This window comes from Reyranella sp. CPCC 100927 (assembly GCF_007859315.1).
GTDB lineage: Bacteria > Pseudomonadota > Alphaproteobacteria > Reyranellales > Reyranellaceae > Vineibacter.
The window spans coordinates 681,813-737,952 of the sequence record NZ_VOHA01000002.1; the positions used below are offsets into that span (position 1 = coordinate 681,813).

Below are 56,140 nucleotides of genomic sequence, written 5' to 3' on the forward strand. Positions count from 1 at the left end.
GAGCAGGCGTTTCTGCGCAGCACGAACGGCGCCATCAAGCGCCTGCCGCCCTTCTGACCCGGCGACAGCGCCCGCCGGCACCCGCCCGCAAGGCAGATTTGCACGCAGCGACAGGCACGCGGTGCTAGGATTGTCGTGTCCTGAAAGGCGGTTCGTCACGGGAGGATGCCGATGGAACTGGTTCCGCTGGGACCCGGATTCGGGGTCGAGGTGCGCGGCGTCAGCCTGCTCGACGTCGCCAGCAGCGCGGCCGCCTATGACGCCGTCCGCGCCGCGTTCGAGGAACACTCGATCCTGCTGTTCCGCGACCAGACCGTCACCGACGACATCCAGTGCGCCTACTCGCGCGCCTTCGGACCGCTGGAACTCACCAAGGTGGCCTCGGTCGGCACCGGCACCTTCTATGCCCGCATCACCAATATCGGGCCGGACGGCACGCTGGTGCCGCCTACCCACCGCCAGTCGTTGACGGCGCGCGCCAACCAGCTGTGGCACACCGACAGCTCGTTCAAGACCACGGCGGCGCTGGCATCGGTGCTCTCGGCGCGCATCCTGCCCAACGACGGCGGCGAGACGCAGTTCACCTCCACGCGCCTGGCCTGGGAACGGCTGCCGCCGGCGATGCAGGACACGCTGCGCGACAGGGTCGTGACCCACAGCTACGCCAATTCGCGCGGCCAGATCGATCCGACCATGATGACGGCGGCCGAGCATGCATCCCTGCCGCCGGTACGCTGGCGCATGACCTGGCGCAACCCGGCGAATGACCGGCGCTCGCTCTACGTCGCTTCGCACGCCTATGCCATCGACGGCATGGGCGACAACGAGGCCAAGGCGCTGCTGGCCCGGCTGATCGAGGATGCCACCCGGCCGGAATACACCTACCTGCACCAGTGGCGTGCCGGCGACGTGGTGATGTGGGACAACCGCGCCACCATGCATCGCGGCCGCCCGTGGCCCGGCAACCAGACACGCTCGATGGTGCGCACCACCATTTCCGCTACCGACGCCGACGGCCTGGCCGACATGCGCCCGCCGACACCGCTGCCACGCGCGGCTTGATGTCTGGCATCCTCTGCCGCCTGGTGCCAGTGACGCATCGGAAGATTCACCACAGAGACACAGAGGTCACAGAGTGACACAGAGAAGAACTGCCGCGTGCCGCCGGCGCGCTATCTTTCATGTCTCTGTGTGTCTCTGTGTCTCTGTGGTGAATCTTCCTGCCCAGGACGACTGGCAGGCACGACGGGGAGTCACCTGGTGACGACGGCACGAAATCGGGCGCGGGTGTTCCTGACGCATCCGCCGGCGGCACTGGCGGGTTACTTCGGCGACCGGGCACTGGGCGAACTGCGCGCGTTTGCCGATGTTACGCTCAATACGGTCGAGCGCGAGCTGCCGATGGCGGAACTGGTCGCGGCGGCGGCCGGCCATGACGTCATCATCTCCTACCGCCAGACGCCGGGCGAAGCGGTGATCTTCACGAGCCTGCCCGATCTGGTGGCTTTCCAGCGTGTTGCCGTCGACATCCGCAACATCGATGTTGCAGCGGCCAGCGCGCACGGCGTGCTGGTGACGCGCGCCAGCCCCGGCTTCGTGCCGGCGGTCGTCGAGTGGATCCTCGGCGCCATGATCGACGCCGCGCGCCACATCAGCGACTACACCAGCACCTATCGCGGCGGCGCCGTGCCGGGCGCCCGCATGGGCGGGCAGCTGCAGGGCGCCACGCTGGGCGTGATCGGCTACGGCGCCATCGGCACGCGACTCTGCACGGTGGCCCAGGCGCTTGGTCTGCGCGTGCTGGTCCATGATCCGTACAAGAGGGTCGCGCCACCGCTGGAGCAAACCGAATTCGCGCATCTGCTGTCAGAGTCCGACTTCGTGGTGCCGCTGGCGGTGGCGACGCCCGAAACCGAGAACCTGATCGACGCCGCGGCCTTGGCCCGCATGAAACCCACGGCGTGGCTGATCAATGCCTCGCGCGGCAACCTGGTCGACGAGCAGGCGCTGGAACGGGCGCTCGACGCGCGCCGCATCGCCGGCGCCGCGATGGACGTCGGCCGCGCGCCCGACCAGATGCCCTCGCCGCACCTGGCGCGGCGGACCGATGTGATCGCCACGCCGCATATCGGCGGGCTGACGCCACAGGCCATCGAGCACCAGGCGCTGGAGGCCGTGCGGCAGTGCGCCATCATCGTGCGCGGCGACGTGCCCGACGGCGCCGTCAACGCCGACCAGGCGACACGGCTGGCGCGGTTGCGGGGTTAACTCTTCACCTCTCCCGTGAGCGGGAGAGGTCGACGGGCGCAGCGCCTGGCGGGTGAGGGCCTACGGACTCGGCACCTCGTCTGTGACCCCTCACCTTCCCATCGCGCTTACGCGCGATGGGCCCCTTCCTCTCCCGCTCGCGGGAGAGGATAGGTCAGTCACGCAGCAGGAGCGCCTGCAGCTTATAGCGGGTGGCGTCGTCCAGCGGATGCGGCGTCTTGCCGTTGAGGCGCACGATGGTCATCTCGGCGGTCGCGATGCAGGCGCCGTCCTTGAAGACGCCGGCGCCCAGCCGGATCGACGACGTGCCGATGGCCAGCACGCCACAGCCGATCTCGACGTCGCCCGGCCAGTGCGACTCGCGCAGGAAACTCACGTCGAGGCCGGCCGAGATCGAGCGCATCGGCGGCGTGTGGTTCATCAGCCCCGCGTCGCGGATGAAAGTGAGCCGCCCGGTTTCGAAGTAGGCGCAGATCGCAACGTTGTTGACGTGGCCGGCCGCGTCCTGGTCGGAGAAGCGCACGGTATCGCGCGACCAGTGCGGGTAGATGCGCCGGTCCTGGAGTCTCACATTGCGCGACAAGAGCGGTCTCCTGTTTGCGTTGTCCACCCGTCATCCCGAGCGCAGCGAGGGATCTCCTGCGGACAGAGTCTCCGCTCGCACGAGATCCCTCGCTGCGCTCGGGATGACCGTTACGCCGCGGCGTGCCGCTTGGCGGCATCCGACGCGTGACCTTTCTGGTGGAAATAGTTCTTGCGGTAGAACTCCAGCACCAGGTCGCGATAGACGGCGGGTGGATATTTCGCTGGATCGTCGGCGCTGCAGCAGGTCGGCAGCACGTCGATCGTGGTCGCCACGTTGGGGCTGTAGAAGAAGGCGATTGAATAGCGGTCCTTGCCCGAATCGTTGAGCACGCCATGCGGCGTTGAGAGATAGCGGTCGTTGGACCAGCGCCGCATCATGTTGCCGAGATTGACCAGGAACGTGCCGTCGATCACCGGCGGCGGGAACCACTCGCCTGACGGCAAACGTACCGCCAGCCCCGGCACGTCCTCGCGCGCGAGGATGGTCAGGAAGCTGTTGTCAGTGTGCGGCGCCTGGCCGAAGACGTTGTCTTCGTCGGTCTCCTGCGGCGGGTAGTGCAGGAAGCGCAGGTTGATGTGCGCCTCGTCGGCGAAGTGCGGCGCGAACCAGTCGGCCGGCAGGCCCAGCGACGTCGCGAACACCGGCAGCATGCGCTCGCCCAGCGACCTCAGGGTCTCGAAGTAGCCGGTCATGTCGGCCCGGATGTCGGGCAGACCCGGCGGCCACTGGTTGCGCCCGCGCAGCGGCAGGCCGGCACGCACGTCGCGATGGTCCAGCCCGCGATCATGGCTGATGAAGAAGCTCTCGTTCTGGTTCGGCTTGGTCGCCTTGTGCACCGTCGAGGCGCCCTGCACCGAGGCATTCATGGGCAGGTAGCCGATATTGTTCTCGTTGAGCTTGAGCGCCAGCTTGTCGGCCAGCGGCAGCGCATGAAAGCGTCGGGACGCGGCGAAGGCGCGCGCGACGATATCAGGCGCCACGCCATGGCCGGCGATGTAGAAGAACCCGACATTCTCGCAAGCGAGCTTGACCTGCTGCGCCAACGGCGTCAGCGCACCCGGATCGCCCGCGAAGTATCCGCCGAAATCGATGATCGGGATTCGGGCCGCGACGTCGGCGACATCGTGGACGGCATGCTGCTGGAAGAGATGCACGGCGGCCTCCCTCGGTTGCGGGCAGTCTACCGCCTAACGTTCCATTCTGTCTTCCTGGGAGCGCGGGCGTCCCGCCCGCCCATGACAGGCGAAAGCAAGGCTTTCGCCTTGATGCGGGCGGGACGCCCGCGCTCCCAGGAAATCAGCCATGCTGCCGGCGAATAGGTCGCCGGCGTACTCTCACGGCCAATAACGATGGGAGAAACGCCATGCAGCCTGTGTTCGATCTGTCGAGCGTGCATCGGCTGAAGTTCAGCGGCGGCATCGATGCCGATGGGCATGTGCTGGAAGCGCCCGACCTGTGGGATGCCTATATCGAAGGCCGCTACCGCGAGCGTGCGATGCGCCTGCGCCGCGATGCCGACGGGCTGGAGTACCTGGAGATCGACGGCAAGCCGTCGAAGATGACGCGCAAAGGCTATCCGGCAACCTTGGGCCGCATGGGCCAGAAGGAGCTCGAGGCGTTCACGCCGCATCCCGACAAGACCTATGCCGCCAACATGCCGTTCGGCGCCTGCGATGCCGACCAGCGCCTGAAGCTGCTCGACGCCGAAGGCCTCGACGCGGCGGTGCTCTATCCCACGCTGGGCATCCTGTGGGAGGCCGAGTTGGAGGACGTCGATCTCTCGCAGGCCTACTGCCGCGCCTATAACCGCTGGATCGCCGACTTCTGCCGCGACAGCGGCGGCCGCCTGGTGCCGATCGCACACCTGTCGCTGGGCGATCCGGTCGCGGCCGCGACCGAACTCGAGCGCGCCGTCAAGGACGGTTGCCGTGGCGCCTTCGTCGTGCCCTTCACGCTCGCACGCAAGGCGCACGGCGATCCCGCCCACGACCCGGTCTATGCCAAGGCGGTAGAGCTCGACGTGCCGATCGCGCTGCATCCCAGCTTCGAGCCCTTTGCCCTGCGCTCGATGCGCTTCGAGAACGGCCATCGCCTGCCGCTACTGTCGGCGGCGCGCGCCGGCGACGGCGTGCGGCATGCCTTCACCACGTTCTTCGATTTCGCGACGTTCGATCGCTTCCCGACCCTGAAGCTGGTGATTCTCGAGTCCGGCGCCGGCTGGATCGGCTACTGGCTCGATCGCCTCGATGGCGTCGTCGAGGCGACCTTCCTGGGCGGCCGTGCGCCGCTGAAGCACAAGCCCAGCGACTATTTCCGTCGCCAATGCTGGATCTCGGGCGATCCTGACGAGCGCACGGTACCGGCGATGGCGGCGCTCTATGGCGCCGACCGCTTCTTCTGGGCCAGCGACTACCCGCACCCCGACCACACCGGCGATTACCTGGCGGCGCTGGAAGCCATGGCCGGAACAATGCCCACCGCAGCGCGCGCCGGTCTGCTCGGCGACAACGTGCGGGCGGCGTATCGGCTGTAGCTGTTTCCCGCCCGATGCCCCGGGGCCGGGAAACACGCGCAGCACCTGTCTATCTTGTCTCCAACCGTGGACTCCGATACATCGGCGCGGCCTTGAACCACTGCGGGTGCCGCCGATGTCGATCATCACCAGCGTCGATCAACTGGAAGCGCTCTACGGCACCCCCAACGACGCCTCGACCGTCAAGGAAGTCGACTGGATCACGCCGCACTACCGCGCCTACATCGACGCGGCACCGTTCGTGGCGCTGGCCACCAGCGGACCCGAGGGCCTGGACTGTTCGCCGCGCGGCGACCTCGCCGGCTTCGTGCGCGTGCACGACAAGAAGACCCTGATGCTGCCCGACCGCCGCGGCAACAACCGCATCGACTCGCTGCGCAACATCGTGCGCGATCCACGGGTGGCCTTGCTGTTCATGATCCCCGGCGTCGGCAACACCCTGCGCGTCAACGGCCGCGCGCAGCTCAGCGTCGATCCCGAACTGCTGGCCTCGTTCGCCGTCGATGACAAGGCGCCGCGCTCGGTGATGGTGATGACGGTCGATACGATCTATTTCCAGTGCGCCCGTGCCCTGGTGCGCTCGGAGCTCTGGAACCCGGCGCGCCATGTCGATCCCAAGAGCCTGCCCAGCGCCGGCCAGATCCTGGCGGCGCTCAGCCAGAACCGCGTCGGCGGCGACGACTACGACCGCGCCTGGCCCGAACGCGCCAAGCAGACGATGTGGTGACTCGAGAGAAGACACACCACAGAGGCACAGAGGACACAGAGATCACCGAGAGACCGATGCCCGCGCGCCGAAGGCGCGTATCTCCTCTCTTCTCTGTGACCTCTGTGCGCTCTGTGTCTCTGTGGTGAATTCTTCTCTTCTAAGCCACCGCGGCGACGTCGCCGACGACGCGGATGCGCACGCGCAGCGCGTTGCCGGGCAGGTAGGCCAGCGGCATGTCCTCGCTTTCGATGGTCGTGAGCGTGGCGCGATCGGCGCCGGCGGCGGCGGCGCGGTCAGCGGCGATCTCGCGCGCCTTGGCGATGGCGTCGACACGCGCCAGGTCGCGGAAGATCTGGTCGCACTCGCCCGAGACCTGTGCGATGGCGGCGCCCACGGCGTTAGCGCAATCGCCGTGCGGCACGCGCACGACCTCCGATACGCCCTCGAGCTGATCGGGCACCAGGAAGGCACCACCGCCGACCGCCACCAGGGGCACGTTGCCGGCTTCGGTCTTCATGCGATCGACGGTCTCCTCGACCATGCGCCGCGCCTCGGCAAAGACCCGCGCGCAGGTCGCCGCATCGAGGTGCTTCACCTTGGCACGATCACCCAGTTCCAGCCTGCCGCTGGCGACGGCGATGTCGGTGGTGGTGAGCTGCCGGCCGCCGAAGGCGATGCCCTCCTTCAGCAGGCGATAGCCCACCGACAGCGGGCCGACCGACAGCGGATCGAGCGACACGTGGCTGCCGCCGCCCAGGCCGATCGACATCAGGTCGGGCATGCGGAACAGCGTGCGCACGCCGCCGACCTTGACCACGGCGTTGGCCTCGCGCGGGAAACCGTGGCGCAGCTGGCCGACATCGGTCGTGGTGCCGCCGACATCGACCACCATGGCGTCCTGCAGGCCCGACAGATAGGCACCGCCGCGCATGGAGTTGGTGGCGCCCGAGGCGAAGCTGTAGACCGGCAGGCGGCCGGCCTGCGCCGCCTCGACCACCGTGCCGTCGTTCTGGGTGATGAACAGCGGCGCGTCGATGCCGCTGTCGACGATCGCCTTCTGGAAAGCGGCGATAGTGTCCCGCGCCAGGTCGGCCAGCGCCGCGTTCAGCAGGCCGGCGTTCTCGCGCTCCAGCAGACCGATGCGGCCGAGATCGGACGAGCAGGTGATCGCCGCGCCGGGCAGTTCGCGCGCCACGATGGCGGCAGCCTGCTGCTCGTGCGAGGAGTCGAGCGGCGAGAAGCTGGCCGAGATCGCCACCGCATGCAGGCTCTTGGCCTTCATCGCGCGCGCCGCGGCCTCGATCGCAGCCACATCCAGCGGCATGAACGGCCGGCCGTCGTACTCATGACCGCCTTCGACCATCCAGACGCCGCCGCGCACGATCTCGGCGAGATCGTCGGGCCAGTCGCAGAACGGCGGCAGCGAGGCGCTGGCCGGCATGCCCAGCCGCAAGGCCGCGACCTTGGTCAGGTGACGGCGCTGCACCACGGCGTTGATGAAGTGCGTGGTGCCGATCATCACGCCGTCGATGCGCTTGGCCTGCACCACGCCGGTGCGGCCCAGCGCGGTGAGCGCTTCCAGGATGCCGGTGGTCACGTCCTCGCTGGTCGGTGCCTTCACGGCCCGCACGACCTTGCCCTCCTCGATCAGCACCGCATCCGTGTTGGTGCCGCCGACATCGATCCCGATCCGTCTCATCGCTTTATCCCTATAACCACGGCCTCATCCTGAGGAGGCTGCGCAGCGGCCGTCTCGAAGGATGGGCAACAGACACCGTACGATCCCCACCCTTCGAGACGCACCGCTGCGCGGTGCTCCTCAGGGTGAGGTGAGAGTCTCATCATGCGAACACGCTCCTGAAGTCGATGTCGTAGCCGAAGGCGCGCGGGCCGACGTGGCGCAGGCCCTTCTCGCTGAGAAACACATCCGGCGGCGGCAGGGCGATCACCGTGACGCGCTGGCCATAGCGGATGGTGTCGGTGCCGACCGCTTCGCCCGAGACGCTGTCGAGCACGCAGATCAGGTCAGGTGTCATGGCGATGGGTTCCTGATCGCGCCAGGCCACGATCCACTCGTTCTGGAAGCTGATCTCCATCGCCGAGCTGCGCCAGTCATCGACGCCGTCGAAGTGCACGCGGCCGCGCAGATAGCCTTCGGTGGTGCGCCGTTCGACATCGACCACCTTGCCCTTGTAGAGCAGCTTGCCGGGCTCGACCGAGAGAATGGCGGCGATCGGGTCGTCGTGCGTGCGTTGCGCCGCGCGCACGGCACGGCCGATGGCGATCGCCTTGGTGGTGGTACCGTGGATGGCCCACTGCTTCACCTCGGCACCGCTGCGCGGCGCCTGGCAGGTGGCGGCGACCGAGCCGTACTCGACACAGATCTTGCGCGCGATGCGCTCCATCCAGGTCCAGTTCGGCACCCTGTCGACGATGGCCTCCAGGCCGCGCACATCGACGGCGGCCAGCGGCCAGGGCCGCAGGTCGCCGATCGCGACGCTGGTCATCTGCGCCTCGGGATAGGCGCGGCCCATGGTGTCGGCGTCGATGACAGGCCGCCCCAGCAGCGCCGCCGCCATCAGCGGCCGCACGCCGTTGCCGCCGCCGATCTCGACACCCATGATGGCCGCGAAGCGATGCCCGATATGCGCTTCCATCACCTCGACGGCGCGCGCGATGGTGCGGCTGTCGGTCAGGCGCTCCAGGCCGACCAGCGGCGCGCCCACGCCGGCCACGACGGCGACCTGGTCGTCATCGGCCAGGTCACTCGCCGGCATCAGCTGCACACGGTGGCCGTCGCGATAGAGCTGGCGCATGTTGAGCAGCGACAGATAGGGATTGCCGCCACCGCCCGTGCCCAGAATCCAGGCACCGACGGCCAGCGACTCGATGTCGTCGAGGGTGATGTCGCGCATAGCTCAAATCATGTCCCCTCCCCCCTTGTGGGGGAGGGTTAGGGAGGGGGGTGCCCCATGCGCGACGCCTCGTGTGGAAAGCCCCCCTCCCCAGCCCTCCCCCACAAGGGGGGAGGGGGAAAGACGAGAGCGTGATGCGAAGCTCATCACCCGAACACGCTCCTGAAGTCGATGTCGTAGCCGAAGGCGCGCGGGCCGACGTGGCTCAGGCCCTTCTCGCTGAGGAACACCTGGGGCGGCGGCAGCACGATCACCGTGACGCGCTGGCCGTAGCGGATGGTTTCGGTGCCGACCGCCTCGCCCGACACGGTGTCGAGCACGCAGATTAGCTCGGGCGACATCGCGACCGGCGCACCGTCGTGCCAGGCCACGATCCACTCGTTCTGGAAGGCGATCTCCATGGTGCTGCCGCGCCAGTCGTCCATGCCCTCGAAGCGCGTGCGGCCGCGCAGGAAGCCCTCGGTGGCGCGCCGTTCGACGTCGACCACCTTGCCGCGGTACAGCACCAAGCCCTGCTCGACCGAGAGAATCGCCGCGATGGGATCCTCGTGCCTGCGCTGCGCCGCGCGCACGGCATGGCCGATGGCAATCGCCTTGGTGGTGGTGCCATGGATGCCCCACTGCTTCACCTCGGCACCGGTGCGCGGCGCCTTGCAGGTCGAGGCGATGGAGCCGTACTCGACGCAGATCTTGCGGCTCACCCGCTCCATCCACTTCCAGGTCGGCACTTTCTGCACCACCGACTCCAGGCCGCGCACGTCGACGGTGGCCAGCGGCCAGGGCTGCAGGTCGCCGACCGCGACGCTCGTCATCTGCGCCTCGGGATAGGCGCGGCCCATCATGTCGGAGTCGATCACCGGCCGCTTGAGGTGTACCGCCGCCATCAGCGGCTGAATGCCGTTCCCGCCGCCAATCTCCAGCGCCATGATACCGCGGAAGCGAATGCCGGTGTGCTCCTCCATCAGAGCCACGGCACGCGCGATCGTGCGGCTGTCGGTCAGGCGCTCCTGGCCGACCAGCGGCGCGCCCATATTGGAGACGGCAGCCACCCAGTCGTCGTCGGCGAGGTCGTCCGCCGGCATCAACTGGGCGCGATGGCCCTCCTTGTAGAGCTGGCGCATGTTCAGGAGCCCGAGATACGGGCTGCCGCCACCGCCGGTGCCCAGCACCCAGGCGCCGACCGCCAGCGACTCGATGTCGTCGGCCGTGATGTCACGCAAAGCCATCAGTCCAGCAACTCCCTCAACACCCGACCGGTGGCAGTGATCGCCAGCAGGGTCGGCACACCCAGCACGCGCTTCACGACCGCCTTGGTCTGCGGCGTGTAGCTCATGCAATCCATGGCCACGAGATCGGGCCGCTGTTCCTTCAGCCGCAGCGCCGCCGCTTCGGCCACGGCCTCATCGCCGCTGGGCACCAGCGCCTCGGCGATGATGTCGACACCCGGCCGTTCCCACTTGCTCTTCAGCTTGGCGGCCTGCTCGGGCAGCGGCACCAGCAACGCCAGCTTTCCCTGGGGCAACAGGCCCGCAGCAAGACCGGCCAGCACACGAGACGGAAAGAGCACGCCGGCGTCGCCCGCCATGGGCGGGAAGGCGCCGGTGCAGTTGAACACCAGCGCGTCGGCGCCATCGGCGCGTAGCTTGGCGAGAGTCTCCGGTGCCCGTGCGATCACAGCCCGCTTGGAGATCTTCGTATCGCGACCGCTGGGCAGCCGCGTGTAGAGCGTATCGGCGCCATCGACGGGTGGCAGCGCGTCGATCTCGGTGTCGGCGAGGCCATCGAGGCAACCGCGCATCACGACGCGCGTGCCGTCGGGCGCCTGCGCCGCGAACAGCGCCGCGATATCAGGCCGCGGCGCCTGGCCGATCACGGCAATGCCGAGAGTGCGGGGTGCCATTACCTTCCCCCGCTTGCGGGGGAAGGTGGCGCGTAGCGCCGGATGGGGGTGCCTCTCAGCAGACGGAGTGTGTGGAACCACCCCCCATCCGCCCTTCGGGCACCTTTCCCCGCAAGCGGGGGAAGGTAGTTACCGTGCGTCATCATCACCCCTCCAGCACGACGGCGTCGGCTTCGGTCCACAGCAGGCCGACCTCGGCGCCGACCGGGCGCACGGCGGCACCGATGTTGGTCTCCTTGGCCAGCACGTGGCGGTCGCCGGTGGCGGCGATGCGGTAGAGCACCTGGCCGCCCAGGAAGTTCGCGCTTTCGATGCGGCCGGCGATGGCGCCCTCCGCCGGCGTCACGATGCGCGCCTTCTCTGGCCGCACCGCCACCGCGCCGGCGCCCGGTCCGGCGCCATTCATGGTGGCCGGCAGCGCGCGGCCATCGCGACCGACGAAGCGGCCACCGTCCCACGTGCCGTCGAACAGATTGATCTCGCCGATGAAGTCGGCGACGAAGCGCGTGCGCGGGCGGTCGTAGATCTCGGCCGGCGCGCCGACCTGCTCGACGCGGCCGGCGTTCATCACGGCGATGCGGTCGGACATCGCCAGCGCTTCCTCCTGGTCGTGCGTCACGAACACCAAGGTGACGCCCAGCTCCTTCTGCAGCTGCTTGAGCTCGAACTGCATGGACTGGCGCAGCTTGCGGTCAAGCGCGCCCAGCGGCTCGTCGCACAGCAGCACCGGCGGGCGGATGACGATGGCGCGCGCCAGCGCCACGCGCTGCTGCTGGCCGCCGGAGAGCTGGCCCGGGCGGCGGTCCTCGTAGCCATCCAGCGCCACCTGCTTCAACGCCGCCGTCACGCGGCGCTGGATCTCCTCGCGCGGCAGGCCGCGCATGCGCAAGCCGAAGGCGACGTTCTCGGCCACCGTGCGGTGCGGGAAGAGCGCATAGGACTGAAACACCATGCCCATGTCGCGCTTGTGCACCGGCACGTCGGTGATGTCGGCGCCGCCGACACGGATGCGCCCGGCATCGGGCACCTCGAAGCCCGCGATCATGCGCAGGCTGGTGGTCTTGCCGCAACCCGACGGCCCCAGCAGCGAGAAGAACTCGCCGGGCGCAATGGCGAGCGACACATCGTCGACGGCCTTGACCTTGCCGTCGAAGCTCTTGCTGACGCCCTCGAGCCGGATGTCGGCGGAGGCTGGAAGCGAAAGATCTGTCATGCGTGCCCCTACCTTCCCCCGCTCGCGGGGGAAGGTGCCCGAAGGGCGGATGGGGGGTGGCTCCCACACACCGCGCCCGTTGATAGGCACCCCCATCCGGCGCTTCGCGCCACCTTCCCCCGCGTGGCGGGGGAAGGTAGTTGAACCGACAACACCATCCCTCACCCCTTCAGCAACCGTGTCACGCGCGTGTCGATCTCTTCCTTGCGCGCGTTGTACCACTTCCAATCCGGCTGGATGAGCTGCGCCACCTTGGCCTCGGTGTTGAACAGCTTCGCGTCGTATTTGGGATCGAGCTTCACCTTCTTGTTCGAGGGCGAATACCACACCGTCTCCGACAGCCGCTTCTGCACGTCGGGCCGCAGCATGTAGTCGATATAGGCGTAGGCCAGCTCCTTGACTTTGCTGCCCGGCGTCACGTTCAGCACCTGCTCCAGCGCCATCACGCCCTCGCTGGGAATGGCGAAGTCGACCGGCTGGTTCTGGCCCTCGTAACGCAGGACACCGCTGTCGTGGATGATGCCCATGCTGACCTCGCCAGCCAGCAGCATCTTTTCCATCTGGCCGGTGAAATCGACCAGCTTGATGGGCTTCAGCGCCTCGAGCGCCTTGTAGGCGGCATCGAGATCGGTGAAGCCCTTGCCGTAGATCCTGCCCAGCATCATGAGATGACACTGGCCCAGGCTGTTCACCGGGATGATGTAGCCGCCGCGCATGCCGGCCAGCGCCGGATCGGCGAGATCCTTCCACGAGGTCGGCGTCTTCAGTCCCTTGTCGGTGCGATAGCCCAGCCCGATGGCGCTGGTGAAGATCGACACGCCGACGATCTTGTCGCTGATGGCATAGGGATAGACATCGGCGATGTTGGGGATCTTCTTGTGGTCAAGCTTGGCCTCGACGACACCCAGGTCGAGCGAGTTCCATTGCTCGTTCGAGTTGGTGTGCAGCACGTCGTAGACCGGATTGCTCTTCGGGCTGGCCTGCAGCTTGGGCACGAAGGGGAAGGCCTGGTCGGCCGACACCGTGCACTTGAACTCCTTCTCGAAGGCCGGCAGCAGCTCGCCCTTCATGATCTCGCCCCACTTGCCGCCCCAGGTGGTGATCTTCAGGGTGGCGGTCTGGGCATGCAGGATGGCCGGCGCACCAACGGTGGCGAGCGCGGCGGCGGCACCGGCAGAAAGCGCAGCGCGGCGGGTCAGATGGTTGGCAGTCATGTCTTCTTCACTCCCTGTTTTGACTCCTTCTCCCCGCCTGCGCGGGGAGAAGGGACACTAGAGCTTCACGTAGGCCTTGAGCCCGATGACGCGTTCCAGCAACAACACGACGGACAACGCGAGCAAGATCGAGACCATCGAGGCGGCCGCGATGGCGCCGTCGAGATCGAATTTCATGTAGTTGAACAGCACGACCGGCAACGTCTCGCCCTTGGGCGGCACCAGGAACAGCGAGATCGGGAACTGGTCGAACGACACGATGAAGGCGAAGATGCCGCCGGCGATCACGCCGGGGCGGATCAGCGGCAGGGTCACCTCGAAAAAGACCCGCAGCGGCGAGGCGCCGAGGCTGGCGGCGGCCTCCTCGACCCGGGTGTCGAAGTTCGCCAGCACTGCCAAGGTCGTGCGCAGCACGTAGGGCACCGCCACCAGGGTGTGGCCCACGATCAGGCCCCAGACCGGCCGATCGAGCTCGGCGAGCTGGAAGACCTGGAACAGCGCCAGGCCGGTGAGGATCGCCGGCAGCATCAGCGGCGACATGAAGAAGGCGGTGAGCACGCGCGCGCCGGGCAGCCGGCCGCGTGCCAGCGCCAGCGCGCAGGCGCCGCCGATCAGCATCGACAGCAGCAGCACCACCACCGCCACGCGCAGGCTGAGCCACAGCGAGACCATGAAATCGTCGGTGGCAAAGAACTTGGCGAACCAGCGCCCGGTGATGCCCACCGGCGGGAACGAGATGTAGGGCGTCGGGTTCAGCGCGAAGACCGCGACGATGGCGATCGGCGTCAGCAGAAAGGCGATGATGGCGCCGTTGAGCGCATAGTAGGCGATGCGGCCGGCATCGATGCCGCGCGGGCTCATGTCAGCCCCTCAGGTCCGGAGAAGCGCGCCAGCACGTGATTGTAGGCGATCACCACGACCAGCGACACTGCCAGCAGGATCACGCCCAGCGCGCCGGCGAAGCCGAGATTGAACGACGAGCTGACCTGCTGGTAGATCAGCATCGGCAGGGTCAGCACGTTGGTGCCCCCCATCAGGAATGGTGTGACGTAGGCGCTGATCGAGAGCGCGAATACCAGCAAAGAGCCCGCGAAGATGCCGGGCAGGCTGAGCGGCAGGGTGACCTCGAGAAAGGCGCGCAGGCGCGAGGCCCCGAGATTGCGCGCCGCCTGCTCCAGGCGCTCGTCGATGCGGCCGATGACGCCGGTCAAGGTCAGCACCATGAACGGCACGTAGATGTGCACCAGCGCCACCACGGTGCCGAACTCGTTGTACATCAGCGGCAGCGGCTTCTCGATCAGGCCCAACCCGATCAGGGTCGTGTTGATGACGCCCTTGTCCTGCAGGATTGTCATCCAGGCGAAGGTGCGCACCACGATGCCGGTCAGCATCGGCGCGATCACCGCCATCAGCAGCAGCGCATGGCCCAGGCGCGACTTGATCCGCGCCATCCAGTGCGCCAGCGGATAGCCGACCAGCAGCGACGCCAGCGTGGTGATAATGCCGATGCGCAGGGTCGACCACAGCGCGTCGTGATAGAGATCGTCGCCCAGGAAGCGCTGATAGTGGCGCGCCGTGACGTAGACGTTGGGGTTCTGCGCCGGATTGCCGCTCAGCACCGACAGCACCGCCATGACGGCAAACGGCAGCACGAAGAAGATCACGAACAGCAACAGCGCCGGTCCGACCAGCCACGCGATCGGCGACACCGACGGCTGCGCCGGTCGCGGCAACGGCAGCGTGACGGCCTCGCTGAGGCTAGCCATGGGCCCTCCGCAACGCGCGGGCCGGCGACGCATCGCCGAACTGCGCCGAAAGCTGCGCCGCCCCTTCGCGCAGCAGCGTCACCAGTTCGCGCTGCTCGCGCTTGTCGACGTGCAGCGCCGAGAAGGCAAAGTATAGCGCCACGGCCTCGTCCGTGCGCGGGTCGGCCACCGAGACCGAGACCGCCGCCACGCCGGGCATCGATTCCTCCTCCGCCGCCTCCCAGCCCACGGCACGGACCTGCCGCAGGCGTTCCATCAGCGCCGACAAGGATCGCGGCGCGGCCGGCAACGGCGGTTTGGGGAAAACGGCAAACCGCCGCGCGATCTCGGCGTCGTCCAAACGCGCCAGCAGGCATCGTCCGGTCGATGTGGCCCAGCCCGGCCCGCGCTTGCCCGGCGGCGTCACGACGCGCAGCGGCCGCGTGCCGGCGCGGCTGCGCAACACCACCACATCGATGCCGTCCAACAGCGAGATGCCGGTCGCATGACCCGTGCGGCGCGTCAGCTCCGCCATCGTCGCGTCGGCCGCCTCGATCAGCGGCTGCCCGGCGCCGTAGTGCCGCCCTACTTCCAGCAGCAGCATGCCGACCCGGTAGCGCGCCGTCGCCGCATCGCGTTCCAGCAACCCGTGAACGGCCATGTCCTTGAGCACGCGCGATGCCGTGCTCTTGGGCAGGTCGAGCGCCGTGGCCACCTCCGTAACGCCAACCTCTGGCCCGTGCTGGCGCAGCCAGCGCAGGATGGTCACGGCATTCGACAGAGCGCTCATCGTTGTCGTTCCATTTTCCGGAACAATGTCCCTTTTTTCAGAACGATGGGAGCCATGGGCGGATTTGTCAATCAGCCTACCGCAGCTTCTGCCATGCGGATCAGACGTGGCAGGTGGATCACTTGAGACCAAGAGCTGGGGGCGCTAAACTCATCGTTGATCCGATCCCTTGCTGGACAAAACTCATGCGGTATTCGTCGCAGGTCAAACCGATCAGCTATCTGAAGTCGCACGGTGCGAAGATGCTGGAGAAGCTTGCCCGGCAACGCGAACCGGTGGTTATCACGCAGAATGGCAAGGCCAAGGCGGTAATCCAGGACGTTGCCTCCTACGAGGAAACTCAGGATACCCTGGCCTTGCTGAAGATCCTCGCCCTCGGCAACCAGGAAATCGAGGCCGGTCAAGTCAAGCCTGTCGCTGAGGTCGTAGCACGGCTGCGTGCCACGACGAGGTAATGTCGGCCCGTTACAAGGTCCTGCTCACGTTAGGCGCAGAGCAGGATCTCGAGGCGATCCATAGCTACATCGCCGAGTTCGATTCCCCGGCCAGAGCTGATGGCCTGTTGGACCGCCTGATAGAAGCGGTGGAGAGTCTCGCAAGATTTCCCGAGCGAGGCAGCCATCCGAAAGAATTGCTGACGCTGGGCATTCGCGAATATCGACAAGCGCACGTGAAGCCCTATCGACTCATCTACCGAGTGATCGACGGGCGGGTTTACATTTACATGATCATTGACGGCCGCCGCGATATGCAGTCCCTGCTGATGCGCAGACTGCTCAACCGCTGACGCGCCTGTTCACCGGCACCGGTTCACCGTAGAATAGGCCGTTGCCGTTGTACGGCTGTGCGCTGGGGCCAGGCGTTGTCGACCGATCTGAGCATTGTCGAGCGGTTGGCTCCCGATCAGGCGGCGCTGAAGGCCGCGGCCGGCACCGCCAAGCCCACGAAATGGCCATTGCTCGCGCGCAGTGCCGACGGCGCGCTGGTCTGGGGCGAGTGCCAAGGGTCCGGCGCCAATCCCTACCGGGTGATGGTCGACACGCAGGATCTCGGCAACAAATGCACCTGCCCGTCGCGCAAGTTCCCCTGCAAGCACGTGCTGGCGCTGATGCTGCTGACGAACACGAGCAGCGGCGCATCGTTCGACACTGCCGAACCGCCGCCGTGGGTGATCGAGTGGCTGGGCCGCCGGCGCAAGCCCGGCAGCAGCACGCGAGCAGCAACGGCGGCGCCCGTCGGCGAGAAGAACCTGAGCGCCGCGCTCGCCGAAGAGCTGCCCGCGGCGGAAGACCCGGCCGCTGCCCAGCGCCGGATCGCCGCCGCGCAAAAGCGCGCCGCCGACACGCGCGGCCTCGTCCTCGACGGCCTGGAAGAACTGGAGCAATGGCTGGCTGATCAACTGCGGCTTGGCCTGGCGAGCTTTCTCGGTGATCCGATCGCGCGCTGCCGGCGCATCGCGGCACGCCTGGTCGACGCCAAGGCGGCGGCACTGGCCGGCCGGATCGACGAGACGCCGGCGCGCCTGCTGGCACTGGCCACCGAAGAGCGGCCGCACGCGGCCGTGGCCGAGCTCGGGCGCTTGTTGCTGCTGGCGCGCGCTTTCCGCGCCGATCCCGGCGATGCCGAACTGAAGCGCCTGATCATCGGCGCTGAAAACCGTGACGAGCTTCTGGCCAATCCCGCGGCGCTGCGCGCCACCGGCCTGTGGGAGGTCGCAGGCGAACACGTCTTCACACGCCGCGATGGGCTGATCGCGCAGGAGACATGGCTGCTTGGTCTCGCCGACGCCGGACCGCGATTTGCCCTGCTGCTCGATTTCTTTCCCGCCGGCACCGGCCGCCGCGCCGCCAGTTTCGCCGCCGGTGACCAGTTCGAGGCGACGCTGGTGTTCTTCCCGGCCAGGGTGCCCGGACGCGCCATCATCGACCAGCGCCAGGGGGCAGGCGCGCGACCGCGGGCGCCATGGCCGGCGCTCGCGCCCGCCGATCCCCTGGACCAGTACGCCGCTGCACTCGCGGCAGCGCCGTGGACGCTCGATCATCCGATCCTCTTGCCGCCGGGCCGGTTGGCCGCCGACTCCCAGGGACGAGCCTGGTGGCGCGACGACCGCGAGACCGCCGCCCTGCCGCTGGTGGGAACGCCGTCCGACATCGCGCGCGGCGCGCATCTGGATGCGGCCGTCGCGATCTGGACCGGCACGCAGGCGCGCCTGCTGTCGGCCGAAACACCGTGGGGGTGCATTGATGGCGGCGCGTGACGACATCGATACCACCGACGCGATCGAGGCGATGACCGCGCGCTGGCTGATGGGTTCGCCGGCGCTCGAGGTTTCACCACCGGCATGGCGTGATGCGATGTCGGGCGTCGCATCACCGGACCAGGAACTGCAGCTTTTCGCGCTCGCCGGCCAGTTCGCGCAACGGGCGTTGCGCCCGGTGCCACCATCCGGTCTGGCCGTGACGGCACCGCTGCCGGCGCTGGCGCTGCCGACACTCGATGATGCGCTGCGCCCGATCTTTCGGCGCCTTGTCGCCGGCGCCGCCAAGGATCGCGCATCGCAACGCCAGCTCGTGAACCTGATGGCCCATCGCGGCGTCGTGCCTCATCCGGCCGACTGGCTGCCCGAGGCCAACGACGATGACCTGCCGGCCGTCTACACCCCCTGGGTCGCGTGGGCCGAACACCGCAAAGGCACGCTGTTGGACACGGCATCGGTGCACGACCTGACAGCGGAGAGCTGGGATGATGTCCCGCCGGCGATGCGGCGCGCGCGTCTCGATGCCTTGCGGCGAGCCGACCCGGCCGCTGCGCGGGCGCTGATCGAGCTCAAGGCACCTCTGGTGCCGGCAGAGGAGCGGGTGCGCCTGGTCGAGTGCCTGGCGCCTGGTCTGAGCGACGCTGACGCGCCGTGGCTCGAGAGCCTGCTGAGGGATCGGTCGACCAAAGTGAAGGCGGCGGCCCAGCACTTGCTGGGCCGCCTGTCGCGCAGCGCGGCGTCGGACGAGGCTGCCGAGCTGGCGGCGTTTCTCGAGACCTCGAAGAAAGGGCTGATCCGCCGCCAGTTCGTGGTGTCGCCGCTCGCGCTCAAGACCGCTGCACAGCAGACTCGGCGTCAGGCCTTGTTCGACACGGTCGGCTTCTCCGCTCTGGCAGCAGCGCTGGCCATCGATGCCGCGACGCTGGCGCAGGCCTGGGCGTTCGGTACCGATCCCCTGGCCGATCTGCGGTTCGTGATCATGGCGGCACAATCCGCGCCCGACTCGATCATCGATGCGCTGATCGACCGTCTGGTCGACGCGGCAGCCGACCATCGCGCGCTCATCGAGCGGCTGGCGCCGCGGCTCGAACCCACGGCACGCAGGACACTGGTGGAGATCCTGCTGGGGCGCACCGACATCGCCTTCGCGGCGGCGCTCGCCATCGGCGGCCCGGGCCTGGATGTCGATGACACACGGCTGCTGCTGGGCGGACCCGCCGGTGCGGCGCGCCAGGCATTGCTGGTGGCCGATGCCACCGACGCGGAAGCAACACCGAACGGCTTGCCGCCGTACATGGTGGCGATCGAAATCTTCGCGCTGGGCCTGTTGGCGGGTCCTGCCGCCGCCGCCGCGTTGCTGCAGCGGGCGGGCGATGGCGCCAGCCTGCGGCTGGCCGATCCACGACTGGACATGCTGCGCCTCAACGCCGCGCTTTCATCGAAGGGACAGTCATGACCGAGCATCTGAGACTGCCGGCGGAACTCACCTATAAGGCCGAGCTCGACGCCCTGAAGGCGGGCGACGATGGCCAGCGGCCGCATGGCTGGGTGCTCTCGCCACGCGCCGCCGTCACCTACATCCTGGGCGGCACGGCGCGCGACGGCACCGTCATTTCACCGAAATATGTCGGCAACCGGCGCCTGATCGAGACCGCCGTCGCGACGCTGGCCACCGATCGCGCCTTGCTGCTGCTGGGCGTTCCCGGCACCGCGAAATCCTGGGTCTCCGAGCATCTCGCGGCGGCGATCGCGGGAACGTCGACACTGCTGATCCAATGCACGGCCGGCACCGACGAGAACCAGATCCGCTACGGCTGGAACTACGCCCAGCTGCTCGCGAAAGGCCCCAGCCGCGAGGCGCTGGTGCCCACACCGCTGCTGCGCGCCATGGAGACCGGCAAGCTGTGCCGTCTCGAGGAACTGACGCGCATGGGCAGCGACGTGCAGGACACGCTGATCACGGTGCTGTCGGAAAAGATGCTGCCCATCCCGGAGCTCAACGAGATCACCTATGCCGAACGCGGCTTCAACGTCATCGCCACTGCCAACAACCGCGACAAAGGCGTGAACGAACTGTCATCCGCACTGAAGCGGCGCTTCAATGTGGTCGTCCTGCCGTTGCCGTCCGACATGGACGAGGAGATCGCCATCGTCGTCAGGCGCGTGGGCGAGATGGCGCGGGCGCTGGATCTGCCGGCGCCGCGCAACGTCGCCGACGAGGTCAAGCGCGTGGTGGCGATCTTCCGCGAGCTGCGCTCGGGCGCCACGCTCGACGGCAAGACCGCACTCAAGACGCCGACCGGCAGCCTGTCGACCGCCGAAGCCATCGCGGTGATGATCGGCGGCCTGAGCCACGCGGCCTTCTTCAACGATGGCGACCTGGCGCCGGAAAGCCTGTCGCACAGTCTGCTCGGTGCGATCGTGAAGGACCCGGTGCAGGACCAGGCCGTGCTCGGCGAATACCTCGAAACCGTGCTGAAGAAGCGCAGCGACTTCAGCCGCTACTACGCCGCGCTGACCGACGCGCTGTAGTGATGGCCGGCACGCCCTCCATCTTCGGCGTCCGCCATCACGGGCCGGGCTCGGCGCGGCGCCTGGTGGAGGCGCTCGATCGGCTGCAGCCGCAGTGCGTGCTGATCGAGGGACCGTCTGACGTCTCCGACCTGATCCCGTTGCTGGCCCATCCCGAGATGGTGCCGCCGGTGGCACTGCTGACCTACGCCGCGGACGAGCCGGCGCGGGCGCTGTTCTTCCCCTTCGCCGAATACTCGCCCGAGTACCAGGCGGCGTTGTGGGCCGTGCGGCGGCGCATCCCCGTGCGGTTCATCGACCTGCCGGCCGCCGAGCGACTGGCGCCCACGGCGGCACCCGCAGACACAGCGGACTCTCCAGCGCCGGACGGACCAGCAGACAAGAACCGTCTGGCCCTGGATCCCATCGGCGCCCTGGCCGCGGCCGCAGGTTACGACGATGGCGAATCCTGGTGGCGCGACGTGATCGAGGAGAATCCCGAGCCCGGGCCCGTGTTCGACGCCGTCGCCGAAGCGATGACGGCGCTGCGGGCCGAGGCCGGTGCGCTCGATACCGACGAAGCAGCGCGCGAGGCGCATATGCGTCTGGAGCTGGCGCGCGCCCTCAAGGAAACCGAGGGACCGGTTGCCGTGGTGTGCGGTGCCTGGCATGCGCCGGCACTGGTGGAGAAGCACGCGCTGAAGGACGATCGGGCGCTGCTGAAAGACCGCCCGAAGGTCAAGATCAAGGCCACGGTCGCGCCGTGGACGACACCGCGCCTGGCGCGCGCCAGCGGCTACGGTGCCGGCGTCCCGTCGCCCGGCTGGTGTGCGCATCTCTGGCACAGCCATCAGCGTACCGATGGCAATGCCCGGTGGCTGGCGCGCACCGCCGGTCTCTTGCGGGCGCGCGGTCACCTGGCGTCGACGGCATCGCTGATCGAGGCCGAGCGCCTGGCGCATACGTTGGCGGCACTGCGCGCGCGTCCCGCCGTCGGCTTCGAAGAACTGCGCGATGCGGTGATCGCCTGCCTATGCCATGGCGAACGCCTGGTGTGGGATGACATCGCGCGCGAGCTGCTGGTCGGCACCGGCGTCGGCGCGATTCCCCGCGAGACGCCGCTGGCGCCGCTGCTGGAAGATCTCCAGCGCCAACAGAAGGCCACGCGCCTGAAAGCCGAGGCGCTCGACCGCGAGCTGGCGCTGGACCTGCGCACCGAGGCCGGCCTGATGCGCTCGACATTGCTGCACCGGCTGGTCGCGCTCGACGTGCCCTGGGGCCGGCTCGATGACGCCGGCCGCAGCCGCGGCACCTTCCGCGAGCGCTGGGTTCTGCGCTGGGAACCGGAGTATGCGGTCCGCCTGGTCGAGAACCTCGTGTTCGGTGCCACGATCGAGCAAGCCGCCAGCGGCCGCTTGCGCGCCCAGATGCGCGAGGCTGTCGATCTCTCCGCGTTGGCGAGCCTGGTGCGCCAGGCGCTCACCGCCCGCCTGGACGAGGCCACGCGCGATGGCCTTGGCCGGCTCGACAGCGCCGCCGCCCGCACCAGCGATTGCCTGCAGCTGCTGAACACGCTGGCGCCGCTGGCCGATGCCGTGCGCTACGGCGAGGCGCGCACCATTGCCGCCGACAGCCTGTTCGACCTGCTGCGCCGGCTCGCCGTGCAAGGCGCGCTCGCCCTGCCCTACGCGGCGCGCAACCTCGACGCCGCCGCCGCGACGGCATTGCGACAGGCCATGCTGGCGGCGCACCAGGCCATGGCCCTGGCCGAACTGACGGCGGCGGACCGCGCACCCTGGTGGGACGCCCTGGCGGAGATCGTCGAGACGGCGTCAAGCGATCGCCTTGTCGCCGGCAGCGCTGCACGGCTGCTGTTCGAAGGCGAGCGGCTGAGTGCCGAGGATTGCGTCCGCCTGCTCGGGCGCATGCTGTCGCCCGGCGTGCCCATCGCCGAAGCGGCCGGCTTCTTCGAGGGCTTCTTCACCGGCATCGGCCAGCGCCTGCTGCACGACACCGGCTTGCGCGACGCCGTCGATGCCTGGTTGCGCGGCCTGGAGGAGCCGGATTTCGTGGCGCACCTGCCGATCTTCCGCCGCGTGTTCGCCACGCTGGATCGCAGCGAACGCCGCCGCCTGATGGATGCCCTGTTCACCGACAGGCGCGCCGAGGCTCGCAGCAGGCTCGCACCACACGCAGCCGATGCCTGGCCCAGCCACATGGCGCGACTGCTGGATCTTCTCGCGCGCGGAGCGCCGCGATGAGCCACGACACCGAACAGCGCCGACGCTGGACGTTGGCACTGGGCACCGACGATGAAGCAGGCTCACTGTCAGACTCCGATCAACGGCTGTCGGCGGCACTGTCGGCGCTCTATGGCGCCGGCGATGACGAGCCGAAGAAGAAGGGCAGCCTCTCCGGATCGGCGCCGCGGGTGGCACGCTGGCTGGGCGACATCCGCGAATTCTTTCCGTCGTCCGTCGTCCAGCTGGTCCAGAAAGATGCGTTCGAGCGCCTGGGCCTGCGGCAGATGCTGATGCAGCCCGAGTTCCTCGCCGCCGTCGAGGCCGACGTGAACCTGGTCGCCGACCTCGTCAGCCTGCGCGCCGTGATGCCGGAGAAGACCAAGGCCATCGCGCGCGAGGTGGTCGCCAAGGTGGTGCGCGATCTGATGGCACGGCTGGAGGCACGCACCGCCGAGGCGTTGCGCGGCGCCGTCGACCGCGCCCAGCGCACGTTCCGTCCCCGCCCGGCCGACATCGACTGGCGGCGCACGATCGTGGCCAACCTGCGCCACTACCAGCCCGATCACAGGACCGTCGTTCCCGAGCGCCTCGTCGGCTTCAAGCGCCGGCAACGCCGGCTGGTCGATCTCGACGAGGTGGTGCTGTGCGTCGACCAGTCGGGATCGATGGCCACGTCGGTGGTCTACGCCTCGATCTTCGCCGCCGTGATGGCATCGCTGCCGGTCGTGGCCACCAGGCTGGTGTGTTTCGATACGGCCGTGCTCGATCTCACCGACGATCTCGCCGATCCGGTGGACGTGCTGTTCGGCGTGCAGCTCGGCGGCGGCACCGACATCAACCAGGCCATCGCCTACTGCGAATCGCGGATCGAGCGCCCGGGCAAGACCCACCTGATCCTGATCAGCGACCTCTACGAGGGCGGCAATGCCGACGAGCTCGTCGCTCGCCTGGGCCGGCTGGTGGGGGCCGGCGTCAACCTGATCGCGCTGCTGGCGCTGACCGACCAGGGTGCGCCATCCTATGATGCCACCATGGGTGCTCGCGTTGCGGCGCTGGGCGCACCCGTGTTCGCCTGCACGCCCGATCAATTCCCCGGCCTGATGGCAGCCGCGTTGCGGCGGGAAGACATGAACACCTGGGCCAGCGCCGAAGACATCAAGCTGGTCCGCGGCGAAACGACCGCAACAGGTTGACGGTGGACCATCCGCCCACGCCAAGGATCACTGTTTGGTGATGCAGGGCCACTGTCAGCGGCCCGTCAATCGTCCGACCCATGTCCGGTTGGTAGGTGCCATGCACCTTTCAACGGAGCCTCACATGATCGTATCGCGTTTGCTGGTCGCCAGCCTCCTGACCATCGGCCTGACCACCATGGCTCACGCCGACAACGCCAACAAATCAACGGCCGACCCGGCACGCTGTGACAAGCTGGCCGCCTACTATGACGACCATGGCGGCGCGGTGGGTCGTCGCTACGAGCCACAGGGTCAGCTCAACCGCACCTTGGGAGAAGAGGCGTGCCACGCAGGTCGTTTCACCGAGGGCGTCGCGCTGCTCGAGCAGGCGATCCGCGAGAACGGCTTCAATCCACCGACCGACTGATCGTGCGCAAGAACGAAGGGCCCGGTCATAAGCGATGACCGAGCCCTTCGCATGCGGGCGCGCGTTACCCCAGCGTCTCTTCAACCCAGGCGGCGGCGTCGAGCAGATCGTCGTCCGCGCCGCGCGCCGCCACCAGCTGCACCGACAGCGGCAGGCCGTTCGGGCCCTGGCGATACGGCAGCGCCACGCACGGAACGCCCAGCAGGGTCCACGGACGGTTGAACATCGGATCGCCAGTGGCAGCCAGGCCTTCGGGCGCCTCGCCGGGTGCGGCAAGCGTGATCCAGACGTCGCCCGGCGGCAGCAATTCGGCGATCTCGGCGCGCAGGGCATCGGCCTTGGCACGTGCCGCCTGCTCGACCTCGGGCGTCGTCTTCTGGCCCTGCTCGATCTGATCGCGGATCGCGGCGCTGAGCTTGTCGCCATGATCGCGCAGTTCGCTCGCGAACTGTCGGCCCATCTCGGCAAACATGATGGTGATCTGGGTGGCGACGATGTCGGCCCACGATGCCGGCACCGGCGCCTCGTCGGTGGCGGCGCCGGCGTCGCCCACCATGCGCAACGCGCGCTCCACGGCACGGCGCCCTTCCGGTGTCGCCTGCTCCCACATCGGGGTCCGGAACAAGCGGATACGCGCCGGCTGGCGTGCGGTGATCGTGGCGCGCGCGCCCGGCGCCAGCACGGCGCGGACCGGCGCGATGTCGGAGACCCGGCGCGTGAACAGCCCGAGCGTATCGAGCGACGGCGCCAGCGGATGCACGCCGGCAAGATCGGTCCAGCCGTACGTGCCCTTGTAGCCGACGACGCCGCAATAGGCGGCCGGCCGGATCACCGACCCGGCCGTCTGCGTGCCCAGCGCCACCGGCACCATGCCGTCGGCGACGGCGGCGGCGGACCCGCTGGACGAACCGCCCGGCGTATGTGCCGGGTTATGCGGATTGTGCGTCTTGCCGGGGTGGGCCGAGGCGAACTCGGTGGTGACGGTCTTGCCCAGCACCAGCGCGCCGGCCTGCTTCAGCGCCACGACGCAGGCGGCATCGTCCTTGGGGCGATGACCGGCGAAGATGGGCGAGCCGTAGGCGGTCGGAAACGCCGCCGTGTCGATGATGTCCTTCACGCCGACCGGCAGGCCCGTCAGCGGCCCGGCGACCGGTGCCGAGTCCATCGCGGCGCGCACGTCGACCACCTCCCAGGCGGCGACGGAGGCCTCACGCTCGGCAATGCGCGCCTTGCACGCATTCAGCACCATCGCGGCGCCGGTGCTGCCCATCTGCAGCGCGCCGGTGACGGTCGGACAAAACGGCGCGGCCATGATGTTCTCCCTCTCGTTCGAGCGGCGCAGCATTGCGCAAAGCGCCGGCACAGATCAACCGCGCGATTGAGTCCTCTTGAATGCCCGCGTCGCGCCCCAGGCCAGCGCCAGCCAGCCGGCGATCAGCACCGTGCCGCCGATGGGTGCCACGGCACCCATCCACCGCGGTCCGCCGAAGGCAAGCGCATAGAGCGCGCCACAAAAGACGATCGTGCCAATCGCGAACAGCAGGCTGGCGACCACCAGCCAGGCCGCCTCGGCCGGCGGATGCTCTCGCCGCGCGATGTGGTCGAGAACGAGCGCCGCGATCATCGCCAGTACATGCCAGAACTGATAACGCACGGCGGTTTCCACCAGCACCACGGCACGGGCGCCATGAGCGGCCTCCAGGCCGTGCGCGGCCCAGGCACCCAGCGCCACGGCCGCCGCCCCCAGAATGCCGGCCAGCGCCAGCAGCACAGCGGTTCGCGTCATGGCGCCTGCCTCGACAACATGCCTGCCGCCGCGCCATCATGATCGTGACGCATCGGACATCACCCATGAAAGACAGAGCCACGCTGATAGCCGACATCGCGAGCGACCTGCAAGGCATTCGCCTGCCGCCGGCGCGCGCCACGGACCTCGCCGCCGAGGTGAGCCGCCTCAACGACGCCGTACGCGCCGCCACCGGCCAACTGTCCTTCGACGACGATCCGGCAGCCTATGCCGCCTTGCTGGCCAAGGCCTCCTCGTCGTGACCGATTGGACATCGCACGACCTCGTGGCGATCGCCGCCGCCATCACCGACGGACAGGTCTCCTCGGTCGCGATCACCGAAGCGTGCCTGGCCCGCATCGAGGCCTGGCAGCCGCACCTCAATGCCTTCATTCGCATCGATCGCGCGGCCGCCCTGGCGACGGCACACGAACGTGACCGTGAACGCGCAGCGGGCCGCCTGCGCGGCCCGCTGCATGGCGTGCCGCTGGCGCACAAGGACATGTTCTATCGCCGCGGCCGGATCTCGACCGGCGGCAGCGCGATCCGCCGCGACTGGATCGCCGACCGCACCGCGACGGTGATCGAGCGCCTCGATGCAGCAGGCGCCATCGACCTGGGCACGTTGAACATGGCGGAGTTCGCCGCCGGACCGACGGGACACAACATCCATTTCGGCGACTGCTGCAACCCCTGGGATCCGGCGCGCGTGACGGGCGGCTCGTCCAGTGGCTCGGGCGCGTCGGTGGCGGCACGCCTGGTATTCGGCGCCCTGGGATCCGACACCGGCGGCTCGATCCGCATGCCGGCGGCGATCTGCGGCGTGGTCGGCATGAAACCGACGTACGGTCGGGTCAGTCGCTTTGGCGCCCTGCCCCGCTCGTGGAGCCTGGACCATGTCGGACCGCTGACCCGCAGCGTTGCCGACAACGCACGGCTGCTGTCGATCATCGCCGGCGCCGACGCGCAGGACTCGACGGCGAGTGCACATGACGTACCGGACTACGAGGCGGCGCTGGGCCGCGCCATGGCCGGTCTGCGCCTGGGCTGGCCGGCGTCTCTCGATGGCATCGATGCTGGCACACTGTCGGCGCTGCAACAGGCGCGTGGCGCGTTGGAACGGCTTGGCGTGCGCATCGTCGATGTCCGCCTGCCCGAGCTCACGCCCCTGTTCGATACGGCCGAAACCATCATCAAGTGCGAGGCGGCCGCGATGCATCGCCCGTGGCTCGAGTCGCGCCCGCAGGATTACTCCAACCAGGTGCGCTGGCGGATGGAGGCCGGCTTCCTGATCCCCGCGACGCAGTACATCGATGCGCTGCGCCTGCGCACGCACCACACCGAAGCGTTTCTCGCCACGACGATGGACGGCATCGACGCCCTGCTGCTGCCGACCATGCCATTCGCCACCCCGACACGGGCCGAGACCGATGTCGAGCGCCAGCCCGGGGCCACGGCGCTCGCCATCCTGGCCCGCTTCTCACGCTTCACGCGGCCGTTCAACCTGCTGGGCCTGCCGGCGCTCTCGCTGCCCTGCGGTTTCGACGGCAACGGCCTGCCGATCGGCATGCAGCTGGTCGGCCGGCCGTTCAGCGAAGCGCTGCTCTATGCGATCGGACATGCGTATCAGCAGGTGACGGATCATCACCGGCAGGCGCCGTCCCTAGTACCCGGAATCACGCGTCCCTGATACAGCTGTCATCCCGAGCACAGCGAGGGATCTTCTGAAAGTGACGCACGGGGTGCGCCTGCATTGAAGATCCCTCGCTGCGCTCGGGATGACAATCGCGACGGCGCTGTCCCTGGATCCCTCGCTGCTCCCGGGGTGACAGTGCGCTCGAATAGCTATCGACGGAAAGCCGCCTTGGCGACTCGCTTGGCGATCCGCCAGCCTGCAGCGGTGCGCCGATATTCGTCGATGTACTCGCCCACCATCTCCGGTCCGCTCAGAGGCGCCGGCTTCGAGGCGTCGGTGCCGGCCTCGGCGTGATCGTGCCGGAACAGGACGAACGAGACGGCACCGGTCGCACGCTCGCCATCCACGACGTCGATGGCGATGTTGGCGCAGACGTGACGTGTCACCAGCGTCTTGGACCGCGCCAGCTGCGCAGCGCGAATGGCGGCGTGGCCGCGCAACACCTCGCCGCGACGCTCGAAGGTGGCATCCTCGGCGAAGACGCCGACCGCACCCTCGACATTGCGCTGATCGACATGGCGGGCGAAATCGATCGCCAGTTTCTGGCACTCCAGGATGATCGTCTGGTCGCGTTCGTTCATGGTTTCTGGTCCTTCTCTCAAAATCCGCCGATGGCCGAATGACGCCAGCTCATGGCCCGCTTCTGCGTCCGGTCGAGCACGGCATTCACCACCACGACGACGACCGTCACGACGATCACGCCGGTGAAGACACCCACGGTATCGGCCTGCGACATGGCGTTCTGGATGTAGGATCCCAGGCCGGTGTCGGCGGCAACGAATTCGGCCACGACCGCGGCGCTGATGGCGCGCGGCAGCGCGACCTTCAGGCTGGCGAAGACGAACGGCAGGGTTGTCGGCAGCATCACTTCGCGCAGCAGCATCAGCTCATGCAGACCCAGTACCCGTGCCACGGCCAGCAGCCGGCCATCGGCGCTGCGGATACCGGCCAGCGTGCTGAAGAACAGCAGGAAGAACACGACCAGTGCCACGAACACGACCTTGGACAACAACCCGATGCCGAACCACAGGATCAGCAGCGGCGCCAGTGCCAGCTTGGGCACGCCCATCGCGGCAGCGATGAACGGACGCAGCGCCACTTCCAGCCCCGGGACACGCGCAATCAGGAACGGCAGGGCAAAGCCCGCCGCGCCCCCCACGACCATGCCGATGCCGGCCTCCAGCAGCGTGACGCCGATATCGCGTACCAGGACGCCGCTGGCGCCGATCTCCCACAGCCGTGCTGCGATATCGTCGAGGCCGGCGACGAACTGATCGCCCAGCAGGCGATGCGCCAGCGTCCACAGGCCCACCAGGCCGGCGCCCAGCAGCACGCGTCCGGCCACGACGATGCCGGTGCGGGGCTTCACGCGCGCCTCGGTGCCTGGCGCGCCAGCGCCTGGCGGATACTCTCGTACAGGCGGGCGAACCCGGGCGCGGCAATCAGGCCATCGATATCGCGCGGCCGCGGCAGGTCGACCCGGAATTCGTCGATCACCCGCGCCGGCGCACGCGACAGCACCAGAACGCGGTCGCCCAGCGCGATCGCCTCGGTAATGTCGTGCGTGACGAAGATGATGGTCTTGCGCCGCAGACTCCACAGCCGCAGCAGGTCGGCATGCAGTTCGGTGCGCGTCTGCGCATCCAGCGCGCCGAACGGCTCGTCCATCAGGATGACCGGCGGGTCATAGGCCAGGGTCCGCACCAGCGAGGCGCGCTTGCGCATGCCGCCGGAGAGCTCATGCGGATAGAAGCGCTCGAAGCCCGCCAGGCCGGCGGTATCGATCAGCGCCGCCGCGCGCGCCCGGGCCGCATCGTCGAGACGGCGTTGCGCCCGCAACGGCAGCAGGATGTTCTCCTCCAGGCGGCGCCAAGGCAGCAGGTTGTCCTCCTGCGTGACGTAGCCGATCTGACAGTGCCAGCCCGGGGTCAGGGTGGACGTACTGGCATCCATGATGGTCTTGCCACGCAGGCGGATGGTTCCCGCCGTCGGCCGATCGGTCTGCGCGATCATGTTGAGCAGCGTCGACTTGCCGGAACCCGACGGGCCGGCCACGGTCACGAACTCGCCTTCGGTCACCGCCAGCGACAGCCCTTCGATCACATTGAGGCCGGCGGCGCGGCCATCACGCGCGCCGAACGTGCGTGCCAGATCGCGGACTTCCAGCAGTGGTTCGGCCCTGTCGGGCGCGATGTCAGAAACTGGTTTGAGCACGCTCAGCAATGCCTCCCGTGGGCCGCCACGACAGCAGCCGCTTCTCGCAGAAATCCAGCACGGCATTCAGGATCAGCACGATCCCCGCCAGCGCCACCACGCCGACGAACAGCTTCGCCGGTTCGAAGTTGGTGGCAGCGGCTTGGATGCTGTAGCCCAGCCCGCGATTGGACGAGATCAGCTCGCCCACCACCGCCGTGCCGATGGCATAGGGCGCCGCCACACGCAGGCCGGTGAACACGTAGGGAATGGCACCCGGCCAGATGATCTCGCGCGCGATCAGCGCCGGTCCGGCGCCAAACACCCGTGCGGCGGCGATCAGCTTCTGATCGACGCTGTCGAGCCCGGCCAGGGTGATGAAGAAAACCAAGAAGAACACGACGCTGGCGACCAGCGCCACCTTCGATTCGAGGCCGATGCCGAACCACAGGATGAACAGCGGCGTCAGTGCTACCTTCGGCGCGCCGTAGCCGGCGATCAGGTAGGGATCGAGGATGGCGCGCAGCGTCGCCAGCCGCCGGATCAGGAACGGCAGCACCGCGCCGGGGATGCCGCCGATCAGGAAGCCGATGACCGCGGCGCTGAGCGTGAAGCGCGCGTGGTACCACAGTTCGCCGTTCTGGACCTGCAGCCACAGCGCGCGCGCCGTCGCCACGGGCGCCGGGATCCACTGGGCGCCGAACCATAGGCTGGCACCCTGCCAGCTCGCCAGGATCACGGCCAGGATGACGATGCGCTGGACGGCGATCCGCATCGGGCTATTTCACGTAGTCGTTGCTGTAGATGCCGGTGAACGACTTCAGCACTTCGTCGGCCTGCATGATGCCGGCATTGACCATGTAGTCCTGCGCGTGCGTGAAGCCGATCTCCTGCACCTGCGCGGTGCGCGGCGTGCCGGCCAGCACGCCGTCGAAGGCGTCCTTCACCATCGCCGGATCGGTCTTGTCGAAGCGCTTGCCGAGAATGGCGAGCGTTTCGGCCTGGTTTTCATGCATGAAGCCGAGCGCCTGGTTGAAGCCTGCCATCAGCTTGCGACAGACCGACGGCTTGGCCTCGCAGAAACCCGGTCGCGTGACGATCAGATTGTAATTGAAGGGATTGAGCTCGGGGAAATCGCCCTGCGGACTGCTCAACACCGTGACGCCGACGCCCTCCTGCCGCATCATCGACGGCCATGGCCGCGACATGGCCAGTCCATCGATCTGGCCGGTGCGCATGGCGGCGATCATGGCGGGCGGCGCCATGGGCGTGATCGTGACATCGCGATCGGGGTCGAGTCCCGCCTTCTTCGCCGCGTAGCGGATGTAGCCGTGCACGATCGAGTTAGGCGCATCGACGGCGATCTTGGCGCCCTTCAACGCCTTGGCGCGGGCTTCGACGGGCGCCTGCGGATCGAAGGCCCGTCCTTGCAGGAACGTCTTGCTCAGCACCAATTCGATCTGCACACGCTCCAGCGTGTTGCCGATCGCCACCAGCTTCTGGCCGCGCGCCAGCGCGCGCATGAAGGCCGACGCCGCCGTGTTGGTGAAGTCGACACTGCCGGCCAGCACGGCATTGGTCGCGCCGACACCGGGGATGGATGAGAACTTCACCTCCAGTCCCTGGTCACGCCAAAAGCCCTTGTCGGCGGCGACATAGTTCGGGCTGAAGGTCAACGACAGCACCGGGATCGCCAGCGACGCAGTCTCCGTTTGCGCCCGCACGGTGGGCGCGAGGGCGGCGCCGCATAGCGCCAGCAGCACGACACTGATGATCCTGTTCACGGATTTCCTCCCACGCTCTCTTTTGATCTGGGAGCGCGGGACGCCCGCGCTCGCGGATACCCTGCGGCTTGCCGCAGCACGTCGGCGGCGTCACCGGCCTGCACACCGCGCCACGCCACATGGCCGTCCGGTCTGACCAGCACCAACGGTGCCGCGTAAAGCGCCGCCAGATCGGCGTCGTCAGCGTCGAACACCTGCAACGGCACACCGGCGTCGGCCGCCGCCGCCGCGAACGGCGCATCGTCCGCGCCGGCCTGCGCCACCAGCACGAAGCCGCGGCCAAACAGGTCCAGGGTCGAGCGGCCGGATGCCAGCCAGTGGTGCGGCGCGCGGACACCAGGCCAGGTCGACGGCTGGTAGTCGGACGGATCATCCGGCGGCTCGGGCGTGCCGTCCGCGACCACGATGGGCGACGCCGCGTAGCGGTAGCCCAGCTGCACGCCCAGGGTATTCCATTCCTTCCAGCGCGTGGCACGGATGATGTCGCCGACGCGCTGGCGCGCGGCGTCACCGTCGGCGCCCGCCGCCTCCAGCAGCGGATCGCTCGGCAGGTCGTGGTCGGCGGCGCGGTTGCTGGCCGCTTCGTTGACGTTGCGCACGCCAATCGGCCGGCGCTCGGCCTCGTAGCTGGCCAGCAGCGCATCGCCACCCCAGCCGTCGAGTACCGCAGCGAGCTTCCAGCCGAGATCGACGGCATCGCCGATCCCGGTGTTGGCACCGAAGCCGCCCTTGGGCCACAGCATGTGTGCGGCATCGCCGACCAGGAAAATGCGGCCGGCGCGATACGATTTCGCCACCACGCGATGTCCGGCCCACGGCTGGGCGCGGAGGATCTCGACATCGAGGTCGCCACCGAAAGCCTCGCGCACGCACGCCGCCGGATCCAGCGACTCGGCTTCACCGGCACTGACGTAGAGCGACAGGCGCCAGAGATCCTTGCCGTTGACCGTCGACAGCGCCGCGCGATGGCGCGTGCTGATGGTGAGGAACTGGCTGGCCAGGCCATGCGGCTGGCGCGCCAGCAGATCCGGCGCTCGCAGGTAGATGCCGAAATTGTGGCCTTCGGCGAAGGTGCCTTCGAACGCGATCCCGAGTTCACGGCGGATCATGCTGCGGGCACCATCGCAGGCGGCCATGTAGGCCGCATGGATCTGCCGGCGCACGCCGGTGACCAGATCGACGACCGTGGCGCGAACGCCGCCGTCATCCTGCTCGAACGCCTCGAGGCGGCAGTGGTCGCGCAGCGACACGGTGGGAAAACTTGCTGCATGCCGGCGCAGCAGCGGATCGAACCACTTCTTGGGACACCAGATGGCCGCTTCGGGACTGAAGCGACCGGCCTTGGCATGCGCCGACTCGTTGGAGTCGCGCTCGAAGCGCGCCAGCTGATGGCCCAGCAGCCGCGTCACGAAGACGACGTTGCGCGGATAGTCTTGCGGAAACTCGCTCTGCCGCGCCGCATCGGCGATACCCCAGCGGCGCAGATGTTCCATGGTGCGCACGTTGATGGCTTCACCGGCCGGAAAGACGACGTCGCCCTGTCCCTGCTCGACCACCAGACAGTTGATGCCGCGCCAACCCAGCTCGCAGGCCAGCGCAAGGCCGACCGGCCCCGCGCCCACGATCAGTACGGCGGTTTCGCTGACGGGCATCATCAGGCCGGGATCTTCACCAGGTCGGCCAGCGGCGTGCCGCGCCGGAAACGCGCGATGTAGTCGTTGGCATCGATCTCGATGCCGGACGGATTGCGCTTGTAGCCATCCGAGGTGAAGTAGGCCTTGTATTCCTCGACCGTGGCGAAGTTGTTGGCCGACAGCTCGACCACGTTCTGGTCCGGATCACGATAGTAGAAGCTGGTGCCCGGACCGTGGTTGGCGGTGCGATGCGGCAGGATGCCGAGCGCCTTCAGGCGGTCGTAGCGGGTGAACAGGTCGGTCATGGAACCGTTACGGAACTGCATGTGGTGCAGGCCCGGATCATTGCCGGGCACATCGCGCGTGCCGGGAATCTCGAAGATCGCCAGCATCTGCGCATAGGGGTGATCCAGATGCAGGCGGATGAAGCAGAGTCGGATATCGGTGGCCCGCTCCTGCGCGCCGGCCGGGCTGCTGCCGGCGGGATTGTGCTCGTAGAACGGCGCCACGCCGAGCACACCCTGGTACCAGATCTTCATGTCCTCGAAGCGCGATGTCTTGAGCACGATCTCACTGAGGCGGGGCGCCGACAGGTCGCTGTTCAAGGATGCCAGCTTGGCGCGCGCCGCCGCGTCGAAGGACGTCATGCTTGTCTCTCCCAGGTATGGAGGTGATGGCCGCGTCAGGCGGCCGCAATCGGATTGCGCAGCACGCCGATGCCGGAGATGTCGACTTCGATCACGTCGCCGGGCCGCATCCACAGCGGCGGCGTGCGGCGGGCGCCGACGCCGGCCGGCGTTCCCGTCGCGATCACGTCGCCGACTCGCAGCGCCGCGAACTGCGAGATGTAGCTGATCAGGCGCGGCAGCGGATAGATCAGCATGTCGGTGCCCGACTTCTGCACCTCGGTGCCGTTCAAGCGTGTGGTGAGGACGAGTCGCGTGGGGTCCGGGATCTCGTCGGCCGTCACGATCCACGGACCGATGGCGCCGCTGGCGTCGAAATTCTTGCCGGCCGTCACCGAGAACTTCTGGAAGTCACGCAAACTGCCATCGTTGAAGCAGGTATAGCCGCCGACATGCGTCAGCGACGCCGCTTCCGTGATGCGATGGCCCGGCGTGCCGATGACGACGGCCAATTCGCCTTCGAAATCGAAATGCTCGGACACCGCCGGTCGGATCATCGATGCGTTGGCACCCACGACGCTTTCGGCGGTTCGGATGAAGACCGACGGCTGCGCCGGCAAGTCGCGGCCGGTTTCCTCGACATGGGTCTTGTAGTTCAGGCCGATACAGAACAGCCGCGCCCCGGCCGCCAGCGGCGGCAGCAGCGTAACGGCGGCCAGCGGTACGGCCGCCACCGAAGCGCCCAACGTATTGGCCAATACGCCCCGGCCGTCGACGGTGAGCGCCGCACCGAGACTCTCCAGTGCCGGCGCCAATGTCGCCACGTCGACGACCTGATCGTCCCGCACCAGACCGGTTCGCGCCGCGTTGTCATGCCAATATCGGACTAGCTTCACCGGATCCCCCGAACGCACCGTGAGATTCACTGCATGCAGTGATGATCTATTGCATGCAATTCTGAAATACAATGACAAATGATAATCAAAAACATAGAATATCGGTTATGCTTTTCTGAAGAACCGAGTAAATTGCATGCAATCTACCGAACTGGAGCGCGTCACCCTTCTGCTGCGGCAGATGATCATGTCAGGCGAATTCGAGCCCGGCGCGCGCATCGCCGAGATCCCGCTCGCGAGCCGGCTCGGCGTGTCACGCACGCCCGTACGCCTGGCCCTGGGCATTCTCGAGCAGGAAGGCCTGCTGACCAGCGCGCCGCACAAGGGCTTCTGCGTGCGCGAGATCACGATCGACGAAATCGCCGACGCCTTCGACGTCCGCGGCGCGCTCGAAGCGCTGGCCTGCCAGCGCGCGGTCGAACGCGGCCTCGATACCGCCAGCCGCATCGCGCTGGAGGAATGTCTGGCGCTTGGCGACGCACTCGTGGCCAAGGGCGCCTTGACCGAGGTCGACACGCGCAACTGGTCCGAGATGAACGCGCGCTTTCACGATACGATCGTCGCGGCGTCGCGCAACGCCCCTCTGGCGAGCGCCCTGGCATTTGTCGGGCGGCTCCCCCTGGTCTCGCCGGGCGCGATCGCCTTCACGCAGGGCCTCGAGGCCGCCTTCCAGAACATGCAGAAAGTACAGGCCGAGCACCGCGACATTGTCGAAGCCCTGGTGAACGGACAAGCCAGCCGGGCCGCATCCCTGGTGCAGGAGCACGCCTACAAAAGCCGCGAGAAGCTGCGCCGGGGACTGGAGCGCCTGAGGGGCCGGCGGATCGTCTCGAATGTACCCGGATTGAAGCTGGTGGTGGGCTGACAGAAACAGCCGAGCCGTATCAGAACCGCCGTGCGATCGTATCGCGCACGCGTTCCCGCGCGCTGTCGATGACACCTGCTGGCGGATTGTCACGCGCGAGGAAATCGGCCCAGGCGGTGAGATCGGCCAATGCCGCCATCTCGCGCCAGCGTGGCGGCAGGACGCGCCCGACGCTGTCATAGCCGGCTGCCACCGCGGCGGCGAAGCCGGGCAACCGGCCCAGCGGCGGGCGCAGCAGGTTGCCGAGATCGAAGAACGGGCTGCCGCTGAAGGTGAATTCCCAATCCAGCACCGCGGCCAGCGCCCAGCCTTCTGTCGCCGGGCGAACCAGAATGTTCGAGCCGCCGAAGTCGGCATGGGTGAGGCACGGCGGGCCCGCCCACGAGTCCAGCAGGCCGGCCTCGGCATCGACAAAGGCCAAAAGCGCGCGCGCCAGATCGGCACCCAGGCGGTCACCGCCGGGACCGTCGATCAGGCAGTGCCGCAGGAATGCGCGCAAGCCGGCGCCGCCGACGTCGATCGGCGTTGCCACAGCCAGCGCACCGTCGAAGAAGCCTGATGTTGCGAACGTCACGCTGTGGATGCGGGCCAGCGCGGCGCCGACCGAAACACCCAGGATGTGCGCCTGCTGGCCGTGCAGCGTTGGCGCGACGGAGTCGAGCATTTGCCCGTCGACCCAATCGACGACGGCGTACGGCGATCCCGTCACCGGATTGTCGTCGGCGCCAAACCACAGGCGCGGCACCGGCAATCCATGCCGTGCCGCCAGCGCATGAACCGACCGCTCCTTGGCGGCCTGCGCCGGATCGCGCTGATAGAGCCGCAACACGACGGCGGGATGACCTTCCGCGAAATCCAGGCGCAGGTTGGTATTGGCCAGGCCGCCGGACAGCGCCGTGATGGACGACACGCGCGGCGCGCCCGGCAGCGGTCGCACCAGCGCCGTGGCTTCATCGAGGCCGAGGGAGGCCGCGACCGTTGCGCGCGTCCATTGCTGTCGCATCTGCACCCCTTCTATCCTTCGCCAGTCACGACGCGGGTAGCGTCCGAACAACGAGTATGCGACGTTTCGCGATGCCCATCACTTGGACCGCAGACCACAATCTCCGCTTTATCCGCCTCAAGGTGACGGGCGAGGTGACGCGCCAGAACTACGTCGACTTTCTGGCGGATCTGGCCGCGGCGGGCGCCAGCGGTTATCGGGTGCTCGGTCTCTTCCGCGCCGTGAATTTCGATATCAAGCCGGAGGATCTCGCCGCCTGGGCCCAGGAAGTGGGTGATCGGGCCAGGCCCACGGTGTCGGGCGGTCAGATGGCGCTGGTCATGTCGTCGGAGGCCGGGCGCGAGAGCGCCGACTACTTCATCAAGCGCCTGCGCGGCCGGCGGCCATGCGAAATGTTCGACACTGTCGCCGAGGCCCTGGCGTGGCTCGGGTTGCCACCCGACACGACGGTCGATCCGGATTGAGAAATTCTAATCCAAGCCGCAGCAAGCCTCAGCATCGGCCGACGGCGTGAGCCTTTCTGCCTACCTGTCCGCCGGTGATATAAGGGCGCATGGTCCCGATGTGCGGAGAGCGAAATGGCTGAGTCTTCGGAATATGTGCCGCCCCAGGTGTGGACGTGGAACAAGCCCAGCGGCGGGCAGTTTGCCAACATCAACCGCCCGATCGCGGGCCCGACGCATGACAAGGAACTGCCGGTCGGCCGCCACCCCCTGCAGCTCTATTCGCTGGGCACGCCCAACGGGGTGAAGGTCACGGTCATGCTGGAGGAGCTGCTGGCGCTGGGGCACAGCGGCGCCGAGTATGACGCCTGGCTGATCCGGATCGGCAATGGCGACCAGTTCGGCAGCGGCTTCGTCGCCGCCAACCCGAACTCCAAGATTCCGACGCTGGTCGACCGCAGCGGGCCGAAACCGATCCGGGTCTTCGAGTCGGCGGCGATCCTGATGTACCTCGCCGAGAAGTTCGGCGCCTTCCTGCCGACCGAACCCGCCGCCCGTGCCGAGTGCCTGTCGTGGCTGTTCTGGCAGATGGGCAGCGCACCCTATCTCGGCGGCGGCTTCGGGCACTTCTATGCCTACGCGCCGACCAAGATCGAGTACGCGATCGATCGTTTCGCCATGGAGGTGAAGCGCCAGCTCGACGTGCTCGACCGCCGGCTGGCGGAGAGCCAGTACATCGCGGGCAGCGACTACACGATCGCCGACATGGCGATCCTCCCCTGGTACGGCGGCCTGGTGAAGGGCTGGAACTACGGCGCCGCGGAGTTCCTGAGCGTGCACGAGTACAAGCACGTTCTGCGCTGGGCCGACGCGCTGCTGGAACGGCCGGCCGTGCGCCGTGGGCGCATGGTCAACCGCGTCTCCGGCAAGCCGGAGAGTCAGCTGCACGAGCGCCATGACGCCTCGGATTTCGACACCAAGACGCAGGACAAGCTCGCACCGGCGACGTGACCGACACTTGAACGAAAAAGCCCGCGATGACGGGCTTTTTCTCTTTTCCGGGAATGATATCTGCGCACCACGATATTGCATGATCGTGCATTAATTGCGTATCCTGCCCATAAACATGGGGAGGAAGCCGATGACTGCTTTCAACACTGTGCGTTTCCGCGTGAAGCTGGGACACGATCAGCAGTTTCTCGATGCCCACAAAGACATTGGGGCGACGTGGCCGGGCCTCGTTCACGCCAACATCATCAAGACCGGTGATCGCTCCTACTGCCTGATCGCGCAGTGGCAGGACATGGACGCATGCATCAAAGCGCGGCCCAATATGATCGCCACCCTCAATTCGTTTCGCGACACACTCGAAGACCTTGGCGGCGGCCTGGGCGTCACCGATCCGGTGGCGGGTCCGGTCGCCATGGCGCTGAAATAGTTCGGCGAAGTCGCCAAAGCCCTGTTTTCCTCAGACGGCGACCGCCGCGCGACCTGCAATCGCGCCCGCGGACGCTTGGGCCGGCTTGTCGCTGCGGGCGCACTGTCCGGCACGGCTGTTGCCGCAGTGTCACATCACGCTGCGCCGGCGCTCTGCACCTTATGACGGAAGTGCCCTGGTGGTGGCGGTGTTATTCAAGATGACACTCCATACGCAGGAGCCCAAGCGTGGCCTATTTCCATAGCGTGCCGGATGGCCGATCGATTTCGAACACGGAGATCACGGTCCAGGGAACCAGTATCACCGTAGGCCTCGCCGATGCCGGCGATCTGCAGGTGACCAACGCGGGCGACGGGCTTTCGATCTTCCCCGCAGGCAAACGGGGCAACAGCACCCTCTACACCATCCAGGTCAACGAACGGACGCGCAGCACGCAATCGGCAGGCTATGCCGACACGGTCATCGCGACGAACAATCTGGGCGCTGCGCCGGCGACGACCTTCAAGGTCACCTTCAACTTCAAGGTGGAGCCGGCCACCCATCTCGTCGTGCGCGACAGGACGCAGGAGCTTTTCGGCGTGGCGCAGTTCCACTTTCAGCTGACGCCGCCGCGCCTCGTGGACGTGACGACGTTTCGACCCGGCGATCAGAGCAATGTGCTCGATTTCGCCATCAAGTCGGCGCGTGTTGTGAGCCTCAGCCTGTTTTCGGCGAAGATCGGCATCACCGAACGTGCCTTCTGGCTGATGCTGCCCGAGGGCACCCGCGCGACCAGCCTGATGGTCGTCATCTCGCATGGATTCGGCCAGAACCATGCCTACTATTCGGGCAAGGGTTACGGCGATCCGCTGTCGAAGGATCTTCTGGTCGACGTACGCGACCGGTTCGTTCTCGCGCGCTGGGGCATGCAGGTGGCGGCCGTGCGCAGTGACATGGGCTTGCTGTTTCCGGTCCGTGCCAGCACCGGTGGGACGGAACTCGGGCCCTTCATATCGGAAGGGGGAGTCGGCGGCGCCATCATCAGCACGATCGCCGCGCAGGCCAATGCCGACTTCCTGCTCAATGCTGTCGACGTCTGTACGTTTTCGAGCGGCATCCATGATGCCAATACGTTCATCGCAACAGGCGGCAAGGGCCTGAACTACCGCCTCATGGTGAACCAGGACCCGGCCGGCGGCGTTCCCATCGCTGGCAAGAGCCGCAAGCAATACCTCAGTGGCTGGACAACCGGAGGACCCCGCCCCGGCTTCGAATATCTGCCCAAGCCACGCTGGGTCAAAGATCCGAAATTCGACGAGATGAACCGGGCGCTCGGGCGCGAATACCTGCACACCTGGGCGCTGCCGACCTACACGCTGGCGATGGCACTCAGTCAGATGTGATTGCCTTGCGGTGGTGTTATCCGAAACGTCCGGGATCGCAGCTTGCCAATGTCGCCGGCTCGACGGGCGGCCAGGCTACATGGGCCTGCGAGCACCGTGACGGGCGCGATTGCGGGCCCGCCCAGGAACGCGACGAGCGCGAGTGCGCCCACCGCCAGAAGACGGGTGCTCATCGTCGGATTGTCCTTGGATGATGCGCTGGGAAAATCGCGCCGGCGCGGCCGTGCTACCTGTTTGCTCCGTTAGTTGATAATCAGGCAGAGGGCTGTGGCATCGTTGATCGCGATGCGCTTGAGCCGATCCGCAGCGACAACCATGGCGTCAGGCACTGCTCGCCGAGCACGACCAATTTCCAGACCAAATTCCAGGAAATCCCACTAATTCCGCGTGTCTTCTCCATGCCTGATCTTGTGCAGCCATGGCTTGCAGCGCTTCATACGCACTCTACATCGCGGGAGCGCTCGCATGCCCTTTACAGGACGTCTCGCTATCTTGAACAGGCCAACGTACGCCAAGCACCAGGCCAAAGCCGATTTTCTCGAGCAGAACGGCGCAGGGCTGGGAACATGGGGTGTGACAGTGCCCCCAGCCCACTGCAGTTTGACGGAAGTGATTAGCTGGCTGGCGGAGGTTGACGCGGGTGACCAGCACGCAAGCGTAGCTGTGCCGTTGCGCGCATTTAAGACCGCTATCATGCCCCAGCTCATTGTGATGGCGGGGGTCGCCGGCGCCGGAAGGGCCGCGGCTGCTGTCTTTCTGGTGGAGGTACTTCGCATCTACAATAAAGCGCGCCACGAGGCTGCCGTGATCCAAGAAATTGTTACCGATCTCGGTCAGTGCAATGTGCCGATCGTCGGCAATGTGCAGGCATGCATTGCTCATACAACCTTCGGCGATTTGGCCTACTCGCCGCATCTCGCAAACGTCAGAATGAACCCTTGAAGGATGCCATGGGTGAGGTCCTGATCTGCGCCCGCGCGGGCCCATCACGCCAAACCCAACGTCTGCTCGCCAGCGATGCCATCGACGACACGGCCACGCCGGGCCGCGTGTGTGTGCGATCAATCTCGAGATGTGCTCCAGAAGTTGGACGCGTCCAACTCCGGACGTCCAACTTCGATCACCCTCTGTTCTCGACCGACGACGGGGTCCGAACACGAAAAAACCCCGTAGATACGGGGCTTTGTCATCCGTTCGGAAATGGTGGGCGCACCAGGGCTCGAACCTGGGACCCGCTGATTAAGAGTCAGCTGCTCTACCAACTGAGCTATGCGCCCATTTCCGTGCGTTCCGGCCCGAAAGCCGAAGCGGCGCGCGTTATAACCACGCGGTTCCGCCTTGTCCATAGGCCAGAATCGGCCTTCCGGGGGGCCTGGGGATCATCCCTTTCCGTCGCTGCCAAACAGCGGCGCACGCACGGCCACGGACGGCATGTACGACAGACTGTCGCGCAGGCCGCCCAGGTCGCCCCCCATGCCCAGCAGATGGGCGACGGCGCATGACGCGATGCGCGAGGCCAGGCGGTCGGCCGGGCATGCATGCACGCCGGCACCGAAATTCAGGATCCTGCGGTCCTGGCGAAGGATGTTGAACCGGTCGCAATCCGGGTTGGCGGCAGGATCGCGCCCCGCCGCGGCCAGCAGCACCAGGACGGTATCGCCGGCGCGCATTGCCTGGCCCGCCACGACGGCGTCATGCGCGAGGAACCGACGCGTGCTGTGGGTCGGCGGATCGATCAGCAGCACCTCGGCCACCGCGGCGTCGATCAGCGCCGGATCGCGCTGCACGGCGGCCCTGGCGTCGGCATGATCGGCCAGCGCCAGAAGCGTGCTGCCGGTCAGCGCCGCGGTCGCCTCGTAGGCCTGCGTCATGAACCCGATGCCGTTGGCGATGATCGGCTCGATCATGCCGTGGCCGGCCGCCGTGAACTGCCTGGCCACGATCGCCAGCAGCGCATCGCCCGCCATCCGCTGGGGATCATCCAGCAGATGGCGGAACAGATCGATGAGGTGCCGGGCACTCTGCGCGCCGGCCGCCAGCGCTGCCGCATCGGCGAGCGGGCTGACGGCGCCGACGTAGCGTTGTACCCCGTCGGCGACATCGTCGAGATGCGCATCGGGCACGCCCAGCAGGCGCGCAACCACGCGAACTGGAAACGCGAACATGAATCGCGTCAGGCCGCGGCGGTCGTGGTGCGGCGCATGCCGCGCGGCCAGCGTCGCCGCCTGCTCGCGCGCCACCGCCGCCAGGCGCATGGCATCGACGCTGCTCAGCGTCGCCGTCACGGCCTGCTTGAACGGACAATGGACCGCGCCGTCGTTCATGCGCACGAGATGGCGGAAGATGTCGGCCATCGGCAATGCCGCGATCGCCGACGGCACCGGCTCGGACGACGGCCGCACGCGACAGGCCGCGTCGGTCATGACCGCCGTCACCGCGGCGTAGCTCGACGCCACCCACAGGCCCAGCGACTCGTCGCGATAGAGCGGCCACTCGGCCACCAGCTGCGCATAGTAGGGATAAGGATCGGGATGCGTGACGGCGACAATCGGATCAGCCGGCCATCCATCGCGAAGTGCTGCCGCGGTCATGGTCGTCCCGTCACGACGCGAAGCTGTTGTTGATCTCACGAAACGGCGTCGCGTCGTCGGCGAACGCGAATGACCCCTGCTCCGCCATCTCGCGTGCCGCGTCGATCAAGGCGCCATAGGCGCGCCGCGCCAGCGCGCTGCCCAGGCTGATGCGCACGACGCCCAGCGCCGCCAGGTCCGCCACGGTGGTGAACTCGGCGCTCACTAACCCCATCACCACGTTGACCGGCCGGTCGACCTCGCTGACCAGCGTCTTCAGCTCCGCCTTGGTCGTGAGTCCCGGCGCATAGAGGACATCGGCACCGGCCTCCTGGAACGCCTGCAGGCGGCGGATGGTGTCGCGCAGGTCAGGCCGGCCGTGCAGATAGTTCTCGGCGCGGGCCACCAGCTGGAAGGGAATCGGCTGCGATTTCACCACGTCGACGGCCGCGCGCATGCGCTCGACGGCATGTTCGAAACCGTAGATCGGCTGCTGCGCGTTGCCGGTCGAATCCTCGATCGAGCCGCCGGCCAGGCCGGCGGCGATGGCGCGCCGGATGGTCTCGGCAACGTCCTCAACCGCATCGCCGTAGCCATGTTCCAGGTCGGCGCTCACCGGCAGGTCGGTGGCGCGGTCGATCTCGACGGCGTTGGCAAGGATTTCGTCCCGACCCGATCCGCCGTTCATCACGCCGCGGGCGAAGTCGCAGCCGGCGCTGGTCGTTGCCAGCGCCGGAAAGCCTGCCTTGGCCAGCAGCCGGGCCGAGCCGCGGTCCCACGGGTTGGGAATGATGAAGGTCTTGCCCTGCTGGTGCAGCGCCTTGAGCGCCACGGCTTTCTGCATCGCGGTTTTGCTCGGGGTGGTGGTCATGGCCTGGCTCCTGTGCCTGGTGTGTCGTCCGTGGCGCATCGATAGCGGGCGGCAGGCCATGCGTCGAATTTGTAGTTTTTCTCGGACCCATCAGTTTGTTGTATACCGTCGGGATGGACGCCGAAGCGCTCAGGACCTTCCTCGCGGTCTACCGCGAGCAAGGCTTTTCCAACGCCGCGCAGCGACTGCATCGCACGCAGCCGGCGATCTCCCGTCGCATCAGCCTGCTGGAGCGCGAGCTGGGCGCGCCGCTGTTCGAGCGCGGCGCCAGCGGCACGATGCTGAGCCAGGCCGGTCGTGTCCTGCTGCCCTACGCCGAGCGCGCGCTGGCGGCACTGCAGGATGCCGAGAACGCGGTGCGGACATTGGCCTCGACGGCGTCAGGCCCGGTCACCCTGGCGGTCGTCGGCACCTTGGCGAGCACCCGCCTGACCCGAATCCTACGCCGCTTCGCGCGCGCCCACCCCGACGTCGATTTCAGCCTGCGCACCGCCGCCAGCGCCGAGGTCTCCGACCTGGTGCGCCGCGGCGAGGCCATCATCGGCCTGCGCTACTTCGACGATGCGTCGGCCGACCTGAATTGCGAGACGATCTCGACGGAAGCCCTGGTCGTCGCATGCGCCCATCGGCATCCCTTGGCGGGCCGTACGATCAAGTCATTGGCGGCCTTGCGATCGGAGCGGTGGCTGGCCTTCCCCGAAGTGCCGGGCCGCCGCGAAATCGCCGCCTCGCACATCTTCGCGCTGTTTCTCGCGCACGGCCTGGGCGAAATCCCGTGGACGCCCGTCGACAGCCTGACGGCGCAGAAACGTCTGGTCGAGGCCGGCTTCGGTCTGGCCCTGCTGCCGCAGAGCGGCATCGGTGAGGAGCTGGCGTCGCGCACGCTGGCCACGATCCACGTCCGCGATCTCAAGGTCAGCCAGCCCATCACCGCCGTGACCCGCAACGGCGGCTTCCTCAGCCCGGCCTCGCAGCGCCTGCGCGACATGCTGCGCAACGCGTATCGGCGCGGGGACGGGTAAGGGCCGTCACGGCCGCGGGATCACCAGGTCGCGGTGGACGTTGATGCCCAGCAGCAGGCCGCAGGCGAACAGCACGGTGAGCATCGCGGTGCCGCCGTAGCTCACCAGCGGCAGCGGCACGCCCACCACCGGCAACAGGCCCATCACCATGCCCGTGTTGATGAACACGTAGAGGAAAACCGTGATGCCGATGCCCATCGCCAGCAGGCGGCCGAAATGGCTGCGCGCGCGCAGCGCCACGATGTAGGCGTAGAAGATGATGCAGACATAGAGCGCCAGCAGGATCAGCGCGCCGCGCAGGCCGGTCTCCTCGGTCCACATGGTGAAGATGAAATCGGTCTGCTTCTCGGGCAGGAAGTTCAGGGTCGACTGGGTGCCCATGCCGAAGCCCTTGCCCAGCATGCCGCCCGAGCCGATGGCGATCTTGGACTGCAGGATGTGATAGCCGGCGCCCAGCGGATCGAGATCGGGGTCGAGGAAGATGCGCACGCGGTTGCGCTGGTACTCGTGCATCAGCTTCCACGCCACCGGCAGGCTCGCGGCGCCCAGCGTGCCGGCCAGCAGGAACTTCCACAGCTTCACGCCGGCCACGAACATCATGGCCGCCCCTGTGCTCAGCAGCACCAGGGCGGTGCCGAGATCGGGCTGCACCATCACCAGGCCAACCGGCACGACGATGCCCATCACCGGCGGAATCACATAGACGATGCGGCCGACCTGCTCGCGCGACAGCCCGTGGAAATAGCGGGCCAGGGCCAGAATGGCCGCGATCTTCATCAGCTCGGACGGCTGGATCTGCACCGGGCCAAGATCAAGCCAGCGCTGGGCGCCCATGGCGCCCTTGCCGATCACGTCGACAGCCACCAGCAGCAGCACCGACAGGATATAGGCCGGGTACGCCAGCCGCATCCAGACGCGCAGATCGACCAGCGCCACCAGCAGCATCACGCCGGCGCCGATCGAGAACCGCATCACATGCTTGGCGGCCCACGGATCGGGCTTCATGCCGCCGGCGGAGTAGAGCGCCGCCGTGCCGACGCCGGCAACGCCGATCAACACCAGCACCAGCCGCCAGTCCAGCCGCCGGATCTTGCCGGCCAGCGTGAGTTCGGTGCGGTTGGCGGCCAGGCTCATGGCTCGCTCCGCTTGGGCGGCGGCACTTCGGCCACCGTGCCGCCGGCGAGAGCCGCGCTCTTGAAGCGCTCGGGCCGCCGGGACGGATCGATCTTCTGCGTCTGCAGCAGGATGTCGCGGGTGATCGGCGCGGCCGTGGTCGAGCCGCCCATGCCGTGCTCGACCACCACGGCGCAGGCGTAGCGCGGGTTGTCGACCGGCGCGTAGCCGCAGAACAGCGCGTGGTGCCGCAAGTGCCAGGGCAGCTCTGCCTGCGACATCCGCCGCGCGCGCTCGCTCTCGGTGATGCGCTTGACCTGGGCGGTGCCGGTCTTGCCCGCCATCGCCATGCCCTTCTCGGAGATGCGCGAGGCAAACGCCGTGCCGCTCTGGCTGTTCACCACCATGTCCATGCCGGTCTGGACCGCCTTCAGATGCTGCGGATTGAAGCGCAGGCTGGCCCCGGAGGGCTTGTTCTGCACCGCCGGCGGCTGCAGCGCGTCCCGCGCGCCGGCGCTGGCGGCGACCAGTCGCGGCTGCACGTCGAAGCCGCCGTTGGCGATGCGCGCCGTCATGACCGCCAGCTGCAGCGGCGTCGACAGCATGTCGCCCTGGCCGATGCCGAGATTGTAGGTGTCGCCGACACCCCAGGGCTTGCTCTCGCGATCCTGCTTCCACGCGCGTGTCGGCTGCAGGCCGCCCGACTCCTCCGGCAGCCCGACGCCGGTGGGCTTGCCGAAACCAAGCTTTGCCGCCACCTCGGCGATGCGATCGACGCCGGCGCGCTTGGCCGCCTCGTAGAAGTAGCAGTCGCACGACTGCTGCAAGGCCTCGACGACATTGAGCCAGCCGTGGCCGGCGGGATGGATCCAGCAGTATTTCTTGACGCCGCCGGGCATCTCGATGGAGCCGGCACAGGGGATCCGATCCCAGAGGCTGACGGTCTTGCTGTCCAGCGCCGCCAGCGCCGTCACCATCTTGTAGGTCGATCCCGGCGGGTAGACGCCCTGCGCCGCCTTGTTGAGCAGCGGTTTCTTCGGGTCGTTCAGCAGTTCCTGCCACTCGGTCTGGGTGACGCCGCGCGCGAAGGTGTTGTTATCGAAGCTCGGCACCGAGACCATCGCCAGGATGTCGCCGGTGATGACGTCCATCACGACGGCCGACGCGCTCTGGTCCTTCAGGCGCTCGGTCACGTATTGCTGCAGCTCCAGGTCGATGGTGAGCAGCAGATTGGCACCCGACTCGCCCTCGACACGATCAAGCTCGCGCACCACGCGGCCGACGGCGTTGACCTCGACCTGGATGCCGCCCGGCTTGCCGCGCAAGGCCTCGTCGGCCCCCTTCTCGACGCCCTTCTTGCCGATGCGCATGCCCGGCAGCTGCAGCACCGGATCGTCGCTGTCGCGCAGATCGTCCGGGGAGACGCGGCCGACGTAACCCACGATGTGGCTCATCAGCTCGGGGAAGAAATAGTCCCGCGTCTGGCCCAGGTCGATCGAGACGCCGGGCAGATCCGGCGCGTTGAATTCGATCTGCGCCACCTGCTCCCAGGTCAGGTTCTCGCGCACCGTCACCGGCACGAAGCTGCGGTTGCGCCGCATCTGCTCGATGATGCGCTGGCGCTCGCCGTCGCTGATGGCGATCACGCGATCGAGGCGTTCCAGTACGGTCTCGGCCTGCTTCATCGCCTCCGAGACACGCCCCTTGTCGGCGGTGATCAGGACCCGGAAATTGTTGCGGTTGGCCGCCAGCGGCTCGCCGGTGCGCTCGAAGATCAAGCCGCGCGAGGGTGTCAGCGGCCGGGTGTTGATGCGGTTGTCGTCGGCCAGCACCTTGTACTTGTCCGACTCCACCGTCTGCAGCCAGTACAGCCGGGCGCCCAGCATGCCCAGCAACCCCATCTTCAGGCCGCCCAGCAACAGCGCCCGGCGGGTGAAGAGCGTGTAACGGTCGGCGTCACGCCTCATGGCGCCCGCCTCGCAGGAAGATTCACCACAGAGGCACAGAGACACAGAGACAGCACAGAGATGACGTTTCGCGCGCCGCAGGCGCGCAACCACTTCTCTCTCTGTGCCTCTGTGTCTCTGTGGTGGCCTTTCATGGCGTCGCGCCTCATGACCGGTTCCCCAGCGTGTTGAGCGGACTGCGGGCACGGCCGCGGCCCAGAATCCAGCCGAAGATCGGATAGAGGAACAGCGACACGATGTACTGGAAGAACAGCGGCTGCGGATCGATGAAGCGCCATGACAGCAGGGTCACGACACACCACGCCATGGTGACGGCCACGGCCGACAGCATGGCATAGCCCAGCCAGATGAACGTGAACGACACCGCCACCAGGTACTTCTGGTTGCCCAGGATCACCTGGCGAATCATCAGGAACTGCAGGGCCGACAAACCGACAGGGGCACCCACGCCGCCCTGCAGCAGATCGTACAGCATGCCGAACACGAACAGCAGCCAGGCCGGCAGGGCCTCGGCGCGGAACAGGCAGAAATGGTAGACCGCCATCAGCGGCAACAGCGGCGCCGCGGCCATCACATCCGGCAGCCGGATCGGCGCCAGGGTCAGCAAGATCAGCAGCCCCACCAGCGCACCGGGCAGCGCGGCGTAGAGCGCGCGGTCGAGCTGGTGCAGGAACTCGACCACGTCAGCGCCCCTTGTTGACGGTGGGCATCGGTTTCGCTGCCGGGGGCGGCGCCGGCGGGCCGAAGGTCTCGGGCGGCGCCGCGGCCGGCCCGGTCACCAGGCCGGTAATGCCGTAGTCGATCACCCGCACGAACTCCAGGCGCACGACCTCGCCCAGCGGCTTGACGCGGATGCTGCCGTCGGCCGTCGACGCCACGACCCCGACCGGGATGCCGACCGGGAAGCTGCCGCCATGGCCTGACGTGATGATCCGGTCGCCGGCCTGGATGCCCACCACCGACTGTGTCATCACCAGCTTGGGCATCGGCGAGTTGTCGCCGGTCAGGATCGCCCGTTCGCGCGTTCGCTCGACCAGGACCGGCAGGCGGAAACTGAGATCCGACAGCAGCAGCACCCGCGACCAGCCCTCGCCCACCTCGGTGATGCGACCGATCAGGCCTTCGCCGGTGACGACGGCCTGGCCGCTGGCGACGCCGGCACGGCGGCCGACATTGAGCAGCATGCTGCGCACGAAAGCGCTGCCCGACTCGCCGACCACCCGCGCCGTGATGAAGGTCGCCTGCGGCCCTTCCTTGAAGTTGAGCAGGCCGCGCAGCTCGCCGTTCTCGACCTCGAGCCGTCGCGCCACGCTCTGCCAGGCCAGCAGCCGCGCGTTCTCCTCGCGCAGGCGCGCGTTCTCGGCCCGCAGGTCGGCGAGGTCCTCGATCGTGGCGATGAAATCGTTGACCGTCGCGACCGGCCGCGACATGGCCTCCAGCAGCGGCGTCACCAGATCGAGCGCCGCGGCACGCACGCGTTCGAGCAGGACCGTGTCAGCCTTGCCGACGAGCATCGTGCCAGCCGCAGCCGCCACCAACAGCGCCAGCGAAAAGCGCTGCACAAGGTGTCGTACGGATGCAGCCGTCTGCGCGACGCTGTTGCGCAAAGCCATGGGTTCCCCCGACGTGCCGTCCTATCCTACGCCGACGACAGCCAAAACGCGACCCGTCGGCGTCAATACATGCTGGATAGAACACCGCGCAGGCGCGTGATGTTTTCAACGGCGTGGCCGGTGCCCAGCGCCACGCACAGCAGCGGATCCTCGGCCACCGATACCGGCAGGCCGGTCGCCTGGCGCAGCACCTTGTCGAGGTTGGTCAGCAGCGCGCCGCCGCCGGTCAGCACGATGCCCTTGTCGACGATGTCGGCGGCGAGTTCGGGCGCGGTGTGCTCCAGCGCCACCTTGACCGCCTCGACGATGGCGCTGACCGGCTCGGCCAGACTCTCGGCAATCTGTCGCTCGCTGATCACCAGTTCCTTGGGCACGCCGTTCATCAGGTCGCGCCCCTTGATCTCGAGCGTCCGGCCCTCGCCGTCTTCCGGCACCATGGCGGAACCGATCTCTTTCTTGATGCGCTCGGATGAGGATTCGCCGACCAGGAGATTATGGTTGCGGCGGATATAGGCGATGATCGCCTCGTCCATCTTGTCGCCGCCGACGCGCACCGAGCGCGGATAGACGATGCCGCCCAGCGACAGGACGGCGACCTCGGTCGTGCCGCCGCCGATATCGACCACCATCGAGCCGGTCGGCTCGGTGACCGGCAGCCCGGCACCGATCGCCGCCGCCATCGGCTCCTCGATCAGCCACACCTTGCGGGCACCGGCATTCTCGGCCGACTCCTGGATGGCGCGGCGTTCGACCGCGGTCGAGCCGGACGGCACGCAGACCACGATCTGCGGGTGGGCGAACGAACGACGATTGTGCACTTTGCCGATGAAGTGCTTGATCATTTCCTCGGCGACTTCGAAATCGGCGATCACGCCGTCGCGCAACGGCCGGATGGCCTGGATGTTGCCGGGCGTGCGGCCCAGCATCATCTTGGCTTCCTCGCCCACGGCCAGCACCTGCTTCTTGCCGGCGACGGTCTGCAGCGCCACCACGGACGGCTCGTTGAGAACGACACCGCGGCCCTTGACGTAGACCAGCGTGTTCGCTGTGCCGAGATCGATACCCATATCGGCTGAAAACAGCCCCATCAGTCGCGAAAGCATGTGTGGCGCGATTCCTCAGGACGACGGCGGAGAAGCGAAGGCCCTGCAAGTTTGAAGGGGCCGACGGCACGAGCGCGGGTCGTCATAGACCGCCCGCCGGACGGCGGCAAGTATTGACCTTCCCGGTTTTACCCTGCACGCCGCGGGCCCGGTTTGTTCCCCACTACCTTCCCCCGCTTGCGGGGGAAGGTGCCCCGAAGGGGCGGATGGGGGACGCTCGAACGGAGGTGGTGCATCAATTCGACACGACCTTCGCCGTACCGTCCCCCATCCGGCGCTTCGCGCCACCTTCCCCCGCAAGCGGGGGAAAGTAAGTATGTCATGGCGGCGCGGTGGCGCTCAGCGCATCCAGGAAGACCCTGACCTTGGCCGGCATGAGGTGGCGGCCCGGCAGCAGCGCATAGATGCGCAGCGGATCGCAGGTGAAGCCGGGCAACACGTCGCGCAGCAGCCCCGCCCGCACGGCGTCGCGACAATACGACGCCGTCACCCGCAACACGCCCAGTCCGGCGATCGCAGCCTGGCGGCGCACCTCGGCATTGGGGCTGCGCATGCGCGGCACGACGGGTACGCGTTCGACCGAGCCGTCGACGGCGGTGAACAGCCATTCCGTATCGCCTGAGCTCGCCAGCAGCGGCACGTCGACAAGATCCTGCGGCCGTTCGACCGGCCGGTGCTGCGCCAGCAGACCGGGCGCCGCGAACAGGCCGCGATGCAGGGCAAAGACGCGGCGCGCCACGAAACTGGAATCGGGCAGCCGGTCCTCGACGGCGGTGAAGACGACATCGACGTGGCGATCCAGCGGATCGACCCGGCTATGCTCGACATCGATATCGATCTTCAGCGCCGGGTAACGCTGCAGCATGTCGCAGGCGACCGCCGCCAGGTGATGGGCGCCGAATTCGTACGGCGCGGCAATGCGCAGGGTGCCGAACACCTCGTCGCCCAGCGCCATCGCTTCGCTGCGCGCCTCGCGCAGGCGCAGGAACATCGGCGCGACGTTGCGGTACAGCGCCTCGCCCGCCTCGGTCAGCCGCAGGCGCCGTGTCGTGCGCTCCAGCAACCGCGTCTTCAGTTCCTCTTCCAGGCGCGCGACCGACGCGCTCACGCTCGATTTCGGCCACTCCATCGCCTGCGCCGCCGCGCTGAAGCCGCCATGCTCGATGACACGGCAGAAGGCGTCGAAATCGTCCCAGCTCATTGTTTTCATGGCCGAACAGTGTTTCCACCCAGACCGATTTATCCGCTCCGCCGTGCCGCCTACGCTTGGCCTGCCCACAACACGAAGGGAGGCCGACATGCAGGTCGGACACGCCAACGCCACGTTCCTGCGGAACTGCTGGTACGTCGCCGCATGGGACTATGAACTGATCGACGGCAAATTGCTGGCGCGAACCATACTCGACGAGCCGGTCCTGCTCTACAAGGGCGAGAGCGGCAAGGTGGTGGCGCTCGAAAACCGCTGCTGCCATCGCGCCGCGCCGTTGTCGCTGGGTCGCCTCGAGGGCGACGACGTGCGCTGCATGTATCACGGCCTGAAGTACAACCCGGCCGGCCGCTGCATCCAGATCCCCGGACAGGAAACCATCCCGCCGCGGCTCGGCGTCCGCAGCTATCCGGTCATCGAGCGCGATCGCCTGATCTGGATCTGGACCGGCGATCCGGCTGCCGCCGACCCGGCCCTGATCGTCGACTTCCCCTACCTGCGCGATCCCGCCTGGCGCGGCGTGCCCGACTACCTCCACTACAAAGCCAACTACCTGCTGATCGTCGACAACCTCAGCGACTTCGCCCACCTCGCCTTCGTCCACACCAAGACCCTGGGCGGCTCGGAGGAGTACGCCTACACCACCAAGCCCGTCGCGGTCGAACGGCTGGAGCGTGGCTTTCGCGTGAAGCGCTGGCACATGAACGCGCCACCGCCGCCCTTCCACCGCAAGGTGGTCCGTAACGACGATCGGGTCGATCGTTGGAATGTCGGGCACATGCACATTCCGGGAATCTTCTTCCTCGAGTCGGGCTTCGCGCCACAAGGATCGGGCGCCGAGACGGGCAATCTCGATGGCGCCAAGCAATACCGCAACTGCCAGTTCATGACGCCCGAGACCGCCAGCACCACGCATTTCTTCTGGAACTATCTGCACAACTTCGAAATCGACAACCCGACCATCGCGCTGTCGCTGCGCAACAGCCTGGTCGAGGGCTTCATGGAGGATAAGCACATCATCGAAGAGCAGCAGAAGGTGCTCGATGCCGATCCGTCGTTCCGCTTGCTGGCGATCGGCGCCGACGCGCCGCTGGCGCACTTCCGCTGGACGCTGACCAAACTGATCGCAGCGGAACAGAAGATGGCCGAACAGAAGACGGCAGCGGAGTAGCTGCAGCCTACCTTCCCCCGCTTGCGGGGGAAGGTAGGCTGTTACGCATCCAGCAGTTCGCGGATGCGGGTGGCGAGTTCGCCGCGGCGATAGGGTTTGTGCAATGGCGCCGGTGCTTCGTCGCGGCCTTCCGGCGCATCGAGCGCACCCTGCGGATAGCCGGCAGCGAACAGGATCCGCAGACCGGGCCGGACGCGCGCCGCCTGCTCGGAGAGTTGCAGTCCGGTGAGCCCGCCGGGCATGACCAGATCGCTCAGCATCAGGTCGATGCGCTCAGGGCCCATCAGGATGTCGAGCGCCTCGATGCCGTTGCCGGCAACCAGAACGTGGTAGCCCAAGCCGCTCAGATGGGCCTGGACCAGGTCACGCATCTGCGCATCGTCCTCGACGACCAGGATCGATTCGTTGCCGCCCGGCGCCGCCCCGGCACTGCGCACGGCGATCGGCGTCGCGGCCGCCTCCCGCGGTGCGCAGGGTAGATAAAGATGCACTTCGGTTCCGGCGTCGACTGCGCTTTCGATGCGCACATGGCCGCCGGACTGGCGCACGAAGCCATACACCATGCTCAGCCCCAGGCCGCTGCCCTTGCCGGTTTCCTTCGTCGAGAAGAACGGATCGAACGCCTTGGACAGCACCTCCGGCGTCATGCCGGTCCCGGTGTCCGACACGGTGATGACGACGTAGTCGCCCGGCATCACATCGGGCTGGTCGAGCGCGGACTCCACCGAGCCGTTGCTGGTCGACAGCGTGATCGAGCCGCCGTCGGGCATGGCATCGCGCGCGTTCACCACCAGGTTCAGGACGGCGGTCTCCAGTTGCGTCGAATCGATCAGCGCCGGCCGCAGGGTCGGGTCGGGCGCGAAGTTGGTCTCGATGTGGCGGCCCACCGAGCGGGTCAGCAGCGCATGCACCTTGCCCAGCAGTGCATTGATATCGACCGCATGCGGCGCCAGCGCCTGGCGGCGGGCGAAGGACAGCAATTGACTGGTCAGGTCGGCGCCGCGTTCGGCCGCCTGCGCCGCGACCGCCAGAAGGTCGCCGCCGGATGACCCGGCCGGCAGTTCCTCCTGCAGCAGTTCGACGCTGCCCAGGATGACGGCCAGCAGATTGTTGAAGTCGTGCGCAATGCCGCCGGTGAGATGGCCGATCGCTTCCAGTTTCTGGGCCTGACGCAGCTTGTCTTCCGCCTCGGCAAGCCTCGACTGGGCCTGCTGTTGTTCGGAGATGTCGCGCACGACCAGCAACCAGGCCGGCCGACCGCCGAACGTGATCGCCGAGGCGCGCACATCGCACGAAAACGCTTCACCCGATCGGCGGCGGTGCGTGGCCACGCTCACGAACGACACACCAGCGCCATGGGCCGGCGCCGGCGGCCGGGCACGCCGATCCTGCTCCTGATCGGGCTGCTGACCCAGAAAGGCCTCGCGCGTGGTGCCATAGAGCCGTAGCGCCGAATCGTTGGCAGCCAACACGTGAAAGCTCTGATCGGCACAGACGATCATCGGGCTGGGGTTCTGGTCAAAGAGGTAGCGAAACGATGCCTCGCGCTCGCGCAGCTGGGCCTGGGCCTGCTCGCGGGCGCCGACCGCCCCGGCCTGCGCGGCCAGGCGCCGCCGTTCCAGTTCCGCCCCCGTCAGGCGGGCCAGGGTCTGCAGCGCCGCGAGCAGATGCGCGTCCACGGCGACCCGCGCGGTCCGATCCATCACGCAAAGGGCACCCAGCGGCTGCCCGGTCGATGCGAGAATCGGCGCCACGGCATAAAAGCGCGCACCCAGCGCCATCGCCGGATCGTCGGCCCCGGCAGGGCCGACGACGGCGGCGCCACCGGCCAGCAACGCCGCGTCGCAGAACGCCCGCGCGCGTTCGATGTCGGACAGGTCGAGGCCGTGCGACGCGAGGATGCGAGCACCTGCGATGTCGACACCCAGCACCATTGCCATCGGGGCATCGAAGAGACCGGCCGCCGACACGGCAACGTCCGCCAGCCCGGACAGGTCGGGCAGCGCGGCCGCGCGGAGCGACCGCAGCGGGTTCAACCGGGCGGTCTCGACCTCACGTTCGCTGGCGGGTGTCGCGGACACCAGTTTTCTCTGTTCAGTGCGATTTCGGGTGTCCAGCTACACCCGGACGCAACATCGTGTGCGGTCGAAATGCACCAGAATGAACGTGCTCACGGTAAAAAGCGCCGGGATCACGCCGCCGCCTTCATTGTGATATCTGAGATAATTTCGTTAATTAATTGATTTTAATTGAAAAATTCTCTCAGAGAGCTAGCGACTGATATTAACCACCCACTACAAATCAATCCGTCAGTGCGTTGAATTCACGGACAAAGTGGGTCTTCTATGATAACGTAATCCTCGCGACGCGCGCGTGACTTTCCCACTGCGAGCCAGGGCGGACGGTCACGAATATTTCTCGCGTGTCGCGTTCATGTTCGTTGGGTTGGGTGTGATGTTTCATAAATTTTGGTTGGTGGCGAGCGTACTTCCGCTCGCCGGTTGCGTCACCGACACCAAGCGCGACTCGGTCGTGCTCTCGATGCCAGCGGTCAATCAGGCGGCGGACGCCCCGACGGATGGCGACGATCCCCTGGGGCTCCAGGCGGCGATCGCCCTCGTCCGCCAGCAGCCCTGGTGCGTGCGCAGCGCCCGGACGCGCTAGCGCCGACGGCGGCGCGCCAAAAGAAACAGGGAGGGCACCGCCCTCCCTGCTCCCGTTCGATCCGCCGATCGCAGCCTAGTTGCGGGTCTTGTCGACCAGCGCCTTCTCCTTGATCCAGGGCATCATGGCGCGCAGCTTGGCGCCGATTTCCTCGATCGGATGCTCCGACATGCGCTTGCGCATGGCCTTGAACGAGGCCTGGTTGACCCGGTTCTCCAGCATCCAGTCGCGCGCAAAGCGGCCGGACTGGATGTCGTCCAGCACCCGCTTCATCTCGGCCTTGGTCTCGGCCGTCACGATGCGCGGGCCGCTGCGGTATTCGCCGTACTCGGCCGTGTTGGAGATCGAGTAGTTCATGTTGGCGATGCCGCCCTCGTAGATGAGGTCGACGATCAGCTTCACCTCGTGCAGGCACTCGAAATAGGCCATCTCCGGCGCGTAGCCGGCCTCGACCAGCGTCTCGAAGCCGGCCTTGATCAGCTCGACCAGACCGCCGCACAGCACCACCTGCTCGCCGAACAGGTCGGTCTCGCACTCTTCCTTGAAGGTGGTCTCGATGGTGCCGGCGCGGCCGCCGCCGATCGCCGACGAGTAGCTGAGCCCGATC

The 56,140-nt window shown here is 67.6% G+C and carries 56 protein-coding genes and 1 tRNA gene (2 of these 57 only partly in view); 24 read left to right on the forward strand and 33 right to left on the reverse strand.

Annotated elements, in window-relative coordinates:
• The 3 genes from FQU96_RS09245 to FQU96_RS09255 all read left to right on the forward strand — a co-directional run.
• Positions 1-57, forward strand: partial view of a hypothetical protein gene (locus FQU96_RS09245; protein ID WP_146540565.1) — the 3' portion only. The gene continues 768 nt to the left of window position 1, outside the view; the window shows 57 of its 825 coding nt (coding positions 769-825); its start codon lies beyond the left edge, outside the window; its stop codon occupies positions 55-57.
• A 114-nt stretch (positions 58-171) separates the two neighbouring features.
• A complete protein-coding gene (locus FQU96_RS09250; protein WP_146540566.1) occupies positions 172-1,062 on the forward strand; it encodes a TauD/TfdA family dioxygenase in 891 nt (296 codons plus the stop codon).
• Positions 1,063-1,260: 198 nt separating this feature from the next.
• Positions 1,261-2,268 (forward strand): NAD(P)-dependent oxidoreductase, encoded by a 1,008-nt coding sequence (locus FQU96_RS09255; RefSeq protein WP_146540567.1) that lies wholly within the window; start codon positions 1,261-1,263, stop codon positions 2,266-2,268.
• A 154-nt stretch (positions 2,269-2,422) separates the two neighbouring features.
• Here FQU96_RS09255 and FQU96_RS09260 read toward each other — a convergent pair whose 3' ends face one another.
• Positions 2,423-2,851: a thioesterase family protein gene (locus FQU96_RS09260; RefSeq protein WP_178130403.1), complete on the reverse strand. Its 429-nt coding sequence runs from the start codon at positions 2,849-2,851 to the stop codon at positions 2,423-2,425.
• A 110-nt stretch (positions 2,852-2,961) separates the two neighbouring features.
• Positions 2,962-4,008 carry an isopenicillin N synthase family oxygenase gene (locus FQU96_RS09265; RefSeq protein ID WP_146540569.1) on the reverse strand — a complete coding sequence of 349 codons (1,047 nt, stop codon included), beginning with the start codon at positions 4,006-4,008 and terminating at the stop codon, positions 2,962-2,964.
• 209 nt (positions 4,009-4,217) lie between these two features.
• On the opposite strand from FQU96_RS09265, the gene FQU96_RS09270 reads away from it, so the two are divergent.
• Together FQU96_RS09270 and FQU96_RS09275 are read left to right on the forward strand one after the other, a co-directional pair.
• On the forward strand, positions 4,218-5,387 hold the full coding sequence (locus tag FQU96_RS09270) for an amidohydrolase family protein (protein ID WP_146540570.1): 1,170 nt from the start codon (positions 4,218-4,220) through the stop codon (positions 5,385-5,387).
• A gap of 115 nt (positions 5,388-5,502) precedes the next feature.
• On the forward strand, positions 5,503-6,114 hold the full coding sequence (locus FQU96_RS09275; protein ID WP_146540571.1) for a pyridoxamine 5'-phosphate oxidase family protein: 612 nt from the start codon (positions 5,503-5,505) through the stop codon (positions 6,112-6,114).
• A gap of 139 nt (positions 6,115-6,253) precedes the next feature.
• Here FQU96_RS09275 and FQU96_RS09280 read toward each other — a convergent pair whose 3' ends face one another.
• The 9 genes from FQU96_RS09280 to FQU96_RS09320 all read right to left on the reverse strand — a co-directional run bounded on the left by FQU96_RS09280 (position 6,254) and on the right by FQU96_RS09320 (position 15,873).
• Positions 6,254-7,795, reverse strand: a complete 1,542-nt coding sequence (locus FQU96_RS09280; protein WP_146540572.1) for a hydantoinase/oxoprolinase N-terminal domain-containing protein — start codon at positions 7,793-7,795, stop codon at positions 6,254-6,256.
• Between the two features lie 142 nt (positions 7,796-7,937).
• The gene (locus FQU96_RS09285; protein ID WP_146540573.1) at positions 7,938-9,011 is read right to left on the reverse strand and encodes a DUF917 domain-containing protein; all 1,074 of its coding nucleotides are present in this window, start codon (positions 9,009-9,011) and stop codon (positions 7,938-7,940) included.
• 146 nt (positions 9,012-9,157) lie between these two features.
• The gene (locus FQU96_RS09290) at positions 9,158-10,237 is read right to left on the reverse strand and encodes a DUF917 domain-containing protein (protein WP_146540574.1); all 1,080 of its coding nucleotides are present in this window, start codon (positions 10,235-10,237) and stop codon (positions 9,158-9,160) included.
• Positions 10,237-10,911: an AroM family protein gene (locus FQU96_RS09295; protein WP_146540575.1), complete on the reverse strand. Its 675-nt coding sequence runs from the start codon at positions 10,909-10,911 to the stop codon at positions 10,237-10,239. Before FQU96_RS09295 ends, FQU96_RS09290 begins: the two co-directional genes overlap by 1 nt.
• A 145-nt stretch (positions 10,912-11,056) precedes the next feature.
• Entirely contained in the window at positions 11,057-12,124 is a 1,068-nt protein-coding gene (locus tag FQU96_RS09300) for an ABC transporter ATP-binding protein (RefSeq protein WP_146540576.1), read from the reverse strand.
• 161 nt (positions 12,125-12,285) lie between these two features.
• On the reverse strand, positions 12,286-13,338 hold the full coding sequence (locus tag FQU96_RS09305; protein WP_146540577.1) for an ABC transporter substrate-binding protein: 1,053 nt from the start codon (positions 13,336-13,338) through the stop codon (positions 12,286-12,288).
• Between the two features lie 57 nt (positions 13,339-13,395).
• Complete coding sequence (locus FQU96_RS09310) at positions 13,396-14,199, reverse strand: ABC transporter permease (protein ID WP_146540578.1); 804 nt, start codon at positions 14,197-14,199, stop codon at positions 13,396-13,398.
• Positions 14,196-15,104 (reverse strand): ABC transporter permease, encoded by a 909-nt coding sequence (locus FQU96_RS09315; protein ID WP_146540579.1) that lies wholly within the window; start codon positions 15,102-15,104, stop codon positions 14,196-14,198. The genes FQU96_RS09310 and FQU96_RS09315 overlap by 4 nt, the downstream gene beginning before the upstream one ends.
• Positions 15,097-15,873, reverse strand: a complete 777-nt coding sequence (locus FQU96_RS09320; RefSeq protein ID WP_146540580.1) for an IclR family transcriptional regulator — start codon at positions 15,871-15,873, stop codon at positions 15,097-15,099. The genes FQU96_RS09315 and FQU96_RS09320 overlap by 8 nt, the downstream gene beginning before the upstream one ends.
• 185 nt (positions 15,874-16,058) lie before the next feature.
• On the opposite strand from FQU96_RS09320, the gene FQU96_RS09325 reads away from it, so the two are divergent.
• The 8 genes from FQU96_RS09325 to FQU96_RS09360 all read left to right on the forward strand — a co-directional run bounded on the left by FQU96_RS09325 (position 16,059) and on the right by FQU96_RS09360 (position 24,486).
• Positions 16,059-16,328 carry a type II toxin-antitoxin system Phd/YefM family antitoxin gene (locus tag FQU96_RS09325; RefSeq protein ID WP_146540581.1) on the forward strand — a complete coding sequence of 90 codons (270 nt, stop codon included), beginning with the start codon at positions 16,059-16,061 and terminating at the stop codon, positions 16,326-16,328.
• Positions 16,328-16,660, forward strand: a complete 333-nt coding sequence (locus FQU96_RS09330) for a type II toxin-antitoxin system RelE/ParE family toxin (RefSeq protein WP_146540582.1) — start codon at positions 16,328-16,330, stop codon at positions 16,658-16,660. Before FQU96_RS09325 ends, FQU96_RS09330 begins: the two co-directional genes overlap by 1 nt.
• Positions 16,661-16,735: 75 nt before the next feature.
• Entirely contained in the window at positions 16,736-18,130 is a 1,395-nt protein-coding gene (locus FQU96_RS09335) for an SWIM zinc finger family protein (RefSeq protein WP_146540583.1), read from the forward strand.
• Positions 18,117-19,586, forward strand: a complete 1,470-nt coding sequence (locus FQU96_RS09340) for a DUF5691 domain-containing protein (protein WP_146540584.1) — start codon at positions 18,117-18,119, stop codon at positions 19,584-19,586. Before FQU96_RS09335 ends, FQU96_RS09340 begins: the two co-directional genes overlap by 14 nt.
• Positions 19,583-20,662 (forward strand): AAA family ATPase, encoded by a 1,080-nt coding sequence (locus FQU96_RS09345; protein WP_146540585.1) that lies wholly within the window; start codon positions 19,583-19,585, stop codon positions 20,660-20,662. Before FQU96_RS09340 ends, FQU96_RS09345 begins: the two co-directional genes overlap by 4 nt.
• Before the next feature lie 2 nt (positions 20,663-20,664).
• Positions 20,665-22,902, forward strand: a complete 2,238-nt coding sequence (locus tag FQU96_RS09350) for a DUF5682 family protein (protein WP_146540586.1) — start codon at positions 20,665-20,667, stop codon at positions 22,900-22,902.
• On the forward strand, positions 22,899-24,077 hold the full coding sequence (locus tag FQU96_RS09355) for a VWA domain-containing protein (protein ID WP_146540587.1): 1,179 nt from the start codon (positions 22,899-22,901) through the stop codon (positions 24,075-24,077). The genes FQU96_RS09350 and FQU96_RS09355 overlap by 4 nt, the downstream gene beginning before the upstream one ends.
• A 124-nt stretch (positions 24,078-24,201) precedes the next feature.
• Positions 24,202-24,486, forward strand: a complete 285-nt coding sequence (locus FQU96_RS09360) for a hypothetical protein (RefSeq protein WP_146540588.1) — start codon at positions 24,202-24,204, stop codon at positions 24,484-24,486.
• Positions 24,487-24,550: 64 nt separating this feature from the next.
• On the opposite strand, the gene FQU96_RS09365 is transcribed toward FQU96_RS09360, so the two are convergent.
• Positions 24,551-25,798 carry an amidase gene (locus tag FQU96_RS09365; RefSeq protein WP_178130404.1) on the reverse strand — a complete coding sequence of 416 codons (1,248 nt, stop codon included), beginning with the start codon at positions 25,796-25,798 and terminating at the stop codon, positions 24,551-24,553.
• A 54-nt stretch (positions 25,799-25,852) separates the two neighbouring features.
• Entirely contained in the window at positions 25,853-26,272 is a 420-nt protein-coding gene (locus FQU96_RS09370) for a DUF423 domain-containing protein (RefSeq protein WP_146540590.1), read from the reverse strand.
• Positions 26,273-26,337: 65 nt separating this feature from the next.
• Here FQU96_RS09370 and FQU96_RS42600 point away from each other — a divergent pair, with 65 nt between their 5' ends.
• Both FQU96_RS42600 and FQU96_RS09375 read left to right on the forward strand, forming a co-directional pair.
• Entirely contained in the window at positions 26,338-26,535 is a 198-nt protein-coding gene (locus tag FQU96_RS42600; protein WP_255467912.1) for a hypothetical protein, read from the forward strand.
• Positions 26,532-27,962, forward strand: coding sequence for an amidase (locus FQU96_RS09375; RefSeq protein ID WP_255467913.1), 1,431 nt, complete (start codon positions 26,532-26,534; stop codon positions 27,960-27,962). The genes FQU96_RS42600 and FQU96_RS09375 overlap by 4 nt, the downstream gene beginning before the upstream one ends.
• Positions 27,963-28,117: 155 nt before the next feature.
• Here FQU96_RS09375 and FQU96_RS09380 read toward each other — a convergent pair whose 3' ends face one another.
• Genes FQU96_RS09380 through FQU96_RS09415 form a run of 8 tightly spaced genes read right to left on the reverse strand, consistent with a single transcriptional unit; the run spans position 28,118 to position 35,101 of the window.
• A complete protein-coding gene (locus FQU96_RS09380; RefSeq protein ID WP_146540592.1) occupies positions 28,118-28,549 on the reverse strand; it encodes a nuclear transport factor 2 family protein in 432 nt (143 codons plus the stop codon).
• A 17-nt stretch (positions 28,550-28,566) separates the two neighbouring features.
• Positions 28,567-29,337, reverse strand: coding sequence for an ABC transporter permease (locus tag FQU96_RS09385; protein WP_146540593.1), 771 nt, complete (start codon positions 29,335-29,337; stop codon positions 28,567-28,569).
• Positions 29,334-30,182 (reverse strand): ABC transporter ATP-binding protein, encoded by an 849-nt coding sequence (locus FQU96_RS09390; protein ID WP_178130405.1) that lies wholly within the window; start codon positions 30,180-30,182, stop codon positions 29,334-29,336. Before FQU96_RS09390 ends, FQU96_RS09385 begins: the two co-directional genes overlap by 4 nt.
• Positions 30,163-30,936, reverse strand: a complete 774-nt coding sequence (locus FQU96_RS09395) for an ABC transporter permease (RefSeq protein WP_146540595.1) — start codon at positions 30,934-30,936, stop codon at positions 30,163-30,165. Before FQU96_RS09395 ends, FQU96_RS09390 begins: the two co-directional genes overlap by 20 nt.
• A gap of 4 nt (positions 30,937-30,940) precedes the next feature.
• Entirely contained in the window at positions 30,941-31,945 is a 1,005-nt protein-coding gene (locus FQU96_RS09400; protein ID WP_178130406.1) for an ABC transporter substrate-binding protein, read from the reverse strand.
• The gene (locus FQU96_RS09405) at positions 31,942-33,600 is read right to left on the reverse strand and encodes an FAD-dependent monooxygenase (protein WP_218574657.1); all 1,659 of its coding nucleotides are present in this window, start codon (positions 33,598-33,600) and stop codon (positions 31,942-31,944) included. The genes FQU96_RS09400 and FQU96_RS09405 overlap by 4 nt, the downstream gene beginning before the upstream one ends.
• A complete protein-coding gene (locus tag FQU96_RS09410; protein WP_146540597.1) occupies positions 33,600-34,226 on the reverse strand; it encodes a VOC family protein in 627 nt (208 codons plus the stop codon). Before FQU96_RS09410 ends, FQU96_RS09405 begins: the two co-directional genes overlap by 1 nt.
• A 35-nt stretch (positions 34,227-34,261) precedes the next feature.
• The gene (locus tag FQU96_RS09415) at positions 34,262-35,101 is read right to left on the reverse strand and encodes a fumarylacetoacetate hydrolase family protein (protein WP_146540598.1); all 840 of its coding nucleotides are present in this window, start codon (positions 35,099-35,101) and stop codon (positions 34,262-34,264) included.
• A gap of 136 nt (positions 35,102-35,237) precedes the next feature.
• On the opposite strand from FQU96_RS09415, the gene FQU96_RS09420 reads away from it, so the two are divergent.
• A complete protein-coding gene (locus FQU96_RS09420) occupies positions 35,238-35,966 on the forward strand; it encodes a GntR family transcriptional regulator (protein ID WP_146540599.1) in 729 nt (242 codons plus the stop codon).
• A gap of 19 nt (positions 35,967-35,985) precedes the next feature.
• On the opposite strand, the gene FQU96_RS09425 is transcribed toward FQU96_RS09420, so the two are convergent.
• The gene (locus FQU96_RS09425; RefSeq protein WP_146540600.1) at positions 35,986-36,969 is read right to left on the reverse strand and encodes a phosphotransferase family protein; all 984 of its coding nucleotides are present in this window, start codon (positions 36,967-36,969) and stop codon (positions 35,986-35,988) included.
• Between the two features lie 71 nt (positions 36,970-37,040).
• Here FQU96_RS09425 and FQU96_RS09430 point away from each other — a divergent pair, with 71 nt between their 5' ends.
• The 5 genes from FQU96_RS09430 to FQU96_RS09450 all read left to right on the forward strand — a co-directional run bounded on the left by FQU96_RS09430 (position 37,041) and on the right by FQU96_RS09450 (position 41,174).
• Positions 37,041-37,433: a hypothetical protein gene (locus FQU96_RS09430; protein WP_146540601.1), complete on the forward strand. Its 393-nt coding sequence runs from the start codon at positions 37,041-37,043 to the stop codon at positions 37,431-37,433.
• 114 nt (positions 37,434-37,547) lie between these two features.
• Positions 37,548-38,423 carry a glutathione-dependent disulfide-bond oxidoreductase gene (yghU, locus tag FQU96_RS09435; RefSeq protein ID WP_146540602.1) on the forward strand — a complete coding sequence of 292 codons (876 nt, stop codon included), beginning with the start codon at positions 37,548-37,550 and terminating at the stop codon, positions 38,421-38,423.
• 130 nt (positions 38,424-38,553) lie between these two features.
• The gene (locus FQU96_RS09440; RefSeq protein WP_146540603.1) at positions 38,554-38,850 is read left to right on the forward strand and encodes a DUF718 domain-containing protein; all 297 of its coding nucleotides are present in this window, start codon (positions 38,554-38,556) and stop codon (positions 38,848-38,850) included.
• A gap of 227 nt (positions 38,851-39,077) precedes the next feature.
• Positions 39,078-40,232 carry a hypothetical protein gene (locus FQU96_RS09445; RefSeq protein ID WP_146540604.1) on the forward strand — a complete coding sequence of 385 codons (1,155 nt, stop codon included), beginning with the start codon at positions 39,078-39,080 and terminating at the stop codon, positions 40,230-40,232.
• A 465-nt stretch (positions 40,233-40,697) separates the two neighbouring features.
• Entirely contained in the window at positions 40,698-41,174 is a 477-nt protein-coding gene (locus FQU96_RS09450; protein ID WP_146540605.1) for a hypothetical protein, read from the forward strand.
• Between the two features lie 259 nt (positions 41,175-41,433).
• Here the strand turns inward: FQU96_RS09450 and FQU96_RS09455 are convergent.
• From FQU96_RS09455 to FQU96_RS09465, 3 genes are all read right to left on the reverse strand, one after another.
• Positions 41,434-41,509: transfer RNA gene (locus FQU96_RS09455), tRNA-Lys, on the reverse strand.
• 102 nt (positions 41,510-41,611) lie between these two features.
• Positions 41,612-42,199: a cytochrome P450 gene (locus tag FQU96_RS43120; RefSeq protein ID WP_370461358.1), complete on the reverse strand. Its 588-nt coding sequence runs from the start codon at positions 42,197-42,199 to the stop codon at positions 41,612-41,614.
• A 634-nt stretch (positions 42,200-42,833) separates the two neighbouring features.
• Entirely contained in the window at positions 42,834-43,673 is an 840-nt protein-coding gene (locus FQU96_RS09465) for an oxaloacetate decarboxylase (protein WP_146540607.1), read from the reverse strand.
• Positions 43,674-43,768: 95 nt separating this feature from the next.
• Here FQU96_RS09465 and FQU96_RS09470 point away from each other — a divergent pair, with 95 nt between their 5' ends.
• Complete coding sequence (locus FQU96_RS09470) at positions 43,769-44,695, forward strand: LysR family transcriptional regulator (RefSeq protein WP_255467914.1); 927 nt, start codon at positions 43,769-43,771, stop codon at positions 44,693-44,695.
• Between the two features lie 6 nt (positions 44,696-44,701).
• On the opposite strand, the gene rodA is transcribed toward FQU96_RS09470, so the two are convergent.
• The 6 genes from rodA to FQU96_RS09500 all read right to left on the reverse strand — a co-directional run bounded on the left by rodA (position 44,702) and on the right by FQU96_RS09500 (position 51,701).
• Entirely contained in the window at positions 44,702-45,829 is a 1,128-nt protein-coding gene (rodA, locus tag FQU96_RS09475) for a rod shape-determining protein RodA (RefSeq protein ID WP_146540609.1), read from the reverse strand.
• Positions 45,826-47,775: a penicillin-binding protein 2 gene (gene mrdA / locus FQU96_RS09480; protein WP_146540610.1), complete on the reverse strand. Its 1,950-nt coding sequence runs from the start codon at positions 47,773-47,775 to the stop codon at positions 45,826-45,828. The genes rodA and mrdA overlap by 4 nt, the downstream gene beginning before the upstream one ends.
• A gap of 145 nt (positions 47,776-47,920) precedes the next feature.
• Positions 47,921-48,457, reverse strand: a complete 537-nt coding sequence (locus tag FQU96_RS09485) for a hypothetical protein (RefSeq protein ID WP_146540611.1) — start codon at positions 48,455-48,457, stop codon at positions 47,921-47,923.
• A gap of 1 nt (position 48,458) precedes the next feature.
• Positions 48,459-49,388: a rod shape-determining protein MreC gene (gene mreC / locus FQU96_RS09490; RefSeq protein WP_146540612.1), complete on the reverse strand. Its 930-nt coding sequence runs from the start codon at positions 49,386-49,388 to the stop codon at positions 48,459-48,461.
• A 62-nt stretch (positions 49,389-49,450) separates the two neighbouring features.
• Complete coding sequence (locus FQU96_RS09495; RefSeq protein WP_146540613.1) at positions 49,451-50,491, reverse strand: rod shape-determining protein; 1,041 nt, start codon at positions 50,489-50,491, stop codon at positions 49,451-49,453.
• Positions 50,492-50,810: 319 nt separating this feature from the next.
• Positions 50,811-51,701 carry a LysR family transcriptional regulator gene (locus FQU96_RS09500; RefSeq protein WP_255467915.1) on the reverse strand — a complete coding sequence of 297 codons (891 nt, stop codon included), beginning with the start codon at positions 51,699-51,701 and terminating at the stop codon, positions 50,811-50,813.
• An 88-nt stretch (positions 51,702-51,789) separates the two neighbouring features.
• Here FQU96_RS09500 and FQU96_RS09505 point away from each other — a divergent pair, with 88 nt between their 5' ends.
• Positions 51,790-52,869, forward strand: a complete 1,080-nt coding sequence (locus tag FQU96_RS09505) for an aromatic ring-hydroxylating dioxygenase subunit alpha (RefSeq protein WP_146540614.1) — start codon at positions 51,790-51,792, stop codon at positions 52,867-52,869.
• Positions 52,870-52,910: 41 nt separating this feature from the next.
• On the opposite strand, the gene FQU96_RS09510 is transcribed toward FQU96_RS09505, so the two are convergent.
• Positions 52,911-54,950, reverse strand: coding sequence for an ATP-binding protein (locus tag FQU96_RS09510; RefSeq protein WP_146540615.1), 2,040 nt, complete (start codon positions 54,948-54,950; stop codon positions 52,911-52,913).
• A 292-nt stretch (positions 54,951-55,242) separates the two neighbouring features.
• Here FQU96_RS09510 and FQU96_RS09515 point away from each other — a divergent pair, with 292 nt between their 5' ends.
• Entirely contained in the window at positions 55,243-55,533 is a 291-nt protein-coding gene (locus FQU96_RS09515) for a hypothetical protein (protein WP_146540616.1), read from the forward strand.
• Between the two features lie 75 nt (positions 55,534-55,608).
• Here FQU96_RS09515 and ilvC read toward each other — a convergent pair whose 3' ends face one another.
• Positions 55,609-56,140 carry the 3' portion of a ketol-acid reductoisomerase gene (ilvC, locus tag FQU96_RS09520; RefSeq protein WP_146540617.1) on the reverse strand. Its footprint extends 488 nt past the window's final position, so 532 of the gene's 1,020 nt are visible here — the last part of the coding sequence; the start codon falls outside the window, past its right edge; the stop codon is at positions 55,609-55,611.

What these genes read in the sequence shown, in the direction of transcription:
- FQU96_RS09250 (WP_146540566.1), top strand. Translation starts at nt 172, where the DNA reads ATGGAACTGGTTCCGCTGGGACCCGGATTCGGGGTCGAGGTGCGCGGC.
- FQU96_RS09270 (WP_146540570.1), top strand. Translation starts at nt 4,218, where the DNA reads ATGCAGCCTGTGTTCGATCTGTCGAGCGTGCATCGGCTGAAGTTCAGC.
- FQU96_RS09275 (WP_146540571.1), top strand. Translation starts at nt 5,503, where the DNA reads ATGTCGATCATCACCAGCGTCGATCAACTGGAAGCGCTCTACGGCACC.
- FQU96_RS09280 (WP_146540572.1), bottom strand. Translation starts at nt 7,795, where the DNA reads ATGAGACGGATCGGGATCGATGTCGGCGGCACCAACACGGATGCGGTG.
- FQU96_RS09285 (WP_146540573.1), bottom strand. Translation starts at nt 9,011, where the DNA reads ATGCGCGACATCACCCTCGACGACATCGAGTCGCTGGCCGTCGGTGCC.
- FQU96_RS09290 (WP_146540574.1), bottom strand. Translation starts at nt 10,237, where the DNA reads ATGGCTTTGCGTGACATCACGGCCGACGACATCGAGTCGCTGGCGGTC.
- FQU96_RS09295 (WP_146540575.1), bottom strand. Translation starts at nt 10,911, where the DNA reads ATGGCACCCCGCACTCTCGGCATTGCCGTGATCGGCCAGGCGCCGCGG.
- FQU96_RS09300 (WP_146540576.1), bottom strand. Translation starts at nt 12,124, where the DNA reads ATGACAGATCTTTCGCTTCCAGCCTCCGCCGACATCCGGCTCGAGGGC.
- FQU96_RS09305 (WP_146540577.1), bottom strand. Translation starts at nt 13,338, where the DNA reads ATGACTGCCAACCATCTGACCCGCCGCGCTGCGCTTTCTGCCGGTGCC.
- FQU96_RS09310 (WP_146540578.1), bottom strand. Translation starts at nt 14,199, where the DNA reads ATGAGCCCGCGCGGCATCGATGCCGGCCGCATCGCCTACTATGCGCTC.
- FQU96_RS09315 (WP_146540579.1), bottom strand. Translation starts at nt 15,104, where the DNA reads ATGGCTAGCCTCAGCGAGGCCGTCACGCTGCCGTTGCCGCGACCGGCG.
- FQU96_RS09320 (WP_146540580.1), bottom strand. Translation starts at nt 15,873, where the DNA reads ATGAGCGCTCTGTCGAATGCCGTGACCATCCTGCGCTGGCTGCGCCAG.
- FQU96_RS09325 (WP_146540581.1), top strand. Translation starts at nt 16,059, where the DNA reads ATGCGGTATTCGTCGCAGGTCAAACCGATCAGCTATCTGAAGTCGCAC.
- FQU96_RS09330 (WP_146540582.1), top strand. Translation starts at nt 16,328, where the DNA reads ATGTCGGCCCGTTACAAGGTCCTGCTCACGTTAGGCGCAGAGCAGGAT.
- FQU96_RS09340 (WP_146540584.1), top strand. Translation starts at nt 18,117, where the DNA reads ATGGCGGCGCGTGACGACATCGATACCACCGACGCGATCGAGGCGATG.
- FQU96_RS09345 (WP_146540585.1), top strand. Translation starts at nt 19,583, where the DNA reads ATGACCGAGCATCTGAGACTGCCGGCGGAACTCACCTATAAGGCCGAG.
- FQU96_RS09350 (WP_146540586.1), top strand. Translation starts at nt 20,665, where the DNA reads ATGGCCGGCACGCCCTCCATCTTCGGCGTCCGCCATCACGGGCCGGGC.
- FQU96_RS09355 (WP_146540587.1), top strand. Translation starts at nt 22,899, where the DNA reads ATGAGCCACGACACCGAACAGCGCCGACGCTGGACGTTGGCACTGGGC.
- FQU96_RS09360 (WP_146540588.1), top strand. Translation starts at nt 24,202, where the DNA reads ATGATCGTATCGCGTTTGCTGGTCGCCAGCCTCCTGACCATCGGCCTG.
- FQU96_RS09365 (WP_178130404.1), bottom strand. Translation starts at nt 25,798, where the DNA reads ATGGCCGCGCCGTTTTGTCCGACCGTCACCGGCGCGCTGCAGATGGGC.
- FQU96_RS09370 (WP_146540590.1), bottom strand. Translation starts at nt 26,272, where the DNA reads ATGACGCGAACCGCTGTGCTGCTGGCGCTGGCCGGCATTCTGGGGGCG.
- FQU96_RS42600 (WP_255467912.1), top strand. Translation starts at nt 26,338, where the DNA reads ATGAAAGACAGAGCCACGCTGATAGCCGACATCGCGAGCGACCTGCAA.
- FQU96_RS09380 (WP_146540592.1), bottom strand. Translation starts at nt 28,549, where the DNA reads ATGAACGAACGCGACCAGACGATCATCCTGGAGTGCCAGAAACTGGCG.
- FQU96_RS09395 (WP_146540595.1), bottom strand. Translation starts at nt 30,936, where the DNA reads ATGCGGATCGCCGTCCAGCGCATCGTCATCCTGGCCGTGATCCTGGCG.
- FQU96_RS09405 (WP_218574657.1), bottom strand. Translation starts at nt 33,600, where the DNA reads ATGATGCCCGTCAGCGAAACCGCCGTACTGATCGTGGGCGCGGGGCCG.
- FQU96_RS09410 (WP_146540597.1), bottom strand. Translation starts at nt 34,226, where the DNA reads ATGACGTCCTTCGACGCGGCGGCGCGCGCCAAGCTGGCATCCTTGAAC.
- FQU96_RS09420 (WP_146540599.1), top strand. Translation starts at nt 35,238, where the DNA reads ATGCAATCTACCGAACTGGAGCGCGTCACCCTTCTGCTGCGGCAGATG.
- FQU96_RS09425 (WP_146540600.1), bottom strand. Translation starts at nt 36,969, where the DNA reads ATGCGACAGCAATGGACGCGCGCAACGGTCGCGGCCTCCCTCGGCCTC.
- FQU96_RS09430 (WP_146540601.1), top strand. Translation starts at nt 37,041, where the DNA reads ATGCCCATCACTTGGACCGCAGACCACAATCTCCGCTTTATCCGCCTC.
- yghU (WP_146540602.1), top strand. Translation starts at nt 37,548, where the DNA reads ATGGCTGAGTCTTCGGAATATGTGCCGCCCCAGGTGTGGACGTGGAAC.
- FQU96_RS09440 (WP_146540603.1), top strand. Translation starts at nt 38,554, where the DNA reads ATGACTGCTTTCAACACTGTGCGTTTCCGCGTGAAGCTGGGACACGAT.
- FQU96_RS09450 (WP_146540605.1), top strand. Translation starts at nt 40,698, where the DNA reads ATGCCCTTTACAGGACGTCTCGCTATCTTGAACAGGCCAACGTACGCC.
- FQU96_RS43120 (WP_370461358.1), bottom strand. Translation starts at nt 42,199, where the DNA reads ATGGCGGGCGATGCGCTGCTGGCGATCGTGGCCAGGCAGTTCACGGCG.
- FQU96_RS09465 (WP_146540607.1), bottom strand. Translation starts at nt 43,673, where the DNA reads ATGACCACCACCCCGAGCAAAACCGCGATGCAGAAAGCCGTGGCGCTC.
- rodA (WP_146540609.1), bottom strand. Translation starts at nt 45,829, where the DNA reads ATGAGCCTGGCCGCCAACCGCACCGAACTCACGCTGGCCGGCAAGATC.
- mrdA (WP_146540610.1), bottom strand. Translation starts at nt 47,775, where the DNA reads ATGAGGCGTGACGCCGACCGTTACACGCTCTTCACCCGCCGGGCGCTG.
- mreC (WP_146540612.1), bottom strand. Translation starts at nt 49,388, where the DNA reads ATGGCTTTGCGCAACAGCGTCGCGCAGACGGCTGCATCCGTACGACAC.
- FQU96_RS09495 (WP_146540613.1), bottom strand. Translation starts at nt 50,491, where the DNA reads ATGCTTTCGCGACTGATGGGGCTGTTTTCAGCCGATATGGGTATCGAT.
- FQU96_RS09500 (WP_255467915.1), bottom strand. Translation starts at nt 51,701, where the DNA reads ATGAAAACAATGAGCTGGGACGATTTCGACGCCTTCTGCCGTGTCATC.
- FQU96_RS09505 (WP_146540614.1), top strand. Translation starts at nt 51,790, where the DNA reads ATGCAGGTCGGACACGCCAACGCCACGTTCCTGCGGAACTGCTGGTAC.